31 protein-coding genes and 1 tRNA gene are annotated in these 40,792 nt (G+C 71.1%); 22 read left to right on the plus strand and 10 right to left on the minus strand.

Annotated features, from left to right (window positions below):
* Positions 1-69: 69 nt before the first annotated feature.
* The 4 genes from QMK24_RS17065 to QMK24_RS17080 all read right to left on the minus strand — a co-directional run bounded on the left by QMK24_RS17065 (position 70) and on the right by QMK24_RS17080 (position 8,302).
* Positions 70-1,230: a phosphotransferase family protein gene (locus QMK24_RS17065; protein WP_283466928.1), complete on the minus strand. Its 1,161-nt coding sequence runs from the start codon at positions 1,228-1,230 to the stop codon at positions 70-72.
* A 115-nt stretch (positions 1,231-1,345) separates the two neighbouring features.
* Complete coding sequence (locus tag QMK24_RS17070; protein WP_283466929.1) at positions 1,346-2,524, minus strand: Rv3169 family protein; 1,179 nt, start codon at positions 2,522-2,524, stop codon at positions 1,346-1,348.
* 204 nt (positions 2,525-2,728) lie between these two features.
* Positions 2,729-5,308 (minus strand): ligand-binding sensor domain-containing protein, encoded by a 2,580-nt coding sequence (locus QMK24_RS17075; RefSeq protein ID WP_283466930.1) that lies wholly within the window; start codon positions 5,306-5,308, stop codon positions 2,729-2,731.
* A 213-nt stretch (positions 5,309-5,521) separates the two neighbouring features.
* A complete protein-coding gene (locus QMK24_RS17080; RefSeq protein WP_283466931.1) occupies positions 5,522-8,302 on the minus strand; it encodes a lysylphosphatidylglycerol synthase transmembrane domain-containing protein in 2,781 nt (926 codons plus the stop codon).
* 158 nt (positions 8,303-8,460) lie between these two features.
* Here QMK24_RS17080 and QMK24_RS17085 point away from each other — a divergent pair, with 158 nt between their 5' ends.
* From QMK24_RS17085 to nudC, 7 genes are all read left to right on the plus strand, one after another.
* Positions 8,461-8,826 carry an MGMT family protein gene (locus QMK24_RS17085; RefSeq protein WP_502962514.1) on the plus strand — a complete coding sequence of 122 codons (366 nt, stop codon included), beginning with the start codon at positions 8,461-8,463 and terminating at the stop codon, positions 8,824-8,826.
* A gap of 281 nt (positions 8,827-9,107) precedes the next feature.
* Positions 9,108-12,746, plus strand: coding sequence for an ATP-dependent helicase (locus QMK24_RS17090; protein ID WP_502962513.1), 3,639 nt, complete (start codon positions 9,108-9,110; stop codon positions 12,744-12,746).
* 166 nt (positions 12,747-12,912) lie between these two features.
* Entirely contained in the window at positions 12,913-13,719 is an 807-nt protein-coding gene (locus QMK24_RS17095; RefSeq protein WP_283466933.1) for a hypothetical protein, read from the plus strand.
* Between the two features lie 139 nt (positions 13,720-13,858).
* Positions 13,859-14,665 (plus strand): hypothetical protein, encoded by an 807-nt coding sequence (locus QMK24_RS17100; RefSeq protein WP_283466934.1) that lies wholly within the window; start codon positions 13,859-13,861, stop codon positions 14,663-14,665.
* Between the two features lie 86 nt (positions 14,666-14,751).
* The gene (locus tag QMK24_RS17105) at positions 14,752-18,348 is read left to right on the plus strand and encodes an ATP-dependent helicase (RefSeq protein WP_283466937.1); all 3,597 of its coding nucleotides are present in this window, start codon (positions 14,752-14,754) and stop codon (positions 18,346-18,348) included.
* 52 nt (positions 18,349-18,400) lie between these two features.
* The gene (locus QMK24_RS17110) at positions 18,401-19,828 is read left to right on the plus strand and encodes a M20/M25/M40 family metallo-hydrolase (RefSeq protein WP_283466940.1); all 1,428 of its coding nucleotides are present in this window, start codon (positions 18,401-18,403) and stop codon (positions 19,826-19,828) included.
* A 74-nt stretch (positions 19,829-19,902) separates the two neighbouring features.
* Complete coding sequence (nudC, locus tag QMK24_RS17115) at positions 19,903-20,829, plus strand: NAD(+) diphosphatase (RefSeq protein ID WP_283466943.1); 927 nt, start codon at positions 19,903-19,905, stop codon at positions 20,827-20,829.
* Between the two features lie 75 nt (positions 20,830-20,904).
* Here nudC and QMK24_RS17120 read toward each other — a convergent pair whose 3' ends face one another.
* Positions 20,905-21,147: a mycoredoxin gene (locus tag QMK24_RS17120; RefSeq protein WP_283466946.1), complete on the minus strand. Its 243-nt coding sequence runs from the start codon at positions 21,145-21,147 to the stop codon at positions 20,905-20,907.
* 157 nt (positions 21,148-21,304) lie between these two features.
* Here QMK24_RS17120 and QMK24_RS17125 point away from each other — a divergent pair, with 157 nt between their 5' ends.
* The 5 genes from QMK24_RS17125 (at position 21,305) to QMK24_RS17145 (ending at position 25,075) form a co-directional block, all read left to right on the plus strand.
* The gene (locus QMK24_RS17125; protein WP_283466948.1) at positions 21,305-23,497 is read left to right on the plus strand and encodes an ATP-dependent DNA helicase UvrD2; all 2,193 of its coding nucleotides are present in this window, start codon (positions 21,305-21,307) and stop codon (positions 23,495-23,497) included.
* Positions 23,498-23,629: 132 nt separating this feature from the next.
* On the plus strand, positions 23,630-23,938 hold the full coding sequence (locus tag QMK24_RS17130) for a hypothetical protein (protein WP_283466949.1): 309 nt from the start codon (positions 23,630-23,632) through the stop codon (positions 23,936-23,938).
* A 126-nt stretch (positions 23,939-24,064) separates the two neighbouring features.
* The gene (locus tag QMK24_RS17135; RefSeq protein ID WP_164298475.1) at positions 24,065-24,424 is read left to right on the plus strand and encodes a WhiB family transcriptional regulator; all 360 of its coding nucleotides are present in this window, start codon (positions 24,065-24,067) and stop codon (positions 24,422-24,424) included.
* Positions 24,421-24,747 (plus strand): putative WhiB-interacting protein, encoded by a 327-nt coding sequence (locus QMK24_RS17140; RefSeq protein ID WP_283466954.1) that lies wholly within the window; start codon positions 24,421-24,423, stop codon positions 24,745-24,747. Before QMK24_RS17135 ends, QMK24_RS17140 begins: the two co-directional genes overlap by 4 nt.
* 130 nt (positions 24,748-24,877) lie before the next feature.
* Positions 24,878-25,075 carry a hypothetical protein gene (locus QMK24_RS17145; protein ID WP_283467044.1) on the plus strand — a complete coding sequence of 66 codons (198 nt, stop codon included), beginning with the start codon at positions 24,878-24,880 and terminating at the stop codon, positions 25,073-25,075.
* A gap of 18 nt (positions 25,076-25,093) precedes the next feature.
* Here QMK24_RS17145 and QMK24_RS17150 read toward each other — a convergent pair whose 3' ends face one another.
* Entirely contained in the window at positions 25,094-26,443 is a 1,350-nt protein-coding gene (locus QMK24_RS17150) for an ABC1 kinase family protein (protein ID WP_283466956.1), read from the minus strand.
* A gap of 20 nt (positions 26,444-26,463) precedes the next feature.
* A complete protein-coding gene (locus tag QMK24_RS17155) occupies positions 26,464-27,660 on the minus strand; it encodes a TOMM precursor leader peptide-binding protein (protein ID WP_502962512.1) in 1,197 nt (398 codons plus the stop codon).
* Positions 27,661-27,916: 256 nt separating this feature from the next.
* Between QMK24_RS17155 and QMK24_RS17160 the strand changes: the two genes are divergently transcribed.
* The 4 genes from QMK24_RS17160 (at position 27,917) to QMK24_RS17175 (ending at position 31,673) form a co-directional block, all read left to right on the plus strand.
* Positions 27,917-28,492, plus strand: a complete 576-nt coding sequence (locus QMK24_RS17160) for a M48 metallopeptidase family protein (RefSeq protein ID WP_283466959.1) — start codon at positions 27,917-27,919, stop codon at positions 28,490-28,492.
* 70 nt (positions 28,493-28,562) lie between these two features.
* Complete coding sequence (locus QMK24_RS17165; protein WP_283466960.1) at positions 28,563-30,197, plus strand: TerD family protein; 1,635 nt, start codon at positions 28,563-28,565, stop codon at positions 30,195-30,197.
* Between the two features lie 6 nt (positions 30,198-30,203).
* Positions 30,204-30,887: an AIM24 family protein gene (locus tag QMK24_RS17170; protein ID WP_283466962.1), complete on the plus strand. Its 684-nt coding sequence runs from the start codon at positions 30,204-30,206 to the stop codon at positions 30,885-30,887.
* A gap of 15 nt (positions 30,888-30,902) precedes the next feature.
* Positions 30,903-31,673 carry an AIM24 family protein gene (locus QMK24_RS17175; RefSeq protein WP_283466963.1) on the plus strand — a complete coding sequence of 257 codons (771 nt, stop codon included), beginning with the start codon at positions 30,903-30,905 and terminating at the stop codon, positions 31,671-31,673.
* Here the strand turns inward: QMK24_RS17175 and QMK24_RS17180 are convergent.
* Both QMK24_RS17180 and QMK24_RS17185 read right to left on the minus strand, forming a co-directional pair.
* The gene (locus QMK24_RS17180; protein ID WP_283466964.1) at positions 31,604-32,197 is read right to left on the minus strand and encodes an NUDIX hydrolase; all 594 of its coding nucleotides are present in this window, start codon (positions 32,195-32,197) and stop codon (positions 31,604-31,606) included. The two genes, QMK24_RS17175 and QMK24_RS17180, sit on opposite strands and share 70 nt — an antisense overlap.
* A complete protein-coding gene (locus QMK24_RS17185; protein ID WP_283466965.1) occupies positions 32,194-33,669 on the minus strand; it encodes a zinc-dependent metalloprotease in 1,476 nt (491 codons plus the stop codon). Before QMK24_RS17185 ends, QMK24_RS17180 begins: the two co-directional genes overlap by 4 nt.
* Before the next feature lie 130 nt (positions 33,670-33,799).
* Between QMK24_RS17185 and QMK24_RS17190 the strand changes: the two genes are divergently transcribed.
* From QMK24_RS17190 to QMK24_RS17205, 4 genes are all read left to right on the plus strand, one after another.
* Entirely contained in the window at positions 33,800-34,903 is a 1,104-nt protein-coding gene (locus QMK24_RS17190; protein WP_283466967.1) for an SDR family oxidoreductase, read from the plus strand.
* Between the two features lie 134 nt (positions 34,904-35,037).
* Complete coding sequence (locus tag QMK24_RS17195; protein WP_283466969.1) at positions 35,038-35,496, plus strand: molybdenum cofactor biosynthesis protein MoaE; 459 nt, start codon at positions 35,038-35,040, stop codon at positions 35,494-35,496.
* Between the two features lie 174 nt (positions 35,497-35,670).
* Positions 35,671-35,829, plus strand: a complete 159-nt coding sequence (locus QMK24_RS17200) for a hypothetical protein (protein WP_283466971.1) — start codon at positions 35,671-35,673, stop codon at positions 35,827-35,829.
* Positions 35,830-35,905: 76 nt separating this feature from the next.
* Entirely contained in the window at positions 35,906-36,982 is a 1,077-nt protein-coding gene (locus tag QMK24_RS17205; RefSeq protein ID WP_283466973.1) for a YlbL family protein, read from the plus strand.
* A gap of 114 nt (positions 36,983-37,096) precedes the next feature.
* On the opposite strand, the gene QMK24_RS17210 is transcribed toward QMK24_RS17205, so the two are convergent.
* Positions 37,097-37,651: a PPA1309 family protein gene (locus QMK24_RS17210; protein WP_283466975.1), complete on the minus strand. Its 555-nt coding sequence runs from the start codon at positions 37,649-37,651 to the stop codon at positions 37,097-37,099.
* Positions 37,652-37,782: 131 nt separating this feature from the next.
* On the opposite strand from QMK24_RS17210, the gene QMK24_RS17215 reads away from it, so the two are divergent.
* Positions 37,783-40,635 (plus strand): UPF0182 family membrane protein, encoded by a 2,853-nt coding sequence (locus tag QMK24_RS17215; RefSeq protein ID WP_283467038.1) that lies wholly within the window; start codon positions 37,783-37,785, stop codon positions 40,633-40,635.
* A gap of 41 nt (positions 40,636-40,676) precedes the next feature.
* Positions 40,677-40,750, plus strand: a tRNA-Met gene (locus tag QMK24_RS17220).
* Positions 40,751-40,792 lie beyond the last annotated feature (42 nt).

The raw sequence follows: 40,792 nt of genomic DNA on the forward strand, positions 1-40,792 counted from the left end.
GGAGGGGCCGGGGAAGGTGTGCTGGGCGGAGTTCAAGGTCGCCAGGCCCCTCGCTACCCGGAGCGGCGGTCACCAGTAGCGGTCCTCGATCATCGCCTCCAGGGAGGTGCGGTGCATGATCAGGTCGTCCGGGTCGGCGGGGGGCGGGCGTTCGTCGAAGTGGATCTGGCGGTAGCCGATGCGGAGCATGACGTTGGCGTGCCGGAGGGCCGCGTAGAGGGTGTGGAAGTCCAGGTCGCGGGGGGTGTGGCCGGTGGCGTCGCGGTAGCGGGCGGCGATGGAGGGGCGGGTCATGAAGTCGGGGAGGCCGGGGTAGCCGGTCTGTTCCGTGAGGTCCTGGAAGAAGCGGTGGAGGTAGATCAGCCAGCCGAGGTCGAGTTCGCGGGGGCCGAGGGCGGCCATCTCCCAGTCCAGGACGGCGGCGGGGTCGAAGCCCGCGTAGAGGATGTTGCCGATACGGGAATCGCCCCAGCTCAGGACGGTGGGGCCGGGGTCGGCGGGCCAGTGGGCGTCGAGCCAGTCGAAGGCGCGCTCGATGAGCGGAGAGCGGGGGCGGCCGTCAACGACCCAGTGGTAGTAGTCGCGTTGGGCCGACACGTGGTCGCGGAGCGCGGAACCGGACGCGTCCGAGGGACCTCCGGCGGATCCGCCGGCGGTCTCACCGGCCAGGAATGCGACCGCCTCGACGGGCACGGTGTGCAGTTCGGCCAGGACGTCGACGGTGGCGTGTTCCAGGTGCTCGCGGTCGGCGGGGTCGGCGTCGTAGAGCCAGTTGTCGCCGTAGGTGTACGGCATGATGTCGGGCGGTACGCGGCCCTCGATGCGTTCCATGACGAAGAAGGGCGCGCCGAGCGGTGCCGTGTCGGTCTCCAGCCACTGCAGCGCCGGGACCGGGACCTTGCTGTTCGCGGCGACGGCCTGGATGGTGCGGTACTGGCGTTCCATGTCGTAGACGGGGAACGCCGCGTACGCGGCGGGGTCGGCGGCCAGCCGCAGGACGCAGGGGCGCAGGTGCTGGCGGGCGGTGCCGGTGCGGTGCGGCACGGCGAGGTCGAACAGGACGGTCTCGCTGGACATGCCGTTGGAGGACGGGATGTGGAAACTGCGGGTGTGCGCGCCGGGCTCGCGGGCGTGCAGCCAGGCGTCGAGCCGCTGCCGGAGGAGGTGGGGGTCGCGGGTACTGGTGGTCAGGTGCGGTGCCGGGGGTGGGGTCGGGGTCGGGCTCGACACGGGGTCCTCCTTACGGGGCCTTACGGGGGCCTTGCCGGACAGGGCTTCCCCCCGCCGGCCGGTATCGGCGTGGCGGCGGGGCGTACGCCGGTCTGCTGCGGGGCCGTGCCGCCCGTTACGGGGCGACGGAGTCGAAGCCGGTGAACCCGCTCGGGCTGTGGCGGCCGAAGCTGCCGTGCTCGAAGATTCCGTAGCCGGTGGCGCCGTCCCAGGTGAAACGGGCCGCGTGGTCGATGACGCCGTACGCCGCGAGTCCCAGGCCCGCCGGGTCCGCGAGGTCGTAGGTGCGGCGGTCCAGCCAGCCGCGGCCCATCCACTCGCCGTGCTGCCAGTCGCCGGCCGGCGGGTATCCGGCGCCCACCGCCAGCGGGCTGCCGGCGAGCAGCTCGGCATGGATCTCGATCGGCTTGCGGCCGGCTCCGGTGAGGTGGATGACGGCCGACTGCGGGTGGCGGCTGCCGGAGCGGTAGGTGATGTCGACGTGGGCGCGGCCGAGTTGCTCGTCGGGACGGCCGGTGTCGGCGGGGTGGACGAGGACGGCGCTGTCGAGGGTGCGATAGCCGTCGGCGTCCTCCTGGAGGATCACCATGACGAAGCGGTCCTCGAAGCGGATCGGTATCCACAGCCAGTGGAAGCCCTCGGTACGGAACTCCTCGGCGGCCCGGCCGGGCGCCTCGCCGGGGATCGGGCGGACGCCCCAGCTGCGGTCGCGGGTGGCGGTGAAGCGGCCGCGTTCCACGGTGATCTCCTCGCCGCCCGCGCGGATCACGCCGTGGCAGCTGCCGGCCTGGCAGAAGCGGTTGGCCTCGAGGAAGAGCCGGTCGCCGGTGTACTGGATGTGGTGCGGCTCCTCGACGGCCGGGAAGTCGGCCTCCCAGATGAGGTCGTAGGAGAGGCCCGAAGCCTCGTCCTCGCCGCCTTCGCATTCCTCACCGGCAGCCCCGTTCGCGCCGTGATCCCCGGCCGGTTCACACACCAGCCGCAGCCGCTTCAGCGGTTCCTGGACCTCGATCCGCAGCGGACCGACCTGCTGGCGCATCCGGTCCTCGCCGAGTGCGTCGGAGGCGCGTACGGCGATCAGTCTGTCGCCCTGGAGCAGCGTCGCGTAGGCGTCGGTGACACCGAGGTTCGGGTAGACGCCGAGGCCGGTGATGAGCAGCGCCCGGCCCTCGTGGTCGAAGACCTGGAAGGTCGACCGGTCGTAGGCGTTGCGGTCCCCGCTGGCGACGTGACGCATGGAGCGGGCGATCTGGTGGACGGGATATTCGTCCAGGGGAACGGGTCGTTGGGGCACGGCCGTCTCCTCCTCCGCGGCGTCAGGAATTCCCTGACGGTACGTCAGGAATGGAGGCCGGGCCTAGATCCGTGCACGCATCATTCGGTCCTCTTCATCCGCATCTCCAGCGTTCGGCAGTGCAAATGTCCTGGCCGGTTCCCCGGCCAGGACATCCGTCACTCCGCGGCCGCGGCCGCTACAGAAGCCGCCGCAGCGTACCCGTCACCTCAGGTCGATCGAGTAGATGCCGCGCCCGTGCGTCGCGGCGTAGAGCCGTCCGTCCGGGCCGGTCTTGATCTGCGGGACGGCCACGGCGGGCAGGTGCCCGACCCGCTTCCAGCCGGTCCTGCCGGGCGCGCGGTAGACGACGCCCAGGTCGGTGGCGAGTACGAGCCCGCCGCCGGGGAGGGCGATGAGCGAGTCGGTGGGCACGTCGGGCAGGTTCGCCGAGATGTCCTTCCAGGTGGTGCCGCCGTCCTCGGACTCGAAGACATGGCCGATGCCGGCGCCGGGACCTTCGGTCCAGTGCCGGGAGAAGCCGTTGACCGCGAGGTAGACATGGTCGGCGCCGGCCGGGTCGATGGCGAAGCCGGCCAGGTACCGGTTGGGTACGGCGCCGTCCGCGCCGGTCGCCGGCAGGTCGATCTGGTGCCAGCCGGTGCCGTCCGCGTTGCCCACGGCGATGCCACGTGTGAAGCCCTTGTTGTTGCAGGGCCCGCACCAGGCCGCGTAGACCTTGCCGCCTGAGGCCGCCACCGCGGTGGCGGTGCGGCCCGCCCCGAGGTCGAAGGCGTTGGTCCACTCGGCCGTGCTGCGGATCGTGTAGCCGTGGCTCTGCGTCCACACGTGGCGGCCGCCCGCCACCCAGGCGTCGCCGTTCTTGATGTCGGCCGCGAGCGGGGCGATGAAGCGGGCCTCGCTGGTGGCGTTGTCGGGCGGGGCGACGGAGTACGAGGTGGCCTTCGTCGGATCGGTGACCCACGCGCCCGCGTTCACGGCGCAGTTCTGGGTGACCTGGACCGACAGATAGACGTATTCCTGTGCGATGTTGCAGCCGTTGGACGGGTCGGTGAGGGTGTCGCCGCCGTCACCGCCGAAGTTGGAGCCCATGACGGCGTCGCGCGGGCGCAGGATGGACTGACCGTTGTCCTGGAGGCCGCCGTTGACCGCGACTCCGTGGAAGGCCGGGTCCTTGCCGATGCCCACCGAGTAGTACTGGAGGGTGTCGATGGTGCCGTCGTTGAGCGAGGTCCAGTCGGTGGCGTGGCCGGACGCGTCCTGCGCGCCGCTGACCGGGCGCCGGTAGACGCCGCCGTCGTTGCCCGCGTAGAAGTACGACGTGCCGTGGTAGCTGCCGATGGTGGCGGCGTGCTGGTCCGGGTGGGTTGTCTGGTTGCAGTCACCGGTCTGCTTGGCCGGGTCGATGTTCCAGCAGGCGAAGCCGAAGTTCCAGTACGCGCCGACGGCCGACCACTTCGCGCCGCCGTTCTGGGTCTCGAAGACCTCTTCCAGGCCCGCGTAGAGATGGTCCGCGTTGTTGGGGTCGACCTGGAGGAACTCGTTGTACCAGGTCTGGCCGCCGGGCATGAAGCCGGGACTGGTGCGCGCCGAGCCCGCGGCGGCGAGTGCCGCAGTGTCGGCGATCTTCGTCCAGGGGCCGAACGGGGAGCCGGACTTGGAGACGAAGACGCCTGCCAGTGAGCTGTCCGGGTTGGTGATCAGAGCCGGCGACTGGTCGACCGCGTAGTAGCGGGAGCCGTCGGCGGAGCGGGCGAAGGTGACATTGCCGACATCGGTCGCGGCCGTCGGCAGGTCGCCGAGCGAAGTGACGCGCTGCCAGCTGCCGTTGGTCTTGGTGTACAGGCCGTTGTAGGTGTCGCCGCTGCGCCAGCCGACCGCGAGGATCACCTTCCAGGGGTGCTTCGGGTCGATCGCCACGTCATTGGCGATGTTCTTGTACGGGGCGCTGGGGTTCTTCGCCTGCGAACCGCCGGGCAGGAAGTCCGGGTTGGGCGCGAACTCCAGCTTCCAGGGGCCTTCCAGATAGCTGGTGGAGTGGCTCCACACGCCCCTGGTCGTCGATGCCCACACCTTGTCGCCGCCGAAGCGCAGCGTGTGGATCGCGGTGCCGTCCAGCTCGCCGCCGCCGACGCGGCTGCGCTTGCCGAAGGAGCCGTGCCTCGGGTCGGACAGGACGTACACGCCGCTGCCCAGGTAGGCGTCGGCGTTCGTCGTCGCCTCGCCGGTGCCCAGCCACAGCCGCCCGCCGCCGTCGAGCGCGAGTGCGCCGGTGGCCTGGGCGGGCAGTGTGTCGCTGATCGGCTGCCAGTGGCCGCCGCCGGTGGACGACCGCCATACGCCGCCGCCCGCGCTGCCCGCGTACACATATCCGGAATTGTCGGCGACGATGGCCGCCATGCGGCCGGTGACATTGCCCGCGCCGCCGCTGGAGTTGGAATTGATGTCGCGGTAGCGGGGGTCGTCGGAGTTGTAGGGGAGCCCGGTCTCGTGCCGCCAGGTACCGCCGGTGTTCGGCAGGTTGTTGAGGTCTGACCAGGCGGCGCTGAACGCGCCGGGGTTGATGGTGCCGGGCGAGGTGCGGGCCTCGGCGAACTGGTCCGCGCTCTCGGATATCTCGTCGGCGGCCTCGCCGCCGTCACCCGCGGTGGTCGCGGTGACGGTGTGCGGCTTGACGCTGCCATGACCCGGCGCGGCCCCGGCGGGTACCGCTGCTATGAGCGCTGCGGTGGCACTGACGGCGCAGATCGTGAGCCATCGTCTCTTGCGGGTGGGTGCTGACAACAGAATCCTCCCCGGATGAAGCCTGGATGTGGGCTTTGCAGCCAGACCTGATCACGGGAAGGGGAGTTGGAGGTGGTGCGGGCCCGAAGATTTGGGGAAAGCTTTGACGAGCACCTGTCAGATGATCAAGGTGCGGCCGTTCGCAGGGGAGTCACAGCGGGAGCAACCGGCGGTCAGGGGGACCCGATGGCGGTCAAGCGGACCCGGAGGCGGTCAGAGGTCGCCCTTGCGGCTGAGGTAGTTGAAGGACAGCCAGCCGGGAAGGACGGGGAGCCAGAAGGTGAGCAGACGGAAGAGCAGCACCGCGGGGGTGGCGATCGTGCCCGGGAGGCCGGCCGCGATGAGGCCACCGGTGAGGGCGAACTCGACCGCGCCGACGCCGCCGGGGGTGGGGGCGGCGGAGCCGATGGCGTTGCCGGCGAGGAAGACGACCGCGATCGTCGAGTAGCTGAGGCTGCCGCCGAAGGAGCGGACGCAGGCGTCGAGACAGATCACGAAGGTGACCGTGACCATCAGAGTGCCGCCGATGCCCGTCAGGAGCTTCGCCGGGCGCTGCAGCACGTCGAGCATGCGCGGGATGACGCCCGCGAACAGCGCCCGCACCCGGGTGGAGACGAACTTGCGCAGGCTCGGGATCGCCGTACCGACCAGCACCAGGACGCCCGCCGTGAGAAGCCCGGCCATGACCGTCCGGGACGGTGACAGCGACGGTGTCTTCTCCGTACCGGTGATGTAGCCGAAGGTCAGCAGCAGGAGGATGTGCGAGCCGAGGCCGACCAGCTGGGACGCGCCGACGCTAGCCACCGCGAGACCCGGCCGTACGCCCGACTTCTGCAGAAAGCGGGTGTTGAGGGCGACACCGCCGACCGCCGCCGGGGCGACGAGCTTCACGAACGACCCGGCGATCTGCGCCATCACCGTTCTGACCAGCGACAGCCGCTCCGGCACGAAGCCGGCGAGCGCGCATGCCGCCGCGACATAGCTGAGCGCGGAGCCGAACACGGCGATGGCCGCCCAGCGCCAGTCCGCCCGGGCGATCGTGTCGGCGATCGGCACCGAGCTGATCTGCGACAGCAGGAAGTACGCGGCGATGGCGCCCGCGATGACCGTGACGAGGGTGCGGGGCTTGATCCGCTCCAGGCGGACCGGCTCCACGGCGGCCTGCGGCCTGATGAGCAGCACCTGCCGGCGGATCCGGGAGAGCAGATCCTCCTCGCGGGCCTCGTCCTGGGCCACTTCGATGGCCCGCTTCTCGGCCTTCTTCTCGGCCTTGGCCGCGCCGCGCGAGGGTGCGGACTCCACCGCCGCGACCCGCGCCTCCTTGTCGGCCTTGTCGGCCTTGTCGGCCGCCGACGCGGCGAGTACGCCGTCCCGCTCGCGCTGCGCCCGCGCGCGGTTCAGCTGCTTGAGCTCCGACCGGGTGGTGCGGCTCAGCGCGATCGGCTGCAGCAGCGGCAGGGAGTTCGCGACCGCGTCCGGGCCGAGTACGGCGACGGCGCTCGCGACCGCCCGCGCCGGGCCGACGCGCAGCGCGACGGTGGTCAGCAGCTGCGCGATGTCCATGCGCAGCACGATGTCGCCGGCTGCGATCTCGCCGCCGCGCAGGTCCGTCAGAAAGACCTTGCCGGAACGATCCACCAGAAGGGATTCACCGACCAGCCGCCGGTGCGCGATACGCCGCGACTGGAGCGCCTTGACCTGTTGCCAGGCCCCGAAGAGCAGCTCGTCGGTGAGGTCGGCGTCCGGCAGCGCGTTCAGCCGGCGGCCGCCGATGTGCTCGTAGACCAGCATGACGGCGTCCGGGCCCAGCTCCGAGGTGGCGATCAGCTTCGGCGCGTTCGCCCCGGCGGCGATGGCCGCGTACGCGAGCAGCGCCTCCTGCTCCAGGGCCTGCCGCAGCGACTGCAGGCTGCGGCGCTGGTTGATGCCGCGCAGCGAGATGCGGCGCCACACCCGGTAGAAGAAGCCGTGCGCCTGCTGCTCGCGGTCCACGACGGTGACATCGAGCGGCGGCCCGTCCTCAAGGGTGACGAGGTAGCCGCGGCCGCGCTCGGAGTCGGGGGTCTCGGGGCCCTCGTCGTCCGCGCGGCGGGTGGTCAGCGGCGCGAAGCCGACGCGGCGCAGGCCGGCCAGCAGGTTCTGGCCGGTGGGCCGGACGTTCGGCGAGCCGACCGAGTACAGGGTGCCGTAGGCGACGGTCCAGCCGATGAGTACCGTCACGACGATCGAGAACGGCGTCGTATAGCCGCCGACCAGCACCGCGAACGCGTCCAGCAGCAGCACGAACCACAGCAGCACCCGCCAGCGCGGGCGCCGCGCCATGCCGACGGCCGTCATATAGGCGATGACCGGCGCCAGATAGCCGTGCACGGGGTCGGTGATCCCGCCGCCGCTCGGCGCGAGCTGGGTCAGCGCGGCCTTGATCGGGTCGGGGGCGGCGTTGGTCACCCACAGGTCGGTGGCGAGGGCCACACCGTGGGCGAGCACGGCGGCGAGCACGCCGTCGGCGATCCGCAGCCCGTCGCGCTTGATGAGCCGCTCGATCGCGAAGGCGACCGGCACGATCAGCACGGCGATGCTCGCCGTGAGACCGGCGAAGGTGCTCAGCGCGTCGGGAGCGTTCCGCGCGCCCTTGGCGATGTCCTGTTCGACGCCGTTGGTGGTGGCGTGGGCGAAACCGGCGATGGCCATGACGACGGCGATGCCGAGGAGGCCGAGCAGGAAGCGCATGAGGTCGGCGGGGCGGTGCACGCGGGCCGCGAGCAGGGGTTCGTCGCTGGAGACGTCGTCGCTGTGGACGACTTCGGCCGGGTCGGTGCCGGTGGCTTCGTCGCCGGTGCCGTCGTCGCCGGTGCCGTCGGGGACCTTGCCGTTCTCGCTCTGGGAACCGGCGTCCGGAGGGGACTCCTGAGCGCTTTCCGTTCCGGCGTCCGGAGCGGTGTCCGTTCCGGTGCCGTCGTCGGCGCCGGGCCCCTCGTTCTCGGGCGACGGCATGTCAGCGGAGCGGCCGGCCCCATCGGCCGCCGCGTCGTGATCCTGCTGTCCAGCTGTCTCGTTTTGCTCTCGTATCACCAGTCACCGCCCGGACGATGGTGGCATGAGCGGTCCGCGGATGCGCGCGGAACCCCCCGTTGTCGGTGGCCTGAGGCAGGATGGGCCGGATGAGTGAGCGGATGAGCGAGGAGGCCGCGCCCTCCGAATACGCCGAGCGGGTACTGGAAACCGCCGAGGCCATCCCGCCCGGCCGGGTGATGACCTACGGGGATGTCGCCGAGTGGCTCGATGAGGGAGGACCCCGGCAGGTCGGCCGTGTGATGGCGCTGTACGGCGGCGCCGTGCCGTGGTGGCGTGTGGTGCGTTCCGACGGTCATCTGCTGCCCGGTCATGAGCTGCGGGCGCTGGCGCACTACCGGGAGGAGGGCACACCCCTGCGGGAGGCGGCGCGCTCCGCCGAGGGCCATGTACCGCGTATCGATATGCGGCGGGCCCGCTGGGACGGCGTGCCAGACGGCGAATGACGACCGGATGCTCACATCTTCAAGCTTCGTCCATGACGGCCCGGAATATGCGGTGAGCCGTCCGTACGGAGTACGCGAAGAAGTATGTGAAGGAGTACCTGACCGAGTGCACGTCCGAGCACGGGAGCGACCGGCTGCGGCCCGTGTGCCGGGAGGCGTAGCGTCGGCAGCTGACCGCACCGGCACCATCATCTGAATCCCAGACATCCGCAACAGCCACCGCACCCACCGCACCCACAGCAGCCAGCGCACCCACAGCACCCACGGAACCGGCGAACCACGTGACCTCCTCCCCCCCTCGACCGACGCAGCGCGCGCCGCACCGGGGGACCGACACGGGCACAGCCGCCTACCGTCTGCTGCGGACCCCGCCCGCGCGGACCGAGCCTCCTGTGCTGGACGCGGCACAGCGTGCGGTGGTTGAGCACCGGGCAGGACCGCTGCTGGTCCTGGCCGGGCCGGGTACCGGCAAGACCACGACGCTCGTCGAGGCGGTCGCGGAACGGGTTCGGCTCGGCACCGCCCCCGAGCGGATTCTCGTCCTCACGTTCAGCCGCAAGGCGGCCGTCGAGCTCCGGGACCGGATGGCCGCGCGCATGGGGGGCACGGCCGTCGCCCAGGCGACCACGTTCCACTCCTTCTGCTATGCTCTGGTGCGCGCGCACCAGGACCCCGAACTGTTCGCCGATCCGCTGCGGCTGCTGTCGGGACCCGAGCAGGATGTCGTCGTCCGCGAGCTGCTGGCCGGCCAGACCGCGCTGGAGAAGGGCGGGCGCGCCAGGGTCCGCTGGCCCGACGACCTGCGGGCCGCGCGCACCACGCGCGGCTTCGCCGACGAGGTGCGCGCGGTGCTGGCCCGCAGCCGCGAGCTGGGCCTGGGACCGGCGGCGCTGCAGGACTTCGCCCGCCGCATCGGCCGCCCCGACTGGTCGGCTGCGGCGTCCTTCCTCGCCGAGTACCTCGATGTGCTCGACCTCCAGGGCGTCCTCGACTACGCCGAGCTGCTGCACCGCGCGGTGCTGCTCGCCGAGCACCCGGAGGTCTTCACGGCCCTGTCCGGGCAGTACGACGTCGTCTTCGTCGACGAGTACCAGGACACCGACCCGGCACAGGTCCGGCTGCTCCGGGCCCTGGCCGGCCAGGGCCGCACCCTTGTCGCCTTCGGCGACCCCGACCAGTCGATCTACGCCTTCCGCGGCGCCGACGTGAACGGCATCCTCGAATTCCCCGACGCCTTCCCGCAGCGCGACGGCCGTCCCGCGCCCGTCCATGTGCTCGCCGTCTCGCGCCGCGCGGGCGCCGCACTGCTGGACGCCACCCGCCTCGTCACCCGCCGGATGTCGCTCCCTCGGCTCCCCGCCGCCGCCGTCCGCGCCCACCGCGAGCTGGTCCCGGTCCGCGACGGCGGTTCGGTCGCCGTCCGTACGTACCCGATGGCCGGCGCCGAACTCGACGGCATCGCCGACACCCTGCGCCGCGCGCACTTGGAGGACGGTATCCCGTGGCGCGACATGGCTGTGCTCGTACGCGCCGGCTCCCGCTCCATCCCCGGGCTGCGCCGCGCCCTCACCTCCGCCGGCGTCCCCATCGAGATAGACGGCGATGACCTCCCCCTCCGCCACGAACCCGCCGTCGCCCCGCTCCTCCTCGCCCTGCGCGCCGCCGCCACCGGTGCCACTGCGGCACCTGTCACGGATCTCGGCGGTCCCGCCGCAGTGGACAGCGCCGAGCGGACGGGCGAATCCGGCGCCGACGCGCCGGAGCAGGAGCCCGCCACCTACGCGCCGGAGCCGGCCCCCGGCCCCGCACTCGTCCCAGGCCAGAGGCACGCCCCCGAGGCCGACGAGGCGGACGAGGCCGACCAGGATCCGGCCCCGAGCCCTGCACCCGTTGCGGGTCCCGAGCACGCCCCGGACCGCCCGGCCGGGTCCGGCGGGTCCGCCGGGTCCGGCCAGGACCGTAGCGGCGGCCCCGAGGCCGCCCCGGTTTCCGGGCCGCACCCCGAGGGCGTGAGCGTCGAGGACGCGATCGCGCTGCTGACGTCGCCGCTCGGCGGCATGGACGCCGCGGACCTCCGCCGGCTGGGGCGGGCGTTGCGGGAGGAGGAGCGGACCGCGGGCCGCGCCGTGCCGCGGGCTTCCGACGTGCTGATCGCGGAGGCGCTGGGGGAGCCGGAGCGGCTGGTGGCGCACGATCCGGCGTACGCGCGCGGAGCGCTGCGGCTGGGGTCGCTGCTGCGGAAGGCGCGGGAGCTGCTGGAGGGCGGGGGTACGGCGGAGCAGGCGCTGTGGGAGCTGTGGGACGGTTCGCCCTGGCCGCAGCGGCTGGAGCGGGCGGCCACGCGCGGCGGGACGGCCGGGCGGAACGCTGACCGGGATCTGGACGCGGTGTGCGCGCTGTTCGAGACGGCGGCGCGCGCCGAGGAACGCACCGGCGGCCGCGGCGCGCTGAACTTCCTCGAGGAGCTGGACGCCCAGGACATCGCCGCCGACACGCTGAGCCGCCGGGCGGTACGTACCGACGCGGTACGGCTGATGACCGCGCACCGTTCCAAGGGCCTGGAGTGGCGGCTGGTGGTGGTCGCCGGGGTGCAGGAGGGCCTGTGGCCCGACCTGCGCCGCCGGGGTTCGCTGCTCGAGGCGGACCGGATCGGCCGCGACGGCCTCGCCGAACCGCTCACGCCCGGCGCGCTGCTGGCCGAGGAGCGGCGGCTGTTCTACGTGGCGGCGACCCGCGCCAAGGAACGGCTCGTCGTCACCGCGGTCAAGGCGGCGGCGGACGACGGCGACCAGCCGTCCCGTTTCCTGACCGAGCTCGGCGTCGAGCCGCAGGACGTCACCCACCGTCCGCGGCGCCCGCTGGCCGTCTCCGCTCTCGTCGCGGAACTGCGCGCGACGACCGTCGACCCGGCCGCGTCCCCGGCGCTGCGCGAGGCCGCCGCGCTGCGGCTGGCCCGGCTCGCCGCGCTGAACGACGCCGGGCACGCGCTCGTACCGTCCGCGCACCCGGACCGCTGGTGGGGCCTGTACGAGCCGACCCGGTCGGCCGTTCCGCTGCGGGACCGCGACCAGCCGGTCGCGCTGTCCGGCAGCGCGCTGGACCAGCTCGCCAACACCTGCTCGCTGCAGTGGTTCCTGGGCCGGGAGGTCAAGGCGGAGCCCCCGTCGACCGCCGCTCAGGGCTTCGGCAATGTCGTGCACGTGCTGGCCGACGAGGTCGCCTCCGGTCGGACCCCGGCCGATCTGGATGTGCTGATGGCCCGGCTGGACTCCGTGTGGGACGCCCTGGCCTTCGACGCGCCGTGGAAATCCCTGCAGGAGAAGCGGAACGCGCGGGCCGCACTGGAACGCTTCCTGCACTGGCACGTCATGGAGCGCGGCCGCGAATCCGTCGCCACGGAGCACGGCTTCGACGTCGTCCTCGAAGCGGGCGAGGTCCAGGTCCGGATCCGCGGCAGCATGGACCGGGTCGAGACGGACGCGGACGGCCATGCCTATGTCGTCGACTTCAAGACCGGCAAGTCCAAGCCGACGGCGAAAGAGGTCGACCGCCACCCGCAGCTCGCCGTCTACCAGCTGGCGGTCCGCGAGGGCGCGGTCGACGAGCTCTTCGGCGGCGGCCGCCCGGAGCCGGGCGGCGCCGAACTCGTACAGCTGCGCCTCGGCGCGACGAAGAAGGACGGCGGCGACACCGTCCCGGCCGTCCAGCGCCAGCAACCCTTGGAGGGGAAGGCAGCGGAGCCCGGTGCGGAAGGCGGTGCGGAGGGTGGAGCGGGCGAGTGGGTGGAGGACCTGCTGGCCGGCGCGGCCGGCCGGGTCCTGGACGAGCGCTTCACCCCGGCCACCGGCCAGCACTGCACACATTGCGCGTTCCGGGCGGCCTGCAGCGCGCAGCCGGAGGGCCGGCACGTCGTGGAGTAGGCCGGCACGTAGTGGAGTGGGCGGGCATGACGTGAGCGGGCCGGCATGACATGAGAGCTGAGGGACGGGAGTGACGTATGCCTCGGTCGTGCAACCCTTCCGGTGATTCGTGCGTCAGTTCGGCATAAGGGCGTAAGGGTCTGTGAGGTGAGGGAAAGTGGCCGTCGTGGCGTTCAGGCGCAAAGTAGTCGCAGTCGTCGTGGCCTGCGTTACCGCTGTCACCGCCACGGGAGCGCTGTCCGGCTGCCAGGGCGGTACGTCGGACCGCGGGAGTGGGGCCCGTTGGGCGGTGGAGCCGTCCAGCACGGCCACGGGCGGAGCGAACGGCTCGCTGGACGGACTGACGGCGCCGGAGATATCCCGCCGGATGTGGGACGCGATGAATTCGACCACCTCCATGACCCTGAACTTCTCCGGAGTACTCCGTACCAAGGCGATGCGGATGAAGATCGCGATGTCCACCGACGGCAAGTGCGCCGCCGCGGTGGGGCAGAGCGGCTGGACGATGCAGATCATCAGAACCGACGACGGGACGTCGTACATCAAGGGTGATCCCGGCTACTGGAAGGCGATGGGTCCCAAGGGCAAGTCCGTCGGGGAACTGGCAGGCAGCCGGTGGATCAGGTTTCCCGCCACATCCGTCCCGGGCAGGAGGATGTCCCGTTCCTGCGACATGAAGGCATTCCTCGGGAAGATGAAGCCGAACCACACCTCGTCCACGAAGGGCGGGCCGGGCGCGGTCGACGGACAGCCGGTCGTCACCATCAGGCAGAAGGACGCAGCGGGGACGAGCATCCTCTCGGTGGCGGCGAAGGGCACGCCCTACCTGGTGAAGCTCGCGTCGGCGCGGGACGGGCTGAACGTCACCTTCGGAGACTTCGGCGAGCCGGTCCGTGTCGCTGCCCCGCCCGCGAACCAGACGATCGATCTCACGCTGTTCGGCGGCGACTCGGGCCTCGGCCTCGACGCCTGAGCGGGTCCGGGCGAGGGCTTGGACGAGGGCTTGGACGAAGGCTTGGACGAGGGCCGGACGGCCCGGGGCAAAGTCGTTGCGCGGCCATGTTCTCCTTGTCCTTATGAGGGTGGCGGGTGTGGGCAGAGGGTGGAATCCGGTGGCAGTGAAGCGGAATGTCGTGGCGGTCTCGCTGGTCGGTGCGGCCGTGGCGGGCGGACTGGTCGGCTGCGGTGGGGACACGTCGAACGGCACGGTGTTCGGGACGAAGCCGAAACCATCTGTCTCGGCTTCGGGGAGCACCGCAGGGGCGACGGGGCTCGACGCCTTCACCGCGAAGGAGATCTCCGACAGGGCGAAGGACGCGCTCAAGTCCGTCTCGTCGGTGAAGGTGGACTTCGCGGCGGTGGACCGGGGCAAGGCCGTCCAGCTGAAGGCGGCCATGTCGAGGTCGGGTGAGTGCGCCGGTGCGATGAGCCAGGGCAAAGAGACCATGCAGTTCATCGGCGCGGACCACGTCAGTTACATGAAGGCCAATGACGCCTTCTGGAAGGACGCGGGCGGAAAGAACGCCGACGGCCTGCTCGAGCTGGTGCACGGCAAGTGGATGAAGGTTCCGGGCGACGCCGCCAAGGACAAGGACCTGGCGTCCTTCTGCGACCTGGACACCTTCCTGAAGGAGCTGTCGTCGGACGACGATGCCGCCACGTTCAGCAAGGGCCGGCCCACGACGGTCGACGGGCAGCCCGTCGTCACGATCATCCAGAAGAAGTCCGCCACGACGACGACGATCTATGTGGCGTCCGTGGGCACGCCGTACCCGCTGAAGATCACCAACGAGGGCGGCAGCGGGCCCGGCCACGCCACCTTCGCCGACTTCGACAAGCCGGTCAAAGCGGTGGCCCCGCCGGCCTCCGAGACGGTGGACGTGAGCAAGTTCATGGGCGACGGCAGCAAGAGCGTCTGACGGGCACCCGGGCGGGGGCGCCCTGCGGCGGGCGTCCGTGACCGGGCGTCCGCCGGTTGTCGGTGGGGCCCGTTAGCCTCACTGGGGTGGCAGCACGCATCACGGATCCCGAGCAGCTCAAGGCGCTCCTCGGCATCCCCTTCACCCCGGAGCAGATGGAGTGTGTCACCGCACCCCTCGCCCCGAATGTGATCGTGGCCGGGGCCGGCTCCGGCAAGACCACGGTGATGGCCGCCCGTGTCGTCTGGCTGGTCGGGACGGGGCAGGTCGCCCCGGAGGAAGTACTCGGCCTGACGTTCACCAACAAGGCCGCCGGTGAGCTGTCCGAGCGGGTCCGCAGGGCGCTCGTCCAGGCCGGGATCACCGATCCTGACCCGGTCGGCCCGGTCGGCCCGGTCGGCCCGGTCGGCCCCGCCGGTTCCGCCGACGCCGTCGGCCCTGCCGGTCCCGGGGCGGCGCCCGGGGAGGGCGCCGGCGGTGATCCGCAGATCTCGACGTACCACGCCTTCGCCGGCCAGCTCCTCAAGGAGCACGGCCTGCGTATCGGCCTGGAGCCCACCGCCCGCCTCCTGGCCGACGCCACCCGCTACCAGCTCGCCGCTAAGGTGCTGCGCGCCGCCCCCGGCCCGTATCCGGCGCTGACCAAGAGCCTTCCCGCTCTGGTCAGCGACCTTCTCGCACTGGAGGGCGAGGTCAATGAGCACCTCGTCCCGCTGGACCGGCTGCGCGCCTTCGACACCGGCTGGCTCGACGACCTGGCCCCCGTCAAGCTCAGCAACGCCGACCTGCGCAAGCTGCCGGAGACCGCCCAGGCCCGCCAGGACCTCACCGGGCTCGCCGCCGCCTACCGCGAGCAGAAGCAGCGCCGCGACCTGCTGGACTTCGGCGACCAGATCGCCCTGTCGGCGACCGTGGCCCGCACCCGACCGGAGGTCGGCCGGATCCTGCGCGAGCAGTACAAGGTGGTGCTGCTCGACGAGTACCAGGACACCTCCGTCGCCCAGCGCCTGCTGCTCGCCGGGCTGTTCGGCGGCGAGGGCACCGGCCATCCGGTCACCGCCGTCGGCGACCCCTGCCAGGCGATCTACGGCTGGCGAGGCGCCTCCGTCGCCAACCTCGACGATTTCCCCGCGCACTTCCCGAACGCCGACGGGACGCCCGCCCGCCGTTTCTCGCTCAGTGAGAACCGCCGCAGCGGCGGCCGGCTGCTCGACCTCGCCAACGGTCTCGCCACCGAGCTGCGCGCCCGCCACGAAGGCGTCGAAGCGCTGCGCCCCGCCCCCGGCGCCGAGCGCGACGGGCTCGTGCGCTGCGCCCTGCTGTCCAGCCAGGCCGAGGAGATCGACTGGATCGCCGACTCCCTCGCGCACCTGGTGAACACCGGCACCGAGCCCGGCGAGATCGCCGTCCTGTGCCGTACGACGGGCCATTTCGCCGACATCCATGCCGCGCTCGTCGCCCGTGACATCCCCGTCGAGGTCGTGGGCCTGTCCGGGCTGCTCCATCTGCCCGAGGTCGCCGACCTGGTCGCCGTCTGCGAAGTCCTGCACGACCCGACGGCGAACGCCTCGCTCGTCCGGCTGCTCACCGGCCCCCGCTGGCGCATCGGTGCCCGCGACCTGGCGCTGCTCGGCCGCCGGGCCCGCGTGCTCGTCCGGTACGGACCCGCAGGCGGGGAGGACGATCCCGAGCGGCGGCTCGCGGCAGCCGTCGAAGGCGTCGATCCGGCCGAGGTCGTCTCGCTCGCCGACGCCCTGGAGACCTTCCTCGACAGCGACCCGGGCGACGATCTGCCGTTCTCCCCCGAGGCGCGGGTCCGCTTCGCCCGGCTCGCGGCCGAGATTCGCGATCTGCGGCGCGCGCTGGCCGACCCGCTGATGGACGTGCTCCACCGGGTGCTCGCGGTCACCGGTCTCGAGGTCGAGCTGTCCGCGTCCCCGCACGCGCTGGCCGCCCGCCGCCGCGAGACGCTGAACGCGTTCCTCGACATCGCCGCCACCTTCGCCTCCCTCGACGGCGAGGCGACCCTGCTCGCCTTCCTCGGCTTCCTGCGCACCGCCGCCCAGTACGAGAAGGGCCTGGACAGCTCGCTGCCCGGCGGCGAGAACACGGTGAAGGTGCTCACCGCGCACAAGTCGAAGGGCCTGGAATGGGATGTCGTGGCCGTCCCGGGACTGGTGAAGAAGGGCTTTCCGAACGAGCGCGGCCGCGAGCTGTGGACCGCCAACGCCAAGGTCCTGCCGCACGCGCTGCGCGGCGACGCGGCGACCCTCCCCGATGTCGGCGCATGGTCGAAGGCGGGCCTCGACACCTTCCGCGACGCGATGAAGGAGCACAACCGGATCGAGGAACTCCGCCTCGGCTATGTCACCTTCACCCGGCCCCGCTCGCTGCTGCTCGGCTCCGGCTACTGGTGGGGGCCCACCCAGAAGACCCCGTACGGCCCGTCCGCCTTCCTCGACGCCCTGCGGCTGCACTGCGAGGCGGGCCACGGAGAGATCGAGCAGTGGACGGAGGCTCCCGCTGAGGACGCCGTCAACCCGGCGCTGGCGACTTCCGTCGAGCACGCCTGGCCGCTGCCGCTCGACCCCACCGCCCTCGAGCGCCGCCGCCAGGCGGCCAGGACGGTCCTCGCGTATCTGGACGCCCCACCGGAGCACGCTCACGCGTTCGGGGACGGGGACGGGGACGGGGACGGGGAGGCGGATGACGCCGGGGAGCCGGCGTTCGACGAGGCGGACTGGGCGGACGAGGAGGAGCGGCTGGACGAGGAGTGGGCGGGCGCAGACTGGGACGAGCTCTTGGCGGAGCGTCCCGCCGGCCACCCCGCTGGCGCCACCGACCTCGCGGACGGCCCAATCGACCGATCCGCCGACGGATCTGCCGACCGCCCCGCCGACCGCCCCGCCGACCCCGGTCACACCGAGGCCGGCACCGCCGCCGGGGTCCCGGCACGGGCTCACCCCGAGCCCTCCCACGCCCTCGTCCCCGAGGAGTCCCGCCTCGTCGCCTCCTGGGACCGCGATCTGGACGCGCTCGCGGGAGAACTGCGCCGCGCCCGCGCGACCGTGCGGGAGGTGCCGGTGCCCCCCGTCCTCACCGCCTCGCAGCTGATGCGGCTGGCCGCCGATCCGGACGGCTTCGCACGCGAACTCGCCCGGCCCATGCCGCGCGCGCCGCAGCCCGCCGCCCGCCGTGGCACCCGCTTCCACGCCTGGGTCGAGTCCCGCTTCGACGAGCGTCCGCTCTTCGCCCCCGAGGACCTGCCCGGTGTCGAGGGCGGTGACGAGATCGACGATGAGCGGGACCTGGCCGCCCTCAAGGAGGCGTTCCTCCGCACTCCGTACGCCGACCGCGCCCCCTTCCGCGTCGAGGCGCCCTTCCAGCTGGCCCTGGCGGGCCGCATGATCCGCGGCCGTATCGACGCGGTCTACCGCGAGGAGGGCGCCGAAGGCACGGACGGCGACACCTTCGAGATAGTCGACTGGAAGACCAATCGCTCCCGGTCCGCAGACCCGCTCCAGCTGGCCCTCTACCGCCTCGCCTGGGCCGAGCAGCACGGTCTGCCGCTCCACCGGGTCACCGCCGTGTTCCTCTACGTCCGTACCGGTGACGTCGTCCGGCCCCCGTCGCTGCCCGACCGTCCGGCCCTGGAGCGCCTTCTCCTGGACCAGCCGCAGTGACGTCCAGGGCCTCCGGCCGGAGGCCCACCGCACGCCCGTTAGGCTCAACGGCATGAGCCCCGCCCCGGACAGCGCCGTCCACGCGTATATCGACAAACACCGCTCCGCGTTCCTCGCCGACCTCGTCGAGTGGCTGCGGATCCCGTCCGTCTCCGCGGACCCCGCGCGCTCGGGCGATGTGCTGAGCAGCGCGCAGTGGCTGGCCGCGAAGCTCGCTGAGACCGGCTTCCCGGTCACCGAGGTCTGGGAGACGGCGGGGCTCCCCGCGGTCTTCGCCGAGTGGCCTTCCGGCGACCCGCAGGCCCCGACCGTCCTGGTCTACGGCCACCATGACGTCCAGCCCGCGGCCCGCGAGGACGGCTGGGACACCGACCCGTTCGAGCCGCATACGGCCGACGGCCGGATCTACGCCCGGGGCGCGGCCGACGACAAGGGCCAGGTCCTCTTCCATACGCTGGGCCTGCGCGCCCACCTCGCCGCGACCGGCAGGTCCGCGCCCGCCGTGAACCTCAAGCTGCTGATCGAGGGCGAGGAGGAGTCCGGTTCGCCGAACTTCCTCGCGATGATCCAGGAGCGGGCCGGCCGGCTGGCCTGCGACACCGTGATCGTCTCCGACACCGGCATGTGGTCGGAGGACACCCCGACCGTCTGCACCGGCATGCGCGGCCTGGCCGACTGCCAGGTCGACCTGTACGGGCCCGACCAGGACATCCACTCCGGGTCGTTCGGCGGCGCGGTCCCCAACCCGGCCACCGAGGCCGCCCGGCTGGTCGCCGCGCTGCACGACGAGAACCGCCGGGTGGCGATCCCGGGGTTCTACGACGGGGTCGTCGAGCTGACCGCCCGTGAGCGGGAGCTCTTCGCCGCGCTGCCGTTCGAGGAGTCGCGGTGGCTCCGTACCGCCAAGTCCCACGGGGCTCTCGGCGAGGCGGACCACACCACCCTGGAACGTATCTGGGCCCGGCCGACCGCCGAGGTCAACGGCATCTACGGCGGTTACCAGGGCCCCGGCGGCAAGACCATCGTCCCGGCGTCCGCCCACCTCAAGCTGTCCTTCCGGCTGGTCGCGGGCCAGGACACGGGCACGGTGCGGCAACTGGTCACCGACTGGGTCGCCGCCCGCCTCCCGGACGGCATCCGCCACGAGGTCACCTTCTGGGGCGCCACCCGGCCCTGCCTGACTCCGCTGGACCACCCGGCACTGCAGTCCGTCGTCCGGTCGATGGGCCGGGCCTTCCAGCAGGAGATCCTCTTCACCCGGGAGGGCGGTTCAGGACCGGCCGCGGACCTGCAGGACGTCCTGGGCGTACCGGTGCTGTTCCTGGGAATCTCCGTGCCGTCCGACGGTTGGCACTCGGTGAACGAGAAGGTCGAGCTCGACCTCCTGTTCAAGGGTGTGGAGACCGCCGCCTACCTGTGGGGCGACCTCGCCGAGAACTGGCGCACCGCCCCCGCCGACCCCACCGGCACCACGCACTGAACTCGCTGAATTCACTCGCAACGACAACCGCGCAACCGCGTACCGCAGGTACGCACGGGGAGTTGGAAGCAGCCTTGTCCGAGACCGACCTGTCAACCCAGCCGCTGGCCCTCGCCCAGGCGGGCGTGGACCGCGCCGCCCACCACCGTCTCGACGAGGCGTGGCTGGCCGCCGCCTGGAGTCATCCGACCACCCGCGTCTTCGTGGTCTCCGGCGGCCAGGTCCTGGTCGAGGAGACGGACGGCCGCACCGAACTCGTCATGGTCCCGGCCTTCGACGCTCCCGAGACCGAGACCCACCGCTACTTCCTCGGCCTCGGCGACGACGGCGTGCGGTACTTCGCGCTGCAGAAGGACTCGCTGCCCGGCCGGATGGACGACGTGGCCAGGGCGGCCGGACTGCGCGAGGTGGCCGGGCTGCTCTCCCCGCTGGAGGCCGGTCTGATGGTCCACGCGGTCGCGCTGGAGAACTGGCAGCGGATGCACCGCTTCTGCTCCCGCTGCGGCGAGCGCACGGTCATCGCCGCCGCGGGCCACATCCGGCGCTGCCAGGCGTGCGGCGCGGAGCACTACCCGCGCACCGACCCGGCCGTGATCATGCTGGTGACGGACGACCAGGACCGCGCGCTGCTGGGCCGCCAGGCGCACTGGCCGGAGGGGCGTTTCTCGACGCTCGCGGGCTTCGTGGAGCCGGGCGAGTCGCTCGAGCAGGCGGTGGTCCGAGAGACCGCGGAGGAGGCGGGGGTGGCGGTCGGCGACGTGACATATGTCGCGAGCCAGCCGTGGCCGTTCCCGTCGAGCCTGATGCTCGGCTTCATGGCCCGCGCCACGTCCCCCGACATCCAGGTCGACGGCGAGGAGATCCACGAGGCCCGCTGGTTCTCCCGCGAGGACCTGCGCAAGGGCATCGAGTCCGGGGAGATCCTGCCGCCGGGCGGCATCTCCATCGCGGCCCGCCTGATGGAGCTCTGGTACGGGAGCCCGTTCCCGGCAGCCGGATAGCGAGCCGCCGGACTACGGGCCGCCCGGACAACGGGCCGCCGAGCCGGGGGCGCGCCCCGGCCCGGCGAGGGTGCGTCAGACGCTGAGCTTCTGCTTGACCTGCGCCAGCGAGGGGTTCGCGAGCGCCGATCCATCCGGGAAGAGGACGGTGGGGACCAGCTGGTTGCCGCCGTTGACCTTCTCGACGAACGCCGCGGACTCCGGGTCGTTCTCGATGTTGACCTCGGTGTAGCCGATGCCCTCGCGGTCCATCTGGCTCTTGAGCCGACGGCAGTATCCGCACCAGGTGGTGCTGTACATCGTCACAGTGCCCGACATTGGTGTCCGCTCCTCACAACCGGTGAAATCTTCGATCCGGAGAACGCTAACCCCCACCGCCCGCATTCCTCGTTCCCCGCCGGTCGCGATCCGACAATCACACCTCGGCTGTGGATAACTTTCCCGGTCGCCTCCGCGGACCTGACAGCATGGCGGGGTGACCGCACCAACGCACACCTCCCTCTTCCCAGCAGTACCGGACTCCCCGGACGCCGTGCTCGACGGGCTCGACCCGGAACAGCGCGAGGTCGCCACCGCCCTGCACGGGCCGGTCTGCGTGCTGGCCGGCGCCGGCACGGGCAAGACCCGGGCGATCACCCACCGGATCGCCTACGGGGTGCGGGCGGGGATACTGCAGCCCGGAAGTGTGCTCGCGGTCACCTTCACCGCCCGCGCGGCGGGGGAGATGCGCGGACGGCTGCGACAGCTCGGCGCGGGCGGCGTACAGGCCCGTACCTTCCACTCCGCCGCGCTGCGCCAGCTCCAGTACTTCTGGCCGCGCGCCATCGGCGGCGACATGCCCCGGCTCGTCGAGCGCAAGGTCCAGCTCGTCGCCGAGGCCGGCGCCCGCTGCCGGATCCGGCTGGACCGCAATGAGCTGCGCGATGTCACCGGCGAGATCGAATGGTGCAAGGTCACCCAGACCGTTCCCGAGGACTATCCGGCCGCCGCCGCGAAGTCCGGCCGTGAGGTCCCCCGGGACCCGGCCGAGATCGCCAAGATCTACACGGCCTATGAGCAGCTCAAACGCGACCGGGGCGTCATCGACTTCGAGGACGTCCTGCTGCTCACCGTGGGCGTCCTGCAGGAGCGCCCGGATGTCGCGGAGACCATCCGCTCCCAGTACCAGCACTTCGTCGTCGACGAGTACCAGGACGTCAGCCCGCTCCAGCAGCGGCTGCTGGACCTGTGGCTCGGCGGCCGGGACAACATCTGCGTGGTGGGCGACGCCTCGCAGACCATCTACTCCTTCACCGGCGCCACCCCCGACTACCTGCTCGGCTTCCGCTCCCGGCACCCGGAAGCCACCGTCGTGAAGCTCGTGCGCGACTACCGTTCCACCCCGCAGGTGGTGCAGCTGGCCAACGGACTGCTGTCCCAGGCCAGGGGCCAGGCGGCCCAGCACCGCCTGGAGCTGATCTCGCAGCGCGAGCCGGGCCCCGAGCCCGCCTACACCGAGTACGTGGACGAGCCCACCGAGGCCGAGGGCACCGCCCGCCGGATCAAGGAACTCATCGCCGGCGGTGTGCGGCCCAGCGAGATCGCCGTCCTCTACCGCATCAACGCCCAGTCCGAGGTCTACGAGCAGGCGCTCGCCGACGCCGGGGTGCCGTACCAGCTGCGCGGAGCGGAGCGGTTCTTCGAGCGGCCCGAGGTCCGCGAGGCCGGGCTGCTGCTGCGCGGCGCCGCCCGCGCGGGAGCCGGCTCCGACCCCGGTCTGGCGGACGCGGAGGTGCCCGAGCACGTCAGGGCCGTGCTCGGTTCCCGCGGCTGGGCCCCAGAGCCGCCCGCCGGATCGGGCGCGGTCCGGGACCGCTGGGAGTCGCTGGCCGCCCTGGTGCGGCTCGCCGACGACTTCGCGCTGGCCCGGCCCGAGGCCACCTTGTCGGACCTCGTCGCCGAACTGGACGAGCGCGCCAACGCCCAGCACGCCCCCACGGTCGAGGGTGTCACCCTCGCCTCGCTGCACGCCGCCAAGGGCCTGGAGTGGGACGCGGTGTTCCTCGTCGGCCTCACCGAGGGCATGATGCCGATCACCTACGCCAAGACGGACGAGCAGGTCGAGGAGGAACGGCGGCTGCTGTACGTCGGCGTCACCCGGGCCCGTTTCCACCTGTCCCTGTCCTGGGCGCTGTCACGTTCGCCCGGCGGCCGCGCCACCCGCAAGCCCTCACGCTTCCTGGACGGCCTGCGGCCCGGTTCCGCCACTCGCGGCACGGGAAACCGCTCCGCGGGCGGTACTGGCGGCATCGAGCGCGGTGCGGCGGCAGCCAAGCGCAAGCGCGGCCCGATCCGCTGCCGGGTCTGCGGCCGCACCCTGTCGGAGGCTGGCGAGATCAAGTTGATGCGCTGCGAGGACTGCCCGTCGGACCTGGACGAGGGGCTGTACGAGCGGCTGCGGGACTGGCGGATGGAGCAGGCCAGGGAGCTGGGCCAGCCCGCGTACTGCGTCTTCACCGACAAGACGCTGCTGGCCATCGCGGAGGTACGGCCCTCCGGCCCGGCTGAACTCTCCTCGATCGCCGGCGTCGGCGCCCGAAAACTGGACAAGTTCGGCGCCGAGGTCCTGGCGCTCTGTACTGGTGCAGAACCCGGTGACGAACCTGTTGCAGAAGAACCAGAAAAATAGTTTGCGCGCGGCCAGGAAGTCCCCATAGCCTTCCGGAGCACGGTCACTGCGGCTCTTCCAAGAGCCGGGGAGATCGTGATGTACTGAGTAAGCACCACAGGCCCTACGAGACGCCGAGAGGAGGCGAAGACCATGACCATCATCATCGAGACCATCAAAATGACCGATCGTCCGGTCGTCGCCACCTGCCCGCTCGGCTCCCCGCTGCCCGGCACCGGTATGTCCGCTGCCCCGGCTCTGCGCCTGGCGTCCCTCGCGGAACTCTCGATCCGCGAGCGCAACGAGCGAGCGACCAAGGCACTGCTGGTAACGGAGACGAAGGCCCCGGCCCATGTCTTCACGCCCAATGGTGCCGGCGGTCACAGCACAAATGGACAGAAGCAGCAGCACCTCTCGATGTGGGCCTTCCGCGGGCTCGAACCCTGGAGCGATCCAGTCTGATCAACGATCAGACCGGCACCTTCCAGGGCCGCGGAATCCCAGACCGGGATCCGCGGCCCTTCTGTTTTCTCCAGCCGAAACACCGGCCCACCGGCCGGACCCAGACAGACGAGGAATACCAAGACCGTGCATGCCACCCCGCACGCCCCGTCCGTATCGCCCACAGACCCGCTTCCCCCGCCCGCGGTCCACTCGGAGGTCCCGTTGCTGCCCCTGACCGAGCTCGATGACGAAATCGAGCGCCTCGGTGTACCCGTCCCCTGCCGGACCTACGACCCGGAGGTCTTCTTCGCGGAGTCCCCGGCCGACGTCGAGTACGCCAAGTCGCTCTGCCAGACCTGTCCGGTCCGCGAGGCATGCCTCGCCGGGGCGAAGGACCGCCGTGAGCCCTGGGGTGTCTGGGGCGGCGAGCTCTTCATCCAGGGCGTCGTCGTCGCCCGGAAGCGCCCCCGTGGCCGTCCGCGCAAGAACGCAGTAGCGGTGTGAACACCACAGCCGTAGGAACGATCGACCGTCCCGTCACGCACGACCCGAAGAAGCAGGTCCTGATGAACCCCTCCACAGAAGTGGCGCCGGCCACCGACACCTCCCGCCACACCTCCGGCGCGTACAGCTCGCGCCAGAACAGGAACTTCGAAATGCAACCCATGCCAGAAGCCTTGGCCCGTGCCCATATGCAACAACGCCTCTACGAGGCCGAGCACGAACGCCAGGCCCTTCGACTGCTGTCGGCCCGCCGGCTGCAGCGCCGGGCCGAACGAGCCTCGCTGCGCGCCCGCCGCGCGCTGGCGATGGCCGTCATGCAGTAACAGCCGAGCACCAGGGCTGCGCACCACCCGTCACGTACCACCACCGAATACCGTGGGGCCGGTCCAAAAGGACCGGCCCCGCGGTGCGTTACGGCGTATTAACGGGCACTCGTAGAGGTATCGTCGCAAGGTGGACCAGAGGACTCAGCACAACCGGGTCGGGACTGCCCAGACGACGATGTGCGCGCGCTGCGGCGCCGTCGAGGAGGGTCTGCCGATCACCTGGACCTGCTCCGTGGAGAACAGCCGGCGCGTCTACTTCTGTGACCAGTGCGGCCGGGACAACCTCCGCAGTATCGAAGGCCGTCTCGACTCCGCCTGGTGGTAGTGCCGGTGGCAGTGGCGACTACGCCGACTTCGTCGCCCCTCCGGCGTCGAAGCCCGGCAGCCACTCCAGCAGTTCGTCGCGCAGCCGCACCGTCGCGCCCAGCTGGCACAGCACGCCGATGGTGCTCAGCGTCACGCGGTGGATCAGAAGATACGACGGCGGCAGGTTCAGCTGCTTGCCCAACTGATGCGCGGGAGAGCGCGGATCGGCGATCCGCGCCGCCTGAGCGCGCATCCAGCTGCGGACGAAGGTGAACTCCTCGGTCCCGGCCGGCTCGATGATCGGCCGCAGATAGTCCAGCACCGCGTCCGGGCGCAGCTTGATCGACGGCCTGACGAACCCCTCCTGGCGCAGCATCGCGTGCACCGAGTCGGCGTCCCCCTCCAGCGCGAGCCGCAGCGCGGTCCCGATCGGCAGCGGCAGCCCTTCGGGCAGCCGGTCCACCGTGCCGAAGTCCAGCACGCCCAGCCGCCAGCCACCGGCGGGGCCGTCGTCCACCAGCAGCCGGAAGTTTCCGGGATGCGGGTCGGCGTGCAGCAGCCCGGTACGCGCCGGGCCCGCGAAGAGGAAGCGCGCCAGCAGCTGGCCGGCCCGGTCCCGCTGCTCCTTGGTGCCCTTGGCGATCACCTCGGCCATGGGCATGCCGTCCATCCACTCGGTCACCAGGACCTGGTCGACCTGGTGCACCACATCGGGCACCGAGACATCGGGGTCGCCGGCGAACTCCGTGGCGTGAGCGTGCTGTGCCCGTGCCTCCAGCTCGTAGTCCAGTTCCTCCGAGACCCGGTCGCGCAACTCGGCGATCAGCGGCTTTATATCCATCCCCGGGATCAGCGGACCGAACAGCCGGGCCACCCGGCCCAATTGGGACAGGTCGGAGAGGAGCGCCGCTCCGGCGCCCGGGTACTGCACCTTCACCGCCACGCTCCTGCCGTCGTGCCACACCGCTCGGTGCACCTGTCCGATCGAGGCGGCGGCGGCCGGTGTGTCGTCGAATTCGGTGAACAGATCCCGCCAATCCGCGCCCATCCGCTGGGTGAGCACCTTGTGCACGGTGCCGGCGGGCATCGGCGGTGCGGAGTCCTGCAGTTTGGTGAGCGCGGCCCGGTACGGCCCGGCCACGTCCTCGGGCAGCGCGGCCTCGAACACCGACAGCGCCTGGCCGAACTTCATGGCCCCGCCCTTGAGCTCACCGAGCACCTTGAACAGCTGCTCGGCCGTGCGCTCCTGCAGCTCGCTCGCGACGACCTCGGCGGGACGACCGCCGAGCCGCTTGCCGAGCCCGAGTGTGGCCCGGCCCGCGAACCCCAGGGGGAGCGCGGCCAGCTTCGCGGTGCGAGTCACCGCCTTACGAGGAAGATCAGACATGCGCCCCTCATTCCCGTCGGTCACCCGGCCATTGTGCCTCTCCCCACTCGTGGCGCGGACGGCAGCTCCGTCCCACGGTCCCTTCCGGCACCACAGCCGCACCGGATGTCACCCGGCACCGGCCGTACCTCCATGGACAGCCGGGCCAGCGCGAGCTCCACCCGGGCCCCGGAACTCGGAGGGATTCCGCCGTCGAGGAAGGACAGCGCATGACCTGCGGCGAGTCCCGCGACCGTTGTCGCCAGGGCGATGTCGCAGGCCGGAACCGCGGGCGCCCGCCCGGATCTGAGCTGGGCGAGCATCCGAGGCCAGGCGGGATCCTCGTCCGCCAGCCGCAGCGCGAGACAGCCCGCGCAGGCGGTGCGTCCCGGTGTGACGAGCGGGCCCACCACCCCCATGCCCTCGACCACGCCCGTATAGAGGTGAGGAATGCCCGCCGCCAGCAATCGCGCCGACTCCCGCGGATCGGGCGCGTACGCCGCCAGCCCGTCACGCGGGGCCAGGACGACCAGCCCCAGCCGGGATTCCGCCGGCCCGCGTTCGTGCCCGTGCCCGTCGCCGTGCCCGTCGCCGTGCGCGCGTCCGTGCCGGGGACCCCGCCGCCCGAGAGCCGCCGCGCGCGGATCGGGCGCTGCCCGGCGTACCGCCCCGCGGGCGGCCGCGTCACGCCGCTCACCGATGTGCTCGGCCGGAATCCCGCCGGGGCTCACGTCCCACGGCTCGACCCGCCCGCTGTCCAGGACCTCGACCCGGCCGACGCCGGCCGCCGACAGCAGCGAGGCGACGGCCGCCCCGACCCGGCCCGCGCCGCAGACCCGCACCCGCACCGACCGCCGGTCCCGTATCCGGGTGGCCGCACCGCCCGGTCCCGAGTGCACGACGGACAGCGCGGCGAGGTCGGGGCGCAGCCGGTCGATCGCCGCCGTCCGGTGCCGGACCGCCTCGGACAGCCCGGCGTGGGCCGCCGCGTCGTCCAGAACACCGCCTTCTGCCAGCAGCCCCAGCAGTTGCCGTACCTGCTGCGCCCCCAGCCCCAGCGCCTCGGCGTCGCGGGTCAGCAGGGCGGCCCCCCGGGTGCCGTCCAGCAGGTCGAGGAATCCCGCCGCCGCGCCGTCGACCGGGTCCAGTACGACCGCGTGGGCCGGATCAATTCCGAACTGCACGCTCTCGCGGTTGCGCCAACTGCGGCGCATGGCGGTTTTGAGCATGGGACGCATGGCCACCCCCCGTAGTTCCGCTGGAGATCCGCGGGAGATCCGCGGGAGATCCGCGGGAGATCCGCGGGAGTTCCGCGGTAGATCCACATCGCCGTAGTGCGACAGTCACAGAATGCACGCGGAAGCCGACAGTGACGAAAAGTTATCCACAGGCTGTGAGGGATAGTCGTTCAATATGCGCACGAAGGGAGGTGATTCCCGTGCGAACCGGCCTGGGGACGGGACTTCCCGGACCCCCACCCGGTAACGTCGGGGCGTGTCCGCCGACCCAGCGCAAGACCTCTCCAGCCAGCAGTCCCGCGCCTCCCGGACGAGTGCCGTCGAGGTCCGCCGCAGCGCCCGCAGGCGCCGGACGGTCTCGGCGTACCGCGAGGGCGACCGCACTGTGGTCCTCATCCCGGCCCGGATGTCGGTCGCCGAGGAGCAACGCTGGGTGACGGTGATGCTCGAGAAACTCGAGGCGCAGGAGAGCAGGCGGATCCTCGGGGACGACGAGCTGTCGGCCCGTGCCGCCCAGCTGTCCGAGCAGTACCTCGACGCCCGCGCCGCGCCGGACTCGGTCCGCTGGGTGACCAACCAGAATTCCCGCTGGGGATCCTGCACCCCCTCCGAGGGCAGCATCCGCCTCTCGCACCGGCTGCAGGGCATGCCCGAGTACGTCATCGACTACGTACTGCTGCATGAACTCGCCCACCTGCTGGTGCCCGGTCACGGTCCGAGCTTCTGGAAGCTGCTCGAGTCCTATCCGCGGACCGAGCGGGCCCGCGGTTATCTGGAGGGCGTCGTCGCGGCCGGCCGGCCGCCGCGGCTGCCCACCGCCCGCGAGGAATAGCCGCTGTCGGGGCCAGCGGCTAGCCTGTCGCAACGCACACGTATTTACGGGATGGGGGACGGTCGTTCGCATGGCCAGGGAATTCCAGCGTGGTCACAAGGCCAAGATCAGTGATCTCACGGCGGGGACGGATCTGTACATCGGTGTGCAGATCGCAGGACCTGGCCTGTCATTCGACATCAGCTGCTTCGGGCTCGACGAGAAGGAGCAGCTGTCGGACGACAGTTACTTCATCTTCTTCAACCAGCCGAAGTCGCCTGAGGAGTCGATCCAGCAGCTCGGCGCGCAGGCGGGGGACAGCGAGTCCTTCCGCGTGACGCTGGACCGGATCCCCCCGAAGATCCGCAAGCTCTCCTTCACCGCGACCGTCGACGGCAACGGCCAGATGTCGCAGCTGGCGCCGGGCTACATCCGGATCGTCGCCGGTGGTGAGGAAGTCGCCCGCTACAGCTTCACCGGCGCCGAGTTCACCACCGAGCGCGCGGTGATGCTCGCCGACGTCTACCTCAAGGACGTGTGGCGCTTCGCCGCCGTCGGCCAGGGATTCGACGGCGGTCTGGACGCGCTGCTGCGCAACTTCGGCGGCGAGGTCGCCGAAGAAGCGCCGGCCGCCGTCGCTCCGCAGCAGGTCGGGGCGCCGCGCTTCGCGCCTCCACCTGGTGCCGCCGCGCCCGCCCCCTCCTTCGGCGCGCCCGCCGGACCGCCGCAGCCCGCCCCCGCCTTCGGGGCTCCGCAGCCCGCCGCGGCCCAGGGGTTCACGCCGCCGGGCAACCCCTCGATCCACCAGCAGCAGACCATGATCGCGCCGCTGGCCACGCCGCCGCAGGCGCCGCCCGGCCAGTCACCGTTCGGCCAGGTCCCGCCGCCGCAGCCGCCCCCCGGGCAGATGCCGGGCCAGCCGTTCGGCCAGCCGCCGGGACAGCCGCAGTACGGGCAACCGCCGGGACAGCCGCAGTACGGACAGCCCCCGGGTCAGCCGCAGTTCGGCCAGGTGCCCGGCCAACAGGCCCCGTACGCCCAGTCGCAGGCGGGCCAGCCCGCGGGCGGGCTCTCCGGTGCCATGCAGAAGTACCGCGAGACGCCCACCGGTCAGCGGTGGACGCAGCAGAACAACAAGATGGTCAGGGCCGACCTCTCGCAGGCCGGCGGTCAGCCGGTGCTCGCCCGGCAGGGCAGCATGGTGCTCTACCAGGGCAAGGTCGATTTCAGCTACAAGGGTGCCGGGTTCGCTGCTCGGATCGTCGGCGGCGCGACCGGCCAGGAGATGCAGCTGATGCGCTGCACCGGCCAGGGCCAGGTCTTCTTCGCCGAGAACTCCGCCCATCTGCACCCGATCGAGCTGCAGGGCGACGCCATCTGCGTCTCCTCGGAGAATGTGCTCGCCTTCGACGAGAGCCTGCAGTACGAGGTGCGCAGGATCGAGGGCCACGGCATCCCCGGCGGCGCTCTGTTCACGATGCAGTTCCAGGGCACCGGCACGATCATCGTCAAGACCCACGGCACCCCGGTGGTGCTGCCGGTCACCCCGACCACGTACGCGGACTGCAATGCGATCGTCGCCTGGTCGGCGGCCTCCCAGGTGATCATCTCCAGCCAGGTCCGGCTGCGGAGGAACGCCTATCCCGGCCACAGCGGAGAGACCGTGAACCTCCAGTTCCGCGGCGCTCCCGGCAACTTCATCGTCGTCCAGCCCTACGAGGTGTGACCCGCAATGGACCAGCAGATGATCGCGGGCTACGCGCCGACCCCGGTGACCGCCCGGATGGAGACCCACGGTTCGGCGATGCTCAAGGTCGCCATGCAGACCGGCCAGGACCTGTTCGCGCGCACCGGCTCGATGGTCGCGTACGAGGGTTTCGTCCAGTACGAGCCCAATCCGCCGGCCGTCCGGCAGATGGCCTCGCAGTGGCTGACCGGTGAGGGCACCCCACTGATGAAGTGCACCGGGGACGGTCTGCTCTATCTGGCCGACTACGGTGCCGATGTGGTGTGCGTCAGCCTCAACAACGAGTCCCTGTCGGTCAACGGCACCAACCTGCTCGCCTTCGACGCGCACCTCCAGTGGGGCGTCGAGCGGGTCAAGGGCCTCGCCAAGTTCGCCGGCCAGGGCCTGTTCAACGTGGGCGTGAAGGGCACCGGCTGGGTGGCCATCACCTCCCGCGGCACGCCGATCGTCGTCGACTGCGGCAGTGGCGCGGACGAAACCTATGTCGACCCGGACGCACTGGTCGCCTGGTCGTCCGGGCTCAAAATGAAGGCCAAGCGCAGCTTCAAGGCGTCCTCCCTGATCGGGCGGGGCAGCGGCGAGGCATTCCAGATCGCGTTCTCCGGCCAGGGCTTCGTCGTCGTACAGCCCAGCGAGGACAGCACAGACCGCCTCCGGGCACGGGGCTGAGGGGGAGCGACCACTATGCAGAGCCCGCTTTTCGCGAACACCGAGGTCCAGTCCGACGACCTCTACGCACTCCAGAATCCGTACCTGCTGCGGGTCAAGCTGGAAGGCAACTCCGGCCGCGACTGCCTCGCCCGCAAGGGCGCGATGGTCGCCTACCAGGGCCTGATCGAATTCGACGGCGAGTACCAGTCGCGCGGCCAGAGCGGCGCGCTCAGCCATACCGGCGAGGGCCTGGACCTGATGCGCTGCTCCGGTCAGGGCACCGTCTATCTCGCCAACCTGGCCCAGCACATCCATGTGGTGGACGTCGACCATGACGGCCTCACCGTGGACAGCGCCTACGTCCTCGCCCTGGACTCGGGGCTGCTCTGGGACGTGATCGCCGTGGACAGCCAGTTCGGCCTCTCCGGCACCGGCGCCTACAACCTGAACATCTCAGGGCAGGGCAAGGTCGCGCTGATGACCTCGGGCAAGCCGCTGCTGATGCCGGTCACCCCGGACAAGTACGTGTCCTGCGACGCGGACGCGGTGGTCGCCTGGTCGTCCTCGCTGCGCGTCCAGATGCAGGCGCAGACCAGCAGCTCCTCGGTCTACCGCCGCAGGGGCAACACCGGTGAGGGCTGGGAGCTGAACTTCCTCGGCCAGGGCTATGTCCTGGTGCAGCCCAGCGAGCTGATGCCGCCGCAGAACGCGGAGATCGGCCAGGGCCTGCGGGCTCAGTACGGCGTGGGCCAGCTGGGCGCCCACGCCCAGAACCTGGGCAACATCTGGACCAACAACCGCTGATCCGTCCGGTGGGTACGGGCCATCAGCGTCTCCACCGAACCGTCGGCGACCGCGCCGACCTCGGCGAAGCCGAACCAGCGCAGATCCAGCGACTCCTCGCTGATCGCCTCGACCGCGCCGGCCGGGGCGATCGCCGCGTACTGCACATCCAGGTGCCAGGCGCAGGGCGTCGCGTGCCGGTCGAGGTTGACCGGCTCCGGGCGCAGCAGTTCCAGCCCCTCGATACCGGACTCCTCGGTGGCCTCGCGCAGCGCGGCGGCCGCCAGGGTGGTGTCCTCCGGCTCGCAGTGGCCACCCATCTGGAGCCACATCTTCAGCTTCTTGTGCAGCGTCAGCAGCACCCGCCCGGTCGCCGGGTCCACCACCAGCGCGCTGGCGGTGATGTGCCCCTCCTGCGACGCCTTCCACATGCCATCCGGGCGGGCGGCCAGATGGTCCAGGTACTCCCGCCGCAGCCGGTCCTGACCGGGATCGGGCGCGTCCCATCCCTTCAGGACGCGCACCGCGTCCGCGTGCAGACTCACTTGCTCTCGTCGTCCTTGGAATCGTCGGGGGATTCGGGGGATTGCGGGGAGCCGGGGCCGGCGCCGGGCTCGGGCTCCTCGGACTTCTTGAGCTCGGGCTTGCCCTCGTGGCGCTTCTCGGCGGCCTCGCCGAGCATCTTGTCCAGCTCGGAGAAGTCGACCGACTCGCGGTGCACGAAGCCGTCCGGGTCGTCCAGGTCCTCGGCGGTGGGCAGCATGTCCGGGTGCTCCCACAGGGCGTCCCGTCCGTCGACACCGCGGGCGTCGGTCAGCGTGGCCCACAGCCGGGAGGCGTCCCGCAGCCGGCGCGGGCGCAGTTCCAGGCCGATGAGCGTCGCGAAGGTCTGCTCGGCGGGGCCGCCGGTCGCCCGGCGGCGGCGCAGCGTCTCGCGCAGCGCGGCGGCGGACGGCAGATGCGGGGCCGCGGCCGCGTGCACCACCGCGTCCACCCACCCCTCGACGAGCGCGAGCGCCGTCTCCAGCCGCGCCAGGGCGGCCTTCTGCTCGGGGGTGTCCTCAGGCTGGAACATGCCCTGCGCCAGCGCCTCCTGCATGGCTTCCGGGTTCGACGGATCGAGCTGGCCGACCGCGTCCTCCAGCTTCGCCGTGTCGACCTTGATGCCGCGCGCGTAACCCTCGACGGCGCCGAACAGATGCGCCCGCAGCCACGGCACATGGGCGAAGAGCCGCTGGTGGGCGGCCTCGCGCAGGGCCAGATACAGCCGCACCTCCTCCTGCGGGACGCTCAGGCCCTCACCGAAGGCCGCGACGTTCGCGGGGAGCAGCGCGGCCTTGCCGGCCGGGCCGAGCGGCAGACCGACATCGGTGGAGCCGACCACCTCGCCCGCCAGGGTGCCCAGCGCCTGCCCGATCTGGCTGCCGAACATCGCGCCGCCCATGGAGCGCATCATCCCGAGCAGCGGGCCGGACATTGCCTGCATCTCCTCGGGCAGCACATCGCCCATGGCGGCGCCGACCCGCTCCGCGACCGGGTCCACCAGCTCTTTCCACACCGGCAGGGTCGCCTCGACCCATTCGGCGCGGCTCCATGCCACGGCGCTGCCCGAGCCGGAGGGCAGTGACGTGGCCCCGTCCAGCCACAGGTCGGCCAGCCGGACGGCCTCCGAGACCCAGGAACGGTCGGCCGGGCCGATGCTCGCGTCCTTGACGCCGTCCGCGGTGCCCTGCGCGACCGTCTGGCGCGCGATGTCCTTGGCCATGTCCCAGTTCACCGGGCCGCCCTCGTAGGAGAGCATCTGGCCGAGCTGCTGGAAGGCGGCGCCGAGGTCATTGGGGTTCAGGGAGCCGAACATCGCGGCGAAGGGGTTGTCACCACCGGCGCCCCCGAAGGGGTTGCCACCGAAACCGAAGGGATTGTTGGCCGGCCCCTGGCCACCGCCCTGGTTCTTGCCCTCGTCCCCGTCCTCGGGCTCCTCGGGAGGGACGCCGAATCCGAATGGGTGGTCGCTCACGGGTTTCCTCGGCTCTATGTGTTGGGGGCTGTGTGTTGTGGGCTGTACCTCCAGCCTAGACACCAGTCAGGCAGGATGGCTGCGTAGCAAGTGCGCACCTCGTACCAGAAACAACCGTGGGAGACACCCGGTGAGTTCCCCAGAAGCACACGTTCGCCCAGAGCGGAGCCCGTCCAAGGCCCCATCCGGCCCTGTGGTGGCGATCACCGGTGCGGCCTCCGGCCTCGGCCACCTCCTCGCGCTGCGGCTCGTCGAGTCCGGCGAGGTCAGGAAGGTCGTGGCGATCGACGAACGCCGTGGGGACGTGCCCGGCGCGACGTGGCGGGTACTCGACGTCCGCGACCCGGCCATCGCGGAGAAGCTGCGCGGCGTCGATGTCGTCGTCCACCTGGGGCTCGACCTCGATCTGGAGTCCGATCCCAAAGCGCGCACCGCCTTCAATGTGCGCGGCACCCAGACGGTGCTCACCGCCGCGGCCGCCGCCGGGGTGCGCCGCGCGGTGCTGTGCACCTCGGCGATGGTCTACGGCGCGCAGGCCGACAACGATGTTCCGCTCGCGGAGGACGCCCCGCTGCGGGCCACCGCCGAGGCGAGCTTCGTCGACGACCTGCTGGAGATCGAGCGCCTGGGACGGCGGGCGCCGCGCGCCCACCCCGGGCTCAATGTGACGATCCTGCGCCCGGCCGTCCTGGTCGGCGGCACTGACACGGCCCTGACCAGGTACTTCGAGTCTCCCCGGCTGCTGGTTGTGGCGGGCAGCCGGCCCTGCTGGCAGTTCTGCCATGTCCAGGATCTGGTGTCGGCGCTGGAGTACGCGGTGCTGGAGAAGGTCGACGGGGAGATGGCGGTCGGCTGCGACGGCTGGCTGGAGCAGGAGGAGGTCGAGGAGCTGTCGGGCATCCGACGGATGGAGCTGCCCCCGGCCATCGCCTTCGGCGCCGCCTCGCGCCTCCACCGCCTCGGCCTCACCCCGTCCCCGGCCGGTGATCTGGCGTACACGATGCACCCGTGGGTGGTCAGCGGCAGCCGGCTGCACGAGGCGGGCTGGCGGCCCCAGTGGACCAACGAGGAGGTGCTCGCGCAGCTCCTGGAGGAGGTCGCGGGCCGCAACTCCGTCGCGGGGCGCCGCCTCGGCCGCAAGGACGCCACCACCCTGGGCGCGGCCGGTGCGACGGTCGCCCTGGTGGGCACGGCCGCTCTGGTGCGCCGCGCCCGCAAACGTCGGGGAATCTAGCGCCTGCCGGGAGGCCCGCCCGGAACCGTGCACGGGGCCCGCCCGCGGCGCGGTCGGGGGCCGGCCGCCCGGCCGGGTGAAGCCGCGGCCACCCGCCGGAATCGAACTTCCGCATCGCGGGTGGATGAGGCAGCATGTGCCGCATGGCACCGACGCACGCTGACGCGCAGAACCCGATCCGGCTCCTGGAGATCCGCGACGCTCCCCTGTCCGTGGACGAGGTCTTCGCCGCGGTCGGGCATGAGGCCGCCGGTGGAACGGCGCTGTTCGTCGGGACCGTACGGGACCACGACGGCGGCTCGGGCGCCGAGGTGACCGGCCTCGGCTACTCCTCGCACCCCACCGCGGAAGCGGAGATGCGCCGGATCGCGGAGAAGATCGTTGCCGGGTTCCCGGTCCGGGCGCTGGCCGCCGTACACCGAGTGGGTGACCTCCAAGTGGGGGATTTGGCGGTGGTCGTGGCAGTTTCGTGTCCGCACCGCGCCGAGGCGTTCGCGGCCTGCCGCCAGTTGATCGACGAACTCAAGGCCGAGGTCCCGATCTGGAAGCACCAGACGTTTGCGGACGGCCAAGAAGAATGGGTCGGCGCGTAGCGCCGTCGGCCAGGGGTGGTGGTCGGGCGACGGGAGGGCGGGTCGGCGCGTAGCGCCGTCGGCCAGGGGGTGGCTCCGGTTGCGTAACTCCCGACCTGCCCTGAACGTTGACCTACTGGGTGGTTAATCTGCTCATAGGTCCATAATTGGCGTACGCGGGGTCGGGAGTACTTCATGGCAGCGCTCGTTTGGTTGCTCATTCCGCTTGTCGCCGCGCTCGTCGCCACCGTCTGGGGCAGCTGGGCCGCGCGCACCCGCTCCACCGGCGACGGCGCCTCGCTGGCCGACTATGAGCGGTTCCGTGAGGCGATGCAGAAGTCGCATTCCGGATAGCGCCGCTCCGCGCGCACTGACCCGTACGGACCGGCCCAGCGGGCCGTTTGTCGGACCGGTCCCGTACATTCGTGGCATGCCACGCCGCACCGCGACGCTGATCGCCTCGACCCTGACGCTGATAGCGCTGCTGTGCGTCGCCCTTCTGACGCCGGCGCCGTATGCCGAGATGTCACCCGGGCCGACCGTCAACACCCTCGGCGACCACGGGGGTGAACCGGTCCTGCAGATTTCCGGCCACCCGACCTATCCGACGACCGGTCATCTCAACATGACCACCGTCCGGGTGACCGGAGCGGACTACCGGATGAATCTGGTGGAGGCGGTCATCGGCTGGATCAGTCACGACCAGAAGATCGTCGAACACGACACCCTGTACCCGCAGGGCCAGACCGCCTCGCAGGCCGACCAGCAGAACGCCGAGGAGTTCACCCAGTCCCAGGACAGCGCCAAGGTCGCGGCGCTCAAGGAACTGAACATCGGGGTCACCTCCCGCGTCATCGTCGGCGCGGTCGTCAAGGGCGGCGCCTCCGAGGGCAAGCTGCACGCGGGCGATGTGATCAAGGCGGTGGACGGCACCGAGGTGAAGGCGCCCGGCGATGTCGCCGGGCTCGTCACCAAGCACCAGCCGGGCCAGCAGGTCGTCTTCAGGGTCATCCCGGAGGCGGCGGCCAAGAAGAAGGACACCCGGACGCAGGAGGTCGCGGTCACCACCCAGAAGTCTGCCGACGGGGGCAAGGAGCGGGCGGTCGTCGGCATCCAGGCCGGCGTCGAGCATCTCTTCCCGTTCACCATCGACATCAAGCTGGCCGATGTCGGCGGCCCGAGCGCGGGCCTGATGTTCGCCCTCGGCATTGTCGACAAGCTCACACCGGGCGACATGACCGGCGGGAAGTTCGTGGCCGGCACCGGCACGATCGACGACAGCGGGAAGGTGGGCCCGATCGGCGGTATCGGGCTCAAGACGATCGGAGCGCGCGGCCAGGGCGCGGAGTACTTCCTCACCCCGGCCGACAACTGCGCCGAGGCCGACAAGGACATCCCCTCCGGCCTGACCCTCGTCAAGGTGAGCACGATCGACGACGCCATGGCGGCCCTGAAGAAGATAAAGGCCGGCCAGACAGCCGGCCTGCCGAGCTGCGCAACGAACTGAACCGAGCGGGGACTGAACCGGGCGGGACCGAGCCGGACCGGTTGGGACCGAGCCGGACCAGCTGAACCGCCGCCCGCGGCCCTGTCACAGGCCCGCGGGCGGCGGCGCGGGCGCTCAGCCCTCGAAGGTGGCGGCCAGCGCCTCCGCGAGGCCGGGGACCAGGTCGGAGCCGGTCAGGACCTCGGTGGCGGTGTCCTTGGCCCGCAGCCGGACCGCCGACTCGCGGGCGCCGCCGCGCAGCACGGCGACCGTCATCCGCACCTCCTGGCGCTCGGGGTGCTCGGCGACCCACTTCGCGAGCCTGGCGTCGTCCAGGCCCTCGGGGATCGCGGCCTCCGCGGACGGCGGGAGCATCAGCCGCTCCACCGTCATGGCGCAGCCGGCGATGACGTCGGGCCAGGCGATCGTGGCGAGGAACTCGTCCAGCGCCTTGCCCGCGGGCAGCTCGTCCTGCTCGACCGGGGTCAGCGCCCCGGCGTTCTTCTCGGCGAGTCCCAGCTGGTCGGCCAGGCCCGGTTCCTGTGTACGCAGGCGCGCGGTGTCGACCAGGGCGAACAGCCGCGCGGGCTGGTCCCAGCCGAGACCGGACGCGTATTCGTCGATCTCAAGTACGGCACGGGTCAGCGGGCTCGCCGCGAGAGGTGCTCCATCGGTCGCAATGTTGGACATGGTCAATATCCTGCCTGTTCCCGGGCCAAAATCGGGAACCGAGTAAAGCGTGAGTAAGTTGCACCAGTGGGAGTCCGACCCGGGACGCCCGCAGACACCGACACTTCGAGGTGCACACCTTGGTATTCCAGATGCCGGATCGCGGCGGAGGTCCGACGGGGCCGCGGTTCAGACTCGGCCGTCCGTCCCGGCGTACGCGGACACTCTTGATGACGCTTGGCGCGCTGATCGTGCTCGCCATCGCCTTCGTGATGTTCGCGGGCTTCTGGACGGACTGGCTCTGGTACCGCTCAGTCCACTATTCATCGGTCTTCACCACCACCCTGTGGACGAAGATCGGCCTGTTCTTCACCTTCGGCCTGCTGATGTCCGCGGCCGTGGGCGTCAACATCTATCTCGCGCACCGGCTCCGGCCGCCGCTGAGCGCGATGTCGCTGGAGCAGCAGAGCCTCGACCGGTACCGGATGGGTATCGCGCCCTACAAGAAGTGGGTGCTGCTCGCGGTCTGCGCGATGGTCGGCCTGATCGCCGGCGGCTCGGCGTCGGGCCAGTGGCGTACGTGGCTGCTCTACACCAACGCCACGCAGTTCGGCACGAAGGATCCCCAGTTCCACAAGGACGTCGCGTTCTACGCCTTCGACCTGCCCTGGTACCGCTTCCTGCTGAGCTTCGGCTTCGCGGCCGTGGTGCTGGGTCTGGTGGCGGCCGCGCTGGTGCACTACCTCTACGGCGGCCTGCGGATCACCTCGCCCGGCGGGCGGGCGACGGCGGCGGCCACCGGGCACCTGTCGGTGCTGCTGGGCGTCTTCGTGTCGCTCAAGGCGGTCGCGTACTGGCTCGACCGGTACGGCCTCGCGGTGAAGTCGAGCGACTTCAAGGCGACCACCAACTGGACCGGTCTGCGCTATGTGGACGCGAACGCCTATCTGCCGGCCAAGAACATCCTCTTCGCCATCGCGATCATCTGCGCGCTGCTGTTCTTCGCGACGCTGTGGCGGCGCACCTGGTCGCTGCCGATGATCGGTTTCGGCCTCATGGTGCTGTCCGCGATCCTGATCGGCGGGCTGTACCCGGCGATCGTGCAGAAGTTCCAGGTGCAGCCGAACGAGGCGGCCAAGGAAGCGCCGTACATCCAGAAGAACATCGACGCGACGCGTCAGGCGTACGGCATCGCGGACAGCGCGGATGCGGCTTACGCGGGGTCCAGCGGCAACACCCCTACCGGCACGCTGCGCGCCCACGCCGACACCACCGCGTCCGTGCGAGTGCTCGATCCCAACGTGGTATCGCCGACCTTCCAGCAGATGGAGCAGTCCCGCAGCTACTACACCTTCCCGTCCACGCTCGACGTCGACCGGTACTCCACCGGCGGCAAGGAGCAGGACACGGTGGTGGGGCTGCGTGAACTGAACATCAACGGCATTCCCGAGCAGAACTGGAACAACGACCACTTCAAGTACACCCACGGTTTCGGCTTCATCGCCGCCAAGGGCACCACGGCGACCAGCACGGATCCGAAGGGCGAGCCGGTCTACACGCAGAAGAGCCTGCCGACCACCGGTGATCTCGGTCCGTACGAGCAGCGGATCTACTTCGGGGAGCAGACCAAGCAGTATTCGATCGTCGGAGGCCCGACGCCGGAGCTGGACTACGCGGACAAGAACGGCGAGAAGTCCTTCACCTACAACGGCAAGGGCGGCGTCGGCCTGGAGAACCCGGTCACGCGGGCCGCGTACGCCGTGGCCTTCGGCGAGCCGCAGATCCTCTACTCGGGTGCGATCGGCAGCGGTTCGAAGATCCTCTACAACCGCACTCCCAAGGAGCGGGTGGAGGCGGTCGCCCCCTGGCTGACGATCGACGGTGACCCGTATCCGGCGGTGGTGAAGGGCCGGGTGCAGTGGATCGTGGACGCCTACACGACCACCAACGGCTATCCGTACGCGTCCCGCACCACCCTGGGGGACACGACGGCCGACTCGCTGACCGACGGCCAGCGCCAGGTGCTCGCACAGCAGAACCAGGTCAACTACATCCGCAACTCGGTCAAGGCGACCGTGGACGCCTACGACGGCACTGTCTCGCTCTACCAGTGGGACGAGAAGGACCCGGTGCTGAAGACCTGGATGAAGGCGTTCCCTGGCACGGTGAAGGCCAAGAGCGCGATCAGCGCCGACCTGATGGCCCACCTGCGGTACCCGCAGGACCTGTTCAAGGTGCAGCGGCAGCTGCTGACCCGCTACCACGTCACCAAGGCGTCGCAGTTCTACAGCGGCAGTGAGGTGTGGCAGGTTCCGGACGATCCGGCGTCCAAGTCGGGCAAGGCGGTGCCGCCGTACTACCTGAGCATGAAGATGCCGGACCAGCCCGGCCAGTCGTTCTCGCTCACCACGACGTTCACGCCCAACCAGCGGGGCAATCTCTCGGCCTTCATGGCGGTGGACGCCAATGCGACCAGCCCGGACTACGGCAAGATGCGACTACTCAAACTGCCGCTCAGCACGCCGGTGGACGGGCCACAGCAAGTCCAGAGCAAATTCAACTCCGATCCCGCGTTCGCACAGACGATCACGCTGCTCAAGGGCAAGGATTCCACGCTCGAGTACGGCAATCTGCTCACCGTGCCACTGGATGGCGGACTGCTGTACGTGGAGCCGGTGTACGTACGCGGCGCGGACACCAACTACCCGCTGTTGAAGAAGGTGCTGGTCAACTTCGGCGGGAAGATGGCCTTCGAGGACACCCTGGGGAAGGCGCTGGACGTCGTCTTCAAGACCGATACGTCACCACCGCCGACGGACACCACCAAACCGCCGGCCGACGACACGGTGATGAAGGCGCTGGCCGACGCGCAGAAGGCGTACGACGCCGGGCTGCAGGCCATGGCGAAGAACGACTGGACGACCTACGGCCAGACGCAGAAGGACCTGGCGGCCGCACTCCAGCGGGCTCAGGCGGCGGAACAGAAGGCAGCAAAGAAGGGCTGATCAGGCACACCTCGCGTCGTGGTACGGTTGGGACACAACGGCGCGGGGTGGAGCAGCTCGGTAGCTCGCTGGGCTCATAACCCAGAGGTCGCAGGTTCAAATCCTGTCCCCGCTACTGCAGAAGAGGGGCGGGGTCAGCAGACACCGCGGCGGGTGG

The organism is Streptomyces sp. PH10-H1 (assembly GCF_030063355.1).
In the GTDB taxonomy this organism is placed as follows: domain Bacteria; phylum Actinomycetota; class Actinomycetes; order Streptomycetales; family Streptomycetaceae; genus Actinacidiphila.

Excerpts from the sequence above, each read along its gene's own strand:
- QMK24_RS17080 (WP_283466931.1), bottom strand. The coding sequence starts at position 8,302 with ATGCCGTCGCCCGAGAACGAGGGGCCCGGCGCCGACGACGGCACCGGA.
- QMK24_RS17085 (WP_502962514.1), top strand. The coding sequence starts at position 8,461 with ATGGGCCGGATGAGTGAGCGGATGAGCGAGGAGGCCGCGCCCTCCGAA.
- QMK24_RS17110 (WP_283466940.1), top strand. The coding sequence starts at position 18,401 with ATGAGCCCCGCCCCGGACAGCGCCGTCCACGCGTATATCGACAAACAC.
- QMK24_RS17120 (WP_283466946.1), bottom strand. The coding sequence starts at position 21,147 with ATGTCGGGCACTGTGACGATGTACAGCACCACCTGGTGCGGATACTGC.
- QMK24_RS17130 (WP_283466949.1), top strand. The coding sequence starts at position 23,630 with ATGACCATCATCATCGAGACCATCAAAATGACCGATCGTCCGGTCGTC.
- QMK24_RS17150 (WP_283466956.1), bottom strand. The coding sequence starts at position 26,443 with ATGTCTGATCTTCCTCGTAAGGCGGTGACTCGCACCGCGAAGCTGGCC.
- QMK24_RS17155 (WP_502962512.1), bottom strand. The coding sequence starts at position 27,660 with ATGCGTCCCATGCTCAAAACCGCCATGCGCCGCAGTTGGCGCAACCGC.
- QMK24_RS17165 (WP_283466960.1), top strand. The coding sequence starts at position 28,563 with ATGGCCAGGGAATTCCAGCGTGGTCACAAGGCCAAGATCAGTGATCTC.
- QMK24_RS17170 (WP_283466962.1), top strand. The coding sequence starts at position 30,204 with ATGGACCAGCAGATGATCGCGGGCTACGCGCCGACCCCGGTGACCGCC.
- QMK24_RS17175 (WP_283466963.1), top strand. The coding sequence starts at position 30,903 with ATGCAGAGCCCGCTTTTCGCGAACACCGAGGTCCAGTCCGACGACCTC.
- QMK24_RS17195 (WP_283466969.1), top strand. The coding sequence starts at position 35,038 with ATGTGCCGCATGGCACCGACGCACGCTGACGCGCAGAACCCGATCCGG.
- QMK24_RS17200 (WP_283466971.1), top strand. The coding sequence starts at position 35,671 with ATGGCAGCGCTCGTTTGGTTGCTCATTCCGCTTGTCGCCGCGCTCGTC.
- QMK24_RS17205 (WP_283466973.1), top strand. The coding sequence starts at position 35,906 with ATGCCACGCCGCACCGCGACGCTGATCGCCTCGACCCTGACGCTGATA.
- QMK24_RS17210 (WP_283466975.1), bottom strand. The coding sequence starts at position 37,651 with ATGTCCAACATTGCGACCGATGGAGCACCTCTCGCGGCGAGCCCGCTG.
- QMK24_RS17215 (WP_283467038.1), top strand. The coding sequence starts at position 37,783 with ATGCCGGATCGCGGCGGAGGTCCGACGGGGCCGCGGTTCAGACTCGGC.